47 protein-coding genes and 1 other RNA gene are annotated in these 48,773 nt (G+C 67.3%); 19 read left to right on the top strand and 29 right to left on the bottom strand.

Translation table 11 applies throughout. From position 1 onward, the window contains the following. The 3 genes from J7643_19245 to J7643_19255 form a co-directional block, all read left to right on the top strand. A partial coding sequence (locus J7643_19245) for a hypothetical protein (protein MBO9542729.1) occupies window positions 1–1,571 on the top strand: 1,571 nt, incomplete at its 5' end. An 8-nt stretch (window positions 1,572–1,579) separates the two neighbouring features. Continuing rightward, the gene (locus J7643_19250) at window positions 1,580–3,445 is read left to right on the top strand and encodes a hypothetical protein (GenBank protein MBO9542730.1); all 1,866 of its coding nucleotides are present in this window, start codon (window positions 1,580–1,582) and stop codon (window positions 3,443–3,445) included. After that, entirely contained in the window at window positions 3,442–4,470 is a 1,029-nt protein-coding gene (locus J7643_19255; protein ID MBO9542731.1) for a hypothetical protein, read from the top strand. The genes J7643_19250 and J7643_19255 overlap by 4 nt, the downstream gene beginning before the upstream one ends. Window positions 4,471–4,521: 51 nt before the next feature. Here J7643_19255 and J7643_19260 read toward each other — a convergent pair whose 3' ends face one another. The 3 genes from J7643_19260 to J7643_19270 are packed head-to-tail and all read right to left on the bottom strand — an operon-like array spanning window position 4,522 to window position 6,220. Further along, complete coding sequence (locus J7643_19260; GenBank protein ID MBO9542732.1) at window positions 4,522–4,908, bottom strand: hypothetical protein; 387 nt, start codon at window positions 4,906–4,908, stop codon at window positions 4,522–4,524. Further along, window positions 4,908–5,399, bottom strand: coding sequence for a hypothetical protein (locus J7643_19265; protein MBO9542733.1), 492 nt, complete (start codon window positions 5,397–5,399; stop codon window positions 4,908–4,910). Before J7643_19265 ends, J7643_19260 begins: the two co-directional genes overlap by 1 nt. Window positions 5,400–5,425: 26 nt before the next feature. Further along, window positions 5,426–6,220: a hypothetical protein gene (locus tag J7643_19270; GenBank protein ID MBO9542734.1), complete on the bottom strand. Its 795-nt coding sequence runs from the start codon at window positions 6,218–6,220 to the stop codon at window positions 5,426–5,428. 181 nt (window positions 6,221–6,401) lie between these two features. Between J7643_19270 and J7643_19275 the strand changes: the two genes are divergently transcribed. Further along, window positions 6,402–8,051, top strand: coding sequence for a diguanylate cyclase (locus J7643_19275; protein MBO9542735.1), 1,650 nt, complete (start codon window positions 6,402–6,404; stop codon window positions 8,049–8,051). Continuing rightward, on the top strand, window positions 8,052–9,461 hold the full coding sequence (locus J7643_19280; GenBank protein ID MBO9542736.1) for an EAL domain-containing protein: 1,410 nt from the start codon (window positions 8,052–8,054) through the stop codon (window positions 9,459–9,461). A 70-nt stretch (window positions 9,462–9,531) separates the two neighbouring features. On the opposite strand, the gene J7643_19285 is transcribed toward J7643_19280, so the two are convergent. The 21 genes from J7643_19285 to J7643_19385 all read right to left on the bottom strand — a co-directional run bounded on the left by J7643_19285 (window position 9,532) and on the right by J7643_19385 (window position 31,881). Next, a complete protein-coding gene (locus J7643_19285) occupies window positions 9,532–10,323 on the bottom strand; it encodes a hypothetical protein (GenBank protein MBO9542737.1) in 792 nt (263 codons plus the stop codon). Between the two features lie 107 nt (window positions 10,324–10,430). Then, the gene (pgeF, locus tag J7643_19290) at window positions 10,431–11,186 is read right to left on the bottom strand and encodes a peptidoglycan editing factor PgeF (protein MBO9542738.1); all 756 of its coding nucleotides are present in this window, start codon (window positions 11,184–11,186) and stop codon (window positions 10,431–10,433) included. An 83-nt stretch (window positions 11,187–11,269) separates the two neighbouring features. Then, window positions 11,270–12,229 (bottom strand): GNAT family N-acetyltransferase, encoded by a 960-nt coding sequence (locus J7643_19295; protein MBO9542739.1) that lies wholly within the window; start codon window positions 12,227–12,229, stop codon window positions 11,270–11,272. A gap of 48 nt (window positions 12,230–12,277) precedes the next feature. Beyond that, window positions 12,278–15,088, bottom strand: a complete 2,811-nt coding sequence (gene ileS, locus J7643_19300) for an isoleucine--tRNA ligase (GenBank protein ID MBO9542740.1) — start codon at window positions 15,086–15,088, stop codon at window positions 12,278–12,280. A 159-nt stretch (window positions 15,089–15,247) separates the two neighbouring features. Further along, a complete protein-coding gene (gene ftsZ, locus J7643_19305) occupies window positions 15,248–16,432 on the bottom strand; it encodes a cell division protein FtsZ (GenBank protein ID MBO9542741.1) in 1,185 nt (394 codons plus the stop codon). A gap of 21 nt (window positions 16,433–16,453) precedes the next feature. Next, window positions 16,454–16,804, bottom strand: a complete 351-nt coding sequence (locus tag J7643_19310; GenBank protein ID MBO9542742.1) for a small basic family protein — start codon at window positions 16,802–16,804, stop codon at window positions 16,454–16,456. Continuing rightward, a complete protein-coding gene (locus J7643_19315; GenBank protein MBO9542743.1) occupies window positions 16,801–17,475 on the bottom strand; it encodes a DUF881 domain-containing protein in 675 nt (224 codons plus the stop codon). Before J7643_19315 ends, J7643_19310 begins: the two co-directional genes overlap by 4 nt. Before the next feature lie 19 nt (window positions 17,476–17,494). Continuing rightward, entirely contained in the window at window positions 17,495–18,208 is a 714-nt protein-coding gene (locus J7643_19320) for an FtsQ-type POTRA domain-containing protein (protein ID MBO9542744.1), read from the bottom strand. Next, window positions 18,205–19,104 (bottom strand): UDP-N-acetylmuramate dehydrogenase, encoded by a 900-nt coding sequence (gene murB / locus J7643_19325; GenBank protein MBO9542745.1) that lies wholly within the window; start codon window positions 19,102–19,104, stop codon window positions 18,205–18,207. Before murB ends, J7643_19320 begins: the two co-directional genes overlap by 4 nt. Next, window positions 19,104–20,489, bottom strand: coding sequence for a UDP-N-acetylmuramate--L-alanine ligase (locus J7643_19330; GenBank protein ID MBO9542746.1), 1,386 nt, complete (start codon window positions 20,487–20,489; stop codon window positions 19,104–19,106). The genes murB and J7643_19330 overlap by 1 nt, the downstream gene beginning before the upstream one ends. A gap of 93 nt (window positions 20,490–20,582) precedes the next feature. Next, window positions 20,583–21,704, bottom strand: coding sequence for an undecaprenyldiphospho-muramoylpentapeptide beta-N-acetylglucosaminyltransferase (gene murG, locus J7643_19335; protein MBO9542747.1), 1,122 nt, complete (start codon window positions 21,702–21,704; stop codon window positions 20,583–20,585). Further along, entirely contained in the window at window positions 21,701–22,855 is a 1,155-nt protein-coding gene (gene ftsW, locus J7643_19340; protein MBO9542748.1) for a putative lipid II flippase FtsW, read from the bottom strand. Before ftsW ends, murG begins: the two co-directional genes overlap by 4 nt. Continuing rightward, window positions 22,836–24,215 carry a UDP-N-acetylmuramoyl-L-alanine--D-glutamate ligase gene (gene murD, locus J7643_19345; GenBank protein ID MBO9542749.1) on the bottom strand — a complete coding sequence of 460 codons (1,380 nt, stop codon included), beginning with the start codon at window positions 24,213–24,215 and terminating at the stop codon, window positions 22,836–22,838. Before murD ends, ftsW begins: the two co-directional genes overlap by 20 nt. 19 nt (window positions 24,216–24,234) lie before the next feature. Continuing rightward, window positions 24,235–25,218, bottom strand: coding sequence for a phospho-N-acetylmuramoyl-pentapeptide-transferase (locus tag J7643_19350; protein ID MBO9542750.1), 984 nt, complete (start codon window positions 25,216–25,218; stop codon window positions 24,235–24,237). Beyond that, complete coding sequence (locus J7643_19355) at window positions 25,215–26,588, bottom strand: UDP-N-acetylmuramoyl-tripeptide--D-alanyl-D-alanine ligase (protein MBO9542751.1); 1,374 nt, start codon at window positions 26,586–26,588, stop codon at window positions 25,215–25,217. The genes J7643_19350 and J7643_19355 overlap by 4 nt, the downstream gene beginning before the upstream one ends. Then, window positions 26,585–28,057 carry a UDP-N-acetylmuramoyl-L-alanyl-D-glutamate--2,6-diaminopimelate ligase gene (locus J7643_19360; protein MBO9542752.1) on the bottom strand — a complete coding sequence of 491 codons (1,473 nt, stop codon included), beginning with the start codon at window positions 28,055–28,057 and terminating at the stop codon, window positions 26,585–26,587. The genes J7643_19355 and J7643_19360 overlap by 4 nt, the downstream gene beginning before the upstream one ends. Then, complete coding sequence (locus J7643_19365) at window positions 28,044–29,780, bottom strand: penicillin-binding protein 2 (GenBank protein ID MBO9542753.1); 1,737 nt, start codon at window positions 29,778–29,780, stop codon at window positions 28,044–28,046. Before J7643_19365 ends, J7643_19360 begins: the two co-directional genes overlap by 14 nt. Before the next feature lie 2 nt (window positions 29,781–29,782). Next, window positions 29,783–30,187 (bottom strand): hypothetical protein, encoded by a 405-nt coding sequence (locus J7643_19370; protein MBO9542754.1) that lies wholly within the window; start codon window positions 30,185–30,187, stop codon window positions 29,783–29,785. A 2-nt stretch (window positions 30,188–30,189) separates the two neighbouring features. After that, window positions 30,190–31,113: a 16S rRNA (cytosine(1402)-N(4))-methyltransferase RsmH gene (rsmH, locus tag J7643_19375; GenBank protein ID MBO9542755.1), complete on the bottom strand. Its 924-nt coding sequence runs from the start codon at window positions 31,111–31,113 to the stop codon at window positions 30,190–30,192. Window positions 31,114–31,200: 87 nt separating this feature from the next. Then, window positions 31,201–31,650: RNase P RNA component class A (gene rnpB / locus J7643_19380), an RNA gene on the bottom strand. A 48-nt stretch (window positions 31,651–31,698) separates the two neighbouring features. Next, entirely contained in the window at window positions 31,699–31,881 is a 183-nt protein-coding gene (locus J7643_19385; GenBank protein MBO9542756.1) for a hypothetical protein, read from the bottom strand. A 204-nt stretch (window positions 31,882–32,085) separates the two neighbouring features. On the opposite strand from J7643_19385, the gene J7643_19390 reads away from it, so the two are divergent. The 3 genes from J7643_19390 (at window position 32,086) to J7643_19400 (ending at window position 33,647) form a co-directional block, all read left to right on the top strand. After that, on the top strand, window positions 32,086–32,256 hold the full coding sequence (locus tag J7643_19390; protein MBO9542757.1) for a hypothetical protein: 171 nt from the start codon (window positions 32,086–32,088) through the stop codon (window positions 32,254–32,256). Between the two features lie 93 nt (window positions 32,257–32,349). Beyond that, a complete protein-coding gene (locus tag J7643_19395; GenBank protein MBO9542758.1) occupies window positions 32,350–33,000 on the top strand; it encodes a J domain-containing protein in 651 nt (216 codons plus the stop codon). A 17-nt stretch (window positions 33,001–33,017) separates the two neighbouring features. Beyond that, on the top strand, window positions 33,018–33,647 hold the full coding sequence (locus J7643_19400; GenBank protein MBO9542759.1) for a YkgJ family cysteine cluster protein: 630 nt from the start codon (window positions 33,018–33,020) through the stop codon (window positions 33,645–33,647). 62 nt (window positions 33,648–33,709) lie between these two features. On the opposite strand, the gene J7643_19405 is transcribed toward J7643_19400, so the two are convergent. The 3 genes from J7643_19405 to J7643_19415 all read right to left on the bottom strand — a co-directional run bounded on the left by J7643_19405 (window position 33,710) and on the right by J7643_19415 (window position 37,483). Beyond that, window positions 33,710–34,030, bottom strand: a complete 321-nt coding sequence (locus J7643_19405) for a hypothetical protein (protein ID MBO9542760.1) — start codon at window positions 34,028–34,030, stop codon at window positions 33,710–33,712. 413 nt (window positions 34,031–34,443) lie between these two features. Next, a complete protein-coding gene (locus J7643_19410) occupies window positions 34,444–35,475 on the bottom strand; it encodes a LysM peptidoglycan-binding domain-containing protein (GenBank protein MBO9542761.1) in 1,032 nt (343 codons plus the stop codon). 25 nt (window positions 35,476–35,500) lie between these two features. Next, the gene (locus J7643_19415) at window positions 35,501–37,483 is read right to left on the bottom strand and encodes a LysM peptidoglycan-binding domain-containing protein (GenBank protein MBO9542762.1); all 1,983 of its coding nucleotides are present in this window, start codon (window positions 37,481–37,483) and stop codon (window positions 35,501–35,503) included. A gap of 163 nt (window positions 37,484–37,646) precedes the next feature. Here J7643_19415 and J7643_19420 point away from each other — a divergent pair, with 163 nt between their 5' ends. Further along, window positions 37,647–38,132: a hypothetical protein gene (locus tag J7643_19420; GenBank protein ID MBO9542763.1), complete on the top strand. Its 486-nt coding sequence runs from the start codon at window positions 37,647–37,649 to the stop codon at window positions 38,130–38,132. Here J7643_19420 and J7643_19425 read toward each other — a convergent pair. Beyond that, on the bottom strand, window positions 38,129–38,542 hold the full coding sequence (locus J7643_19425; protein ID MBO9542764.1) for a hypothetical protein: 414 nt from the start codon (window positions 38,540–38,542) through the stop codon (window positions 38,129–38,131). The two genes, J7643_19420 and J7643_19425, sit on opposite strands and share 4 nt — an antisense overlap. Window positions 38,543–38,787: 245 nt before the next feature. On the opposite strand from J7643_19425, the gene J7643_19430 reads away from it, so the two are divergent. Next, on the top strand, window positions 38,788–39,480 hold the full coding sequence (locus J7643_19430; GenBank protein MBO9542765.1) for an N-acetylmuramoyl-L-alanine amidase: 693 nt from the start codon (window positions 38,788–38,790) through the stop codon (window positions 39,478–39,480). Window positions 39,481–39,513: 33 nt separating this feature from the next. Here the strand turns inward: J7643_19430 and J7643_19435 are convergent, their stop codons facing one another. Next, the gene (locus J7643_19435) at window positions 39,514–40,254 is read right to left on the bottom strand and encodes a hypothetical protein (protein ID MBO9542766.1); all 741 of its coding nucleotides are present in this window, start codon (window positions 40,252–40,254) and stop codon (window positions 39,514–39,516) included. Window positions 40,255–40,457: 203 nt separating this feature from the next. Between J7643_19435 and J7643_19440 the strand changes: the two genes are divergently transcribed. The 9 genes from J7643_19440 to J7643_19480 all read left to right on the top strand — a co-directional run. After that, window positions 40,458–41,933 carry a zinc carboxypeptidase gene (locus J7643_19440; GenBank protein MBO9542767.1) on the top strand — a complete coding sequence of 492 codons (1,476 nt, stop codon included), beginning with the start codon at window positions 40,458–40,460 and terminating at the stop codon, window positions 41,931–41,933. Between the two features lie 236 nt (window positions 41,934–42,169). Beyond that, window positions 42,170–42,883, top strand: coding sequence for a succinate dehydrogenase (locus J7643_19445; GenBank protein ID MBO9542768.1), 714 nt, complete (start codon window positions 42,170–42,172; stop codon window positions 42,881–42,883). Further along, window positions 42,883–44,745 (top strand): succinate dehydrogenase flavoprotein subunit, encoded by a 1,863-nt coding sequence (gene sdhA, locus J7643_19450; GenBank protein MBO9542769.1) that lies wholly within the window; start codon window positions 42,883–42,885, stop codon window positions 44,743–44,745. Before J7643_19445 ends, sdhA begins: the two co-directional genes overlap by 1 nt. Next, complete coding sequence (gene sdhB, locus J7643_19455) at window positions 44,745–45,506, top strand: succinate dehydrogenase iron-sulfur subunit (protein ID MBO9542770.1); 762 nt, start codon at window positions 44,745–44,747, stop codon at window positions 45,504–45,506. The genes sdhA and sdhB overlap by 1 nt, the downstream gene beginning before the upstream one ends. Window positions 45,507–45,565: 59 nt before the next feature. After that, window positions 45,566–45,733 carry a hypothetical protein gene (locus J7643_19460; GenBank protein ID MBO9542771.1) on the top strand — a complete coding sequence of 56 codons (168 nt, stop codon included), beginning with the start codon at window positions 45,566–45,568 and terminating at the stop codon, window positions 45,731–45,733. A 6-nt stretch (window positions 45,734–45,739) separates the two neighbouring features. Further along, window positions 45,740–47,023, top strand: a complete 1,284-nt coding sequence (locus tag J7643_19465; protein ID MBO9542772.1) for a histidine--tRNA ligase — start codon at window positions 45,740–45,742, stop codon at window positions 47,021–47,023. Between the two features lie 74 nt (window positions 47,024–47,097). After that, on the top strand, window positions 47,098–47,529 hold the full coding sequence (locus tag J7643_19470) for a heavy-metal-associated domain-containing protein (protein MBO9542773.1): 432 nt from the start codon (window positions 47,098–47,100) through the stop codon (window positions 47,527–47,529). Between the two features lie 199 nt (window positions 47,530–47,728). Next, window positions 47,729–48,172: a hypothetical protein gene (locus J7643_19475; GenBank protein MBO9542774.1), complete on the top strand. Its 444-nt coding sequence runs from the start codon at window positions 47,729–47,731 to the stop codon at window positions 48,170–48,172. 243 nt (window positions 48,173–48,415) lie between these two features. Then, on the top strand, window positions 48,416–48,773 hold a 358-nt coding region (locus tag J7643_19480), incomplete at its 3' end, for a hypothetical protein (protein MBO9542775.1).

A 48,773-nucleotide genomic window follows, 5' to 3' on the forward strand; every position in this document is an offset into this window, starting at 1 on the left:
TCTACCTGGACGCCTACAAGGGCACCCGCGACAACGCCATCGGCGCCGACGTGGCCCGCCTGCGCACCATCCTCCAGTGGACCAGCACCGGCTGGAAGAGCATCTCCGGACCCAGCGTCGTCATCAACCCGCTGACCACCGCCGTCGCCGTCATCCAAGGCCTCGTGTCCGGCAGCGTGGCGGCCACCGCCACCCTCGGCACCGTCTCGGGCACCACCGTCACCACGGGCAACGGCACCCTCAACGGCAACTGGAGCACAGTTCAGACCCTGGTGAAGGACCTGCTCGCCAAGGACCAAGACCCGCTCGCGCGCATCGTCTACCGGAACGCTGCCTTCCGGGTCGCCCCGAACCTCGCTCAGCCCCTTGTCGTCGAGAACTTCCGCAGCGGCACCTTCGCGGACACCCGGGTGGACGACTCGGGGGATCTCCTGCTGAGCGCTCCTCGCCCTGCCCCGAACGAGCCGGCCTCAGAGCTTGCGTACTTCTCGGCCTCGGGAGTCGCGCCGGATACTGCCGGCACGGTCGTCAGCGACGGCACGTACCTGTACGTGAAAACCTGGAATCAGTACGGCGCTCGCACGCCGACCCACCTGGTGTTCAAGAAGATCGGCACCGGCTTCAACGGGACCGTGCGCGGCGCCAACTACGGCACCGTCGGTCCCTCGACCGCCGTGAGCTTCGGGGCCGCCTACTGGAAGGGGTATATTTACATCCCCGTCCACGGCGTGGGCAACGAGAAGAAGATCCAGCAGCTCTCCACGACCACCGGCAACCTCGTGACCCTGGACATCCCGACCCCCATTGTCTTCCGCAACACCGGCACCCTGACCTCCGGCGATCCGAGCCACCTGATCACGAGCGACGGCACGTACGTCTACAACCTGGCCTACGGGATCGGCGACGGTGCCAACAATGGCTTCACCGTCCAGATCTTCGACCCAGCCCAGGGCTTCAAGCTGGTGCGGCACTTCACCATGGACACCAGCTCGTACTACTGCGACGGCGTCGTTTGCGACGGCACCTACATCTACCCGATGGAGTGGGGCGCGGGGCGCCGAATGCGGCGCTACCGCCTCGCGGACGGCGTGCGCGAAGCGGAGTGGACCTTCCAGCAAACCGGCTACGTCGGCAACTACCAGCCCGACGAGAACAATCCGGTCTCGGGTGCATGGGACCCCGTCAACCGGGTTTTCTGGTTCGGGAACCTCGGCAACGAGAAAGTCCACCTGGTGCGTGGGGGGAATTTCATCCCCGACGGTACCTGGGAATCCGCCGTGCTCGATACGGGGACTGCGAGCCCGTACTTCAACCGGCTGAACTGGAAGGGCGAACTCAACGGTAACAACGGCCTGAGCTTCCAAGTGCGCTCAGCCGCCTCGCCGGCCGCTCTCGCCTCGGCCACCTGGTACGGCCCGACGAGCACGACGGACGCCTATACCGCAAGCGGCCTCTCCTTGAACCCGGTCCACAACAAGCAGCGCTACCTCCAGATCCGCGCCACCCTCTCCTCGGCGGATCTCAAGACCAGCCCGACGCTCTCTCAGCTGAGCGTCGAGGTCCTGCCGTAGGAGGCCCCATGAAGCACCGCGCCTTCATCCTCTCGGCCCTCGTCGCCACCAGCGGCGTCATCGGCTGTGCCTTGGTGCCGCCCTCCGCCCCTCAGGCCCCCGACATCGCCGTCCAGGTCGCCCCCAAGCTCGTCGGGACGGTCGCCTTCCCCGAGGCCCGCGAAGTCGCCGCCACCACCACCGAGATCACCCAGCGCGCCACCATCGCCCTGCTCGATACCGCCAACCAGACCGTCGCCGCCACCGTCACCGACGCTGCGGGCGCCTTCACCCTCGACGTCAGCGGCGCCTTCACCCCCACCCCCGGCAGCTATTACACCCTCGAGGCCATCAAGACCCTCAAGAGCGCCACCAGCGCAGGCACCGCCGTGCGCATGAGGACCCTCCTGCACTGGAGCGGCACCGCCTGGAACTCCTGCTCGGGGGCCGTCACCCTCGCCATCAGCCCGGCCACCACCGCCGTCGCCCTGATCAGGGCCACCCAAAACAGCGTCACCTTCGCCGAGACCATGGGCGTCGTCACCGGCAGCACCATCACCTCGGCGAACCCCACCCTGAGCGCCCACGGCGCGAACGTCCGGGAGCTGGTGCGCGATCTGCTCTGGCGCGACCTGGACCCCGTCGCCCGGATCGCCCTTGCCAACGGCACCTACGCCCCTTTGCCCGAGCGAACCATCGTCGCCTCCGCCAACATGGGCACCGGCACCTTCGACGGCACCGTCTCGTTGCTGGACGGCTCGGTCCAGCTCAAGGGCTCGCTGCCTCGGCCAAGGGCCGAGAGCGAGGCCACCGCGAGCGTTACGGGCATCAACAGCACGGCGATCCTCGCGAGCGACGGGGTCCACCTGTACAGCAAGCCTTGGGATGCGAGTTCAGCGAACCCTCGCACCTGGACGCGCATCGGCTCGGGCTACGGCGGCACCACCTTCGGGACGAACTACCTCTCTTACGGCCCCACCATGGACACCACCGAGGGCGGCACCTTCTTCGGCGGCTTCATCTTCCAGATCCAGGCGGGTATCGGCAACAACGGCAAACTCTGGCGTATGAACGTCGTCAATGGCGCCACCGACTCCGTCACCGTCTCACCCCCCATGCTCAACCGGAGCACCGGATTACAGGATCGCGGCCACTACCTGGCCACCGACGGCACCTACTTCTACAATGGCGCCTACTCGATCAACAACGGCGGCTTCAACGGCTACACCCTGAGGGTGTACGACCCCAGCACCCGCGCGCTCTTGCGCCAGATCTACCTGGACGGCGCCAACACCCCCTTGGCCAACACCTCGTACTACTCCGACAGCATCTTCGTCGACGGCGTCTACATGTACGCCTTCGAGTGGATGGACGGCGGCATCGCGCGCTTGCGCCGCTATCGCCTCGCAGACGGCCAGCTGGAGGTCGAGACGACCGTCCCGAACGCCTACCCGAGCGATGGCCCCCTGGGCGGCACCTTCGACTGGGTAAACAACAAATTCTTCTTCGGCACTCACCTCTCCACGATCCTCCACCGCACCGCCGGCCGCACTTTCCCCACCTCGGGCACCTGGATCAGCACCCCCATGGACATGGGCAACGGTGCGCCGGTCTTTAAGCGCCTGAACTTCAACGCCGTCGCCGTCAACGGCCAGACCGTCCGCCTCCAGATCCGCTCGGCAGGCAGCGAGGTCGGCCTCGCGGGTGCTGTCTGGTACGGCCCCACCGGCACCGGCGACAGCTACGCCGTGAGCGCCGCGAGCATCAACCCCATCCACAACGGCGATCGCTGGGTACAGGTACGCGCAACGCTCGCTCCCGCCATCCAGAACGCCACGACCGGCCTCGCCACCACCCCCCGCCTCTACGGCGTCAACTTGGAGGCCATCCGATGACCCCGCTGCGAATGAGCCGAACGGGTTTCGCCGTCCTCGCCGTGTCCCTCTGCGTCGGCTGCCACCTCGCAGGCGCCGGGACGAGCCTCGCCCCCTCACCGACGGCGGCCTCGTACCCGGACGAGATCACGGGCCAGGCGACCCAAGGCGCCCTCTCGGTCAGCATCCAATGGCCCCGGCGAACGCAGGTGATCCCCACCAGCGCCCAGCGCCTCTCCTTCGTGCTCAGCGGCCCTCACCCTCAATCGCTGGACGTCCTGCGCCCCCCCGGCGAGGCCCCCGTCAGCGTCGCCACCATGAGCGTCGAGGTGGGAACGGGTTACCGCCTCGACGTGAGCGCCTTCGACGCCTCACCCCAGGCGAGGCTCGTCGCGGCGGGGCAGAGCGCCCTTTTCAACGTGAAAGCCAACGAGATCGCCAAGGTCCGCATCCGGCTCGCCAGCACCCTGAAGCCTGTCATCACGGGCTTTTCGCCCGACAACGGCGGCCCCGGCGCAAGCGTCGAGATCTACGGCCAGTACCTCGGCTACGAGCGCGGCCTGATGCCCGACTTCCTGTTCGGTGAGAGCTCGACGACCCAGCGCTATCCGGCGCAGGACGGGACCGCCTCGACCCTCGTGCCGCTCGATGCGGTGAGCGGGGCGATCGCCCCTGTCGTAGACGGTGTTTCGGGCGAGGCCTTCGGCACCTTCACCGTGCTCAAGGCGATCGCCATCCATCCCTTATCGCTGAGCGTGGCCTCCGGGAGCACCGCCTCGTTCGAGGCGATCGCGACCACCTCGGCGAACGCGCCCTTCGCGGGCACGCCTGCGGTGCAGTGGAGCGCCTACGCGCCCTACAAGGGTGAGCAGGCGGGCTACCGCGTGGCGGGGATCATCACCGACCCCACACCCGAGCCGCCTCCTTACCCTGGCCAGATCGACCCGTGGGGCGTCTTCACCGCCGATGGCGCCACGGGGACCTTCGAGGTCGCCATCCTCTCGGGCAGGCTGCTCGCCACCGCGAGCGTCACGGTCACCGAATGAGCAAGAGGGCCCCGGGCGACTGCCCGGGGCCCTCTTGGCTCGAGAAGGGTATTAGCGCGACTCAGCGACTACCGACCCCTTGGAGAGGTAGGTGATGGCCTTGAGGCTGGTCTGCTGCCAGGTGATCTTGCGCGAGTAGAGGATCTTGATGGGGTAGCGCTTGTCCTCGGCGAGCTCCATCTGCTTCATGATCCACTTGAGCAGCGACTTGATGCCGCTCGAGTTGAGGAAGCCCAGCTCGGTGAAGTCCGCCTCGACCTTGGGGATGCTGTGCTCGATGACCTGGGTGTGGACGTTCTCCAGGAAGGGGTCCAGGAACTCCCCCGGGTTCATGTGGTCGATGGTCCCTGCAAACTTGAGGACGACCCCGCCGTCCTCTCCGTCCACGACCTTGATGGACGTCTTGTCCGTGGCGTAGGGCTCGATGTTCACGGGCATTACGCTACCAATCCTTTCGCTGATTCCGGCAACTTGAAACTTGCCTCGATAATAACACTGTTGTGATTCGTAATAAGGTTCAGTTCTGCTTCACCCTCGGCGCGGATTCTCGCGAGGCCCAGCTGACTCTTGTCGCTCATCAGGCTGTCCTGCATCTTCGCGATGTACATCTCCATGGGATCCCCCTGGATGATGACGGCGAATTCCGCCTGGAGCACATCGAAGTGGGCGGGATCCGCCTCATTCTGAACCGAGACGACCACCCGGTCTTCTTGCACGCGCATGGTGCAATTCACCGGCGCGTCCGGCGAGACCGAGTACTTGACGGCATTTTCCAGCAGTTCGTGCGCCGACATGGCGATCTTGTCGGACAGATCCTCGTCCCCGAAGGAATGGCCACAGAAGCTCGCCATGAAGATCCGGGTGCTCGAGATCATGTTCCACCAGCGCGGACTGAACGTGATCGAAGCCCCTATTTCTGTCGCGGTCATTGACATAGGTTCTCCTTGTGCCGGGGTCAAGCGTCCTGCTTGCCCTTTTCATGCTCGAGGAGGCGGTTTTGCGCCTCTTCGTAAAGGTCGTAGAGGCCGAGAGCCGCTTCGAGCTTGGCCTGTTCGGCCGTGAGCTGGTTCTGCGTCTCTTCGTACAGGTCGTAGAGCCCGAGGGCGACCTGGACCTTCTCCTCTTCGGCCTTGAGCTTCTTCTGGGCCTCCTCGTAGAGGTCGTAGAGGCCGAGGGCGGCTTCGAGCTTCTGCTCTTCGGCCTTCAATTGTTGCTGCGTCTGCTCGAAGAGGTCGTAGAGGCCAAGGGCCACCTCCACCTTCTTCTCTTCGGCCATCAACTGATGCTGGGTCTGCTCGTACACGTCGTAGAGCTCGAGCGCGGCATCCAGCTGGCGCTCGTGGCGCTCCTGGCTGCGGCGGTAGTCGCAGGCCATCGCGGCCATGGCGACCAGCAACTCGGCGGCCTGCACCTGCTCGGGCGAGAAGGGTTCCTGGCGGCGCAGGGCGAGCACGCCGACCACCCCCGAGAAGCCCCGCAGCGGGAAGATCTGCACCCAGCGACCGTCGGCATCCTGGTGAGCCCCCAGGGAGGCGGGCCCGGCAGGGGCCTCCTCGGGCGCGAAGGAATCGCAGGTGCGACCCGTCCGGTCCATCGCGAGCATCGGCACGCGCATGCCGGGGGCCCGGAGGCAGCCCTCGGCGGCTTCCGTCGCTTCGATCGCCGTGGCGACCAGCAGGGCCGGCAGGGTTTCCTTGGAGAGGTCATCGACCAGGCGGCGTGCAAACGTGTTGTACGTGGACCACTTCATGCTTGAGACGCTCCTTCACCAACGAAGCTGCTTATACCCTCAAAGCGAGCGACAAAACCTGCTTCCTTGCTCGATTTCGCTTGCTTTGTCGGAATCTGTGAGTCAACTGCGAGGCGGGGCCTGTATTTTTGAGAAGTGACCGGGTAAGTAAGGGAAGCGAGCGAACATCGAGAGGATCGACATGAACGCGAACACCAGCGACCCCAAGGAATTGAGCGCGGGGCTCTCCCGCCCCCACCCCACCGTTACGGGATCGCTCGGGACCCTCGCGACCGCCCATGATGCCTTTGCGCGGGTCACGGCGCTGGGCGAGCTGCCTTTCGTGCTGCTGACGCACGCCATGGGGGTCACTGGCGCCGAGGCGGGGGCCGTGTACGACACGGCAGGCGAGATGCTCGCCGTGAGCCCCGAGGCGTCGGCGACGCTCGGGCCGGTGCCGCGAGACCTTTCGCTCGACACCCCTGTCCGGCGCGACGCTTGTCTCTACCTGCGCGCGCGCATGCATGAGGAGGCAGAGCTCGTCCTCGCGCTGCGCCTGGCGACGATCCCGGCAGACCCGGCGGTCCTCGACGAGCAGCTTCTGCTCCTTTCTCGCTTCGCGTGCGATCGCGCGGGCTACCTCCTGGCCCGGCGCGAGGCGGACGTGGCCAAGTCCCAGGCCAAAGAGGCACACGAGCGCCAGATGGAGATGGCCCTCAACCTCTACGACCTGTACGAGGCGGCTCAGCAGCAGGCCATCACCGACGGCCTCACGGGCCTCGCCACCCACGCCTACTTCCAGGAGCGCCTGGCCGACGATCTCAGCGAGAGCCTCGAGACCCCGTCGCCCTTGAGCCTCATGATCTTCGACCTGGACCACTTCAAGTCGATCAACGACAACTACGGCCACCAGGCAGGCGACATGGTGCTCAAGGAAGCCGCCGCCATGCTCAAGGAGAGCCTGAAGCCCACGGACCTGCCCGCGCGCTACGGCGGCGAGGAGTTCACCATCATCCTGCCGCAGACGAGCGAGGACGAAGCCTTTGCGGTTGCCGAGCGCCTGAGGCAGACGCTGGCCGACAAAGAGATCCCCATCTCGCCCGAGCGGAGCCTGAAGGTCACCGCCTCGATCGGCCTGGCCGCCTTGACCCCGGACATCCAGACGCCAAAGGAACTCATCAAGCGCGCCGACGCGGCCCTCTACGCGGCCAAGAACGGCGGCCGTAACCGCGTCATGCGCGCCACCGGCCCCGCGGCCGAGGCCGTCAACGCCATCGGGGCTCCGCGCAAGGGCTCGCACGAGATGTTCCTCGCCCTCGCCCGCGCCCTCTCGGCGGCCATCGAGCTGCGCAGCCCCATGCTGCACGGTCACTCGGAAGCGGTGGGAGACCTGGCGCTACGGATGGGCAAGGTCCTGGGCCTCGCCGCCGATAAGCAAGAAGCCCTCATGATCGCCGGGATGCTGCACGACGTGGGGATGCTCGCCCTTCCCGACTCGGTGCTGCTCAAGACCTCGGGCCTCGACAACACGGAGTGGGAGCAGATGAAGTCCCACTCCCAGGCAGCCGTCACCATCCTCTCGCGCTTCAGCACCTTCGCCGGACTGCGCGAGGCGGTCCTGTACCACCACGAGCGGTGGGACGGCAAGGGCTACCCCGAGGGGCTCGGCGGCAACGCCATCCCGCTCGGAGCCCAGATCCTCGCTTTGTGCGACACCTACGACGCGCTCACGCGCAGCGGGTACGCCTTTGGACGCAGCATGACCCACGCCGAGGCGATCGCAGAATTGCGCCGCTGCGCGGGTGGCCAGTTCAACCCCGAGCTGGTCGAACTCTTCGCCGGGATGTTCTAGATGACCGAACCAACGCCTCACGTCCCCCTCGATCCCATCGCCCTCGCCGAGACGCTCGCGCAGACCCGCGCCGAGCTCGAAGCGGCGCGCGAGACCATCCAGCGCCTCTCGCTGATCGACCCGGTCACGGGCCTGGCCAACCGCGCCCTGCTCCACGACCGCCTGGATCGCACCCTTGCCCAGGCCCGGCGGCACGGCCGACTCTTCGGCATCTGCTTTCTCAACCTCGATCGCTTCCACGTGATCAATGAGACGCTCGGCCATGCCGTGGGCGATCGCCTGCTGGCAGCGATCGCCGACCGCCTGCGTGCTTGCGTGCGAGACCACGACACCATCGCCCGGGTTGGCGGCGACGAGTTCTGCGTCCTCTTGACCGACTTCAACGCCCCTCAGGACGTGGCCCGGGTCGCCCAGCGCATCCTCGACGCCTTTGCCGAGGTCTTCCCCCTCGACGGGCACGAGGTCTTCATCACCCCGAGCGGGGGGATCAGCCTCTTTCCCGCCGACGGCGAAGAGGTCGAGCCCCTGCTCAAGAACGCGAGCGCGGCCATGACCGAGGCCAAGGCGCACCGCAACCACTTCCGGTTCTACACCCCGACCATGAACGCCAACGCCGCCGAGCGCTTCGCCCTGGAGGGCGCCCTGCGCAAAGCCCTGGAGCGCAACGAGCTCAGGCTCCACTACCAGCCCCAGTTCGACATCGAGACCGGCCGGATCGTCGGCGCCGAGGCCCTCGTCCGCTGGCAGCACCCCGAACGCGGGCTGATCCCCCCCGGGGTCTTCATCCCGATCGCCGAGCTCACGGGCCTCATCCTGCCCATCGGCGAGTGGATTCTCCAGACGGCCTGCGAGCAAGCAGCCGCCTGGCAACGGGCGGGGCATCCTGCCATCCGCATCTCCGTCAACCTCTCGGCACGGCAGTTCAGGGGCCAGAACCTCGCCGAGATGGCGGGGAACGCGCTGCTCCAGAGCGGTCTGAGCGCCGATCTGCTCGAGTTCGAGCTGACCGAGAGCATCCTGATGGAGAACGTGGAGGCGACCAACCGCACGCTCTCGCAGCTGGAGGCCATGGGCGTCCACCTGTCCATCGACGACTTCGGCACCGGCTACAGCTCGCTGAGCTACCTCAAGCGCTTCCCCATCGGCATGCTCAAGGTCGATCGGGCCTTCGTTCGGGACGTCACCACCGACCCGGATGACGCGGCCATCGTCAAGGCCATCATCGCCCTGGCGCACGGCCTTCAGCTCTCGGTCCTGGCCGAAGGGGTCGAGACCACTGAGCAGCTCGACTTCCTGCGCGAGCACGGCTGCGATCTGGTCCAGGGGTTCCTGCTGGGCAAGCCGGTGCCGTCCGAGCAGTTCGAGGAGCTGCTGCGCGGGGCGGGAACCTACAAGCCGCTCGACGCGTAGCAATCACGCCAACAAAACGAGGGCCGCGCTCGATGAGCGCGGCCCTCGTGGGGTTCATCCGGCTAGCGGATTAAAGGCCCCACATCTTCTGGAGGTCTCCGACCTTGCCGCCGAAGGTGCCGCCGACGCTGAGGGCGGTGACGGTCAGGGTCGTGCCGTTGAAGGACACGCCACCGACGTCAGCCGTCAGGTTGGGGGTGAGGGCCACCCGCGAGCCGACGTTGAGGCTGTTGGTCGTGGCGCCGGCGAAGTTGGCCGTGTCGCTGATGACCAGGGTCCAGCGCGACATGAGGGGCAGCTCGTAGGCCAGGTCCAGGCGGGGGGACACGGCGTTGCCGGCGTTGTTGAGGGTCACGCCGAAACCGGGCACGACGTGCAGGTTACCGGGGCCGAGGGCCCAGAACGAAACGGGCAGCGAGACGCCCAGGGGCAGGTTGAAGGTGCTGCCCGCCGAGTTGAAGCTCAGGCCCACGTTGCCGCCGACGGCCACCGACAGGGCGCCGGCGTCGACCAGGATCATCTTGCCGTAGAAGTTCGGGGTGCCGAGGCCGAAGCCGGGGTTCAGGCTGACGCCGAAGGGGCCGGTGAGGCCGACTTCGAGGTTGTTGCCCATACCGACCGAGAGGCTGGTGAAGCCCATGACGGCGTTGCCGTCGCCCTGGACCTGGGCGCGCTCGACGCCACCGATGTTGGTGCGGCGGAACTGGTCGTCACCCGAGGCGACGGCGCGGCCACCCGCGGCAACGGCGGCCTTGGCGGCGGGAGCCGACTTGGAGGGCGCGCTGGTCTTCATCTGGGCGAAGGCGGGGCTGGCGACGGTGGTCGCGAGAGCCGCGATCGCAAGGGCGTTCATATAACGCATGCGGATGATCTCCTTTGCTGTGTTGGAAAAGTGCGTTCAAAATCGCTGGAGCATTAAAGCATACTTGAGTCGCCGCGCACAGCACGGCGATCACAAACGAAAAATAATCAAGCGCGCTCGATAGCCGCGAGCATCCTTCCCGAACGCTCGCCTTCCCGGCGATAGGAGAAGAACAGATCGGTCGAGCAATGGGTGCACAGACCGCTCACGTGGATCGCCCCCACCCCGGCTGCTGCCAAGAGCTGGCGATTGGCCTCCTGGAGGTCCACGAAGGCCGCCTCCCCCTCGCGTCGGACCACGCGCTCGGGCGCACTCAGGTGGCCGAGGGCTTCGACGACCTCCTCGCCGACCCGGTAGCAGCAGCCCTTGATCGAGGGGCCGATGGCCGCCCGCAGGTCCGCGGGCTGCGCGCCGTAGCGCTCCGCGAGGGCCTCGACCGCAGCCGTCACGGCCCCCTTGGCGGTCCCACGCCAGCCCGCGTGCACCGCCGCCACCGCGCCGGTGCGAGCGTCCTCGATCAGGATGGGAACGCAATCGGCGACGAAGACCCCGACCGGGGTCGCCGGGCGGTCCGTGATCACCACGTCGCCCTTGGCCCCTTCCGGGACCGGGGCCGCGTGGACGTCGGCCCCGTGGACCTGGTGCGCCACCTGGATCGGACCCGAGAAACCCCCGGCCGACACGAAGCGCTCCCGGTTCGCGAGCACCCGCGAGCGCTCGTCACCCGACGAGAGGCCCAGGTTCAGAGAGGCGTAGGGCGCCTCGCTCGTCCCGCCCTGCCGGGTGGAGAAGGCGTGGCGACTTTCGAGCGCGGTGCAGCGGATCAGGGCGACCTCGCCCTCTCGAACGACCTCGAAGGCCATGCTAAGAGCACCTCACAAAATCTGCATGTAGGGCCACCGCTCGCCGCTCTAAGCGGCTTGGTGGAACAATTTTGTTCGGCACTCTAGATCGCCTTGTGGAAGACCAGGATCGCGCGCTTCTGCTGGAAGCCGACCCGCTCGTACATGGCCTTGGCCTGGTCGTTGTGACCGTCCACGATCAGCTCGAGGGCGGGCAGCTCCTCGTCGCGGGCGAACTGGGCAGCCTTGAGCAGGATGTTGTAGCCGAGGGCCTTGCCCCGGAACTCGGGGAGAACGCCGAACTCGAAGATGCGCGCGGCGCCCTCGTGGGTCTCAGCGTCCATCTGGCGGTCGATGAGCACCGTGGCCACCGCCACGTCCCGGCCGTCGTGGGTCACGAAGAACGAGCCGCGGGGGTTGAAGTCGGGGCGCTGCTTCCAGCGCTCCAGCTCGCCGCGGTTGACCGGGGCGAAGTCCCAGTGCTCGGCGAAAGCGGCGTTGAGCAGGCCGAGGAAGGCGTCCTCGTCGATGCCCTGGCGGAAGGAACGGAAGGAAAAGCCCTCGGGCAGAGAAGGCGCGGGCAGATCCGCGAGGTCCGCGTGGCGGAGCTTCCAGAAGTAGCGCACCAGCTGGAAGTCGTGCTTGAGCAGGAAGGTCTGGGAGCTGACCACCCCGGCGGGGATGGCGATGCTCAGGTAACGGCCGCCCCACTCCTGACCCTTCTGGATCGCCGCCTTGATGAGCAGGGTGCCCACGCCGGAGCGCTGCTCGTCGGGGTGGACGTGAAGCGCGTCGATGTTGACCCGGCCCTGCGACATGAGCGAAGGATCGGTGTAGAGGTGGACGTAGCCGCGCACGGCCCCGTTCACCTCGGCCACCAGGATCTCGCTGGTGAGCTGGAGGTCGCTCGCGTCCGACGGCGGGCGCACCCGGTCGACGGTCATCGAGTAGAAGTCGGGCGAGATCGCGATCGAGGCGTTGCGGATCTCGGCCACCTGCGGCAGGTCGCTGATCTCGAACTTGCGGATCCGAATGTCGCCGGTGTGCTTGGCTAGGGTCTCCATCGAACCTCCTTCGAGGGGGACGCCATCGTCCCCCGGCTCACCACACTATTACGCGCTGACCAGTTCGTTCACCACTCCGACGCAGCGATCGCAGAGCGTCGGATGCGCCGCGCTCTCGCCCACCATGAGCGAAAAGGTCCAGCACCGCTCGCACTTGGTGCCGGGCGCCGTCTGGACCGTGACCCCCAGGTCGCCCTCGGCCTCGAGCTGGTCGCTCGCGGGCGCCACCGTGACGTGCGAAACGATGAGCAGCTTGGGCAGGCTCTCGCCAAGGCCCTTCAGCAGGTCGTGGACCGCCTCGGTGCGGGGCACCAGCGTCACGGCAGCCGCCAGGCTGGTGCCGATCTGCTTGGCCTGACGCGCCTCTTCCAGGGCCTTGTTGATGGTCTCACGCAGGGGGATGAGGGCGTTGTAGCGCTTGGCGATCGCCTCGTCCATCTTGGCGGGATCCGCCTTGGGCCAGTCGCGCAGAAAGACGCTCGGCGCATCCCCCTTGAGCGAAGGCGAGAGGTGCTGGTGGATGTCCTCGGCCAGGTGCGAGAGCACCGGGGCGACCATCAGGGTCAGGGCGTGCAGAATTTCGGCGAGCACCGTCTGAGTGCTGCGGCGATCGTGGGCGTTGGGCGCCGACGCGTAGAGACGATCCTTGACCACGTCCAGGTAGAAGCTGGAGAGATCCACCACGCAGTAGTTCTGGATGACCTGGTAGAAGCGGTAGAACTCGAAGCGGTCGAAGGCCTGGGTGACCTCGCCGATGACCTCCTGCAGGCGGTGCAGGGCGTAGCGATCGAGCTCGGTGAGCTGATCGACCGGCACCGCGTGGCGGGCGGGCTCGAAGTCCGAGAGGTTGCTGATCAGGTAGCGAGCCGTGTTGCGGATCTTGCGGTAGACCTCGGCGAGCTGCTTGAGGATGAGCTCCGAGATACGCACGTCGCCGGTATAGTCCACGCTCGACACGTACAGGCGCAGCACGTCGGCGCCGTAGTGCTTGATGACCTCCATGGGCTCGACGATGTTGCCGAGCGACTTGGACATCTTGCGGCCCTGGCCGTCCATGGCGAAGCCGTGGGTCAGGACGGTCTTGTAGGGCGCCACGCCCCGGGTGGCGATCGCGGTCAGCAGCGACGACTGGAACCAGCCGCGGTACTGGTCGGCGCCCTCCAGGTACAGGTCCGCCGGGAAGCTCAGCTCGGGCCGCGCTTCGAGAACCGACGACCAGCTGGAGCCCGAGTCGAACCAGACGTCCATGATGTCGGTTTCCTTGCGGAAGTCATGGCCGCCGCACTTGGCGCAGGCCGTGCCCGCAGGCAGGAGGTCCTTGGCGTCGTGGACCCACCAGGCATCCGCGCCCTCGACGGCGAACTTGGAAGCCACTGCCTCGATGGACTCGGGGTTCAAGAGGGGCTCATTGTCGGCCTGGCAGTAGAAGACCGGGATGGGCACGCCCCACGACCGCTGGCGCGAGATGCACCAGTCGGAGCGGTCGGCGACCATGTTCGAGATGCGGACCTCACCGAAGCCGGGGAGCCACTCCACGCCCTTGATGGCGTCGAGAGCAGCCTGGCGGAAGCCGTCGATGGAGGCGAACCACTGCTCGGTCGCCCGGAAGATGACCGGGTGCTTGCAGCGCCAGCAGTGAGGATACGAGTGGCTCAGGTCCTTGTGGCCGAGAAGCACGCCCAGGCGGCCCAGCTCCTCGATGATCACCGCGTTGGCCTTCGAGTAGTGCTGGCCGGCCACCAAAGGCCCCGCCTCCTCGATGAAGATGCCGCGGTCGTTGAGCGGAGCAAGCACGTCCAAGCCGTACTTCTGACCGACCTCGTAGTCCTCGACGCCGTGGCCGGGGGCGGTGTGGACCGCGCCGGTACCGGTCTCGGTCGTCACGTGGTCGCCCAGGATGACCGGGCTCTCGCGGTCCAGGAAGACGTGACGATAGCGGGCGCCTTCGAGCAGGGCGCCCTTGAAGGGCTCACCCACGCGGGTCGCGGTGAGGGCGGTGTCGGCGAGGAAAGCGTCGACCAGGTCCTCGGCCACCACCAGGTAGCCGTGCTCGGCAGTGTCGAGCACGACGTAGCTGATCTCGGGGCCGAGCGCGATCGCGAGGTTCGCGGGCAGGGTCCAGGGGGTGGTGGTCCAGATGGCCATGTTCACCGGGCGATCGCCCTTGGCCAAGAGGTCATGGACCAGCGTCGCCGTGGCCGGGACCGAGACGAGCGGGAAGCGCACGAAGATCGAGGGGCTGACGTGGTCGGCGTACTCGACCTCGGCCTCGGCCAGCGCCGTGGTGTCGAAGGAGCACCAGTAGACCGGCTTGAGGCCCTTGTAGATGTAGCCCTTCTGAGCCATCTGGCCGAAGACGCGGATCTGCTGCGCCTCGAAGGCGGGATCCATCGTCACGTAGGGGTGATCCCAGTCGCCGAAGCCACCGAGGCGCATGAAGTGACCCTTCTGGCTCTCGATGGACTTGAGGGCGAACTGGCGGCTGAGACGGCGCACTTCAAGAGGCGCCAGGTCCTGATGCTTGGCCTTGAGCTCCTTGAGCGCGGCGAGCTCGGTGGGCAGGCCGTGGGTGTCGTAGCCCGGCACGAACGGCGCGCGGAAGCCCGCGAGGTTCTTGTACTTGACCACGATGTCCTTGAGGGTCTTGTTCATCGCGTGGCCGATGTGGATCGCCCCGGAGCTGGAATAGGGGGGGCCGTCGTGCAGGATGTAGGACGGCGCCTCGGCGCGGCGCTCTTGGAGGCGCTCGTAGATACGCTGCTCTTTCCAGAGGGCCTGGATTTCGGGCTCACGCGCCGCCGAGTTGGCGCGCATGGGGAAATCCGTCGAGGGGAGATTGACTGTCTGCTTGTATTCCAAGTTGAAGCGCTCCTGAAAGACCACGCACCGACCATCGGCACGGCAAGGCATCCCTTTTATTCTACGGCATCCCTGGTGCGAAGCAAAGGCGAACGGCCCCCCGCGCGCAAAAACGCCGCCGGCCCCCGCCGAAGCGGGGGCCGACGAAGGCGTTCGAGCTTAGAAGGGCCGGCGGAAACCGCCACCCCGCAGGAACTCGGGGATATCAGGCTGCTGAGCACCCGCGGGGGCCTCGGGCTGGGCAGGGGCCACGGGCGCGACCGGCACCGCCTCGGCACCGGGGGCCACGGGCGCGGCAGGAGCCACGGGCGCCGCGGTGACCGCGGGGGACACCACCGCCTGCTGAGCGGCGGGCTGCTGCGAGGGGACCGAGATGGCCTGCTGCTGGGTGCGGCCGTCGAAGCCGGTGGCGATGACGGTGATGCGGATCTCGCCCTGGAGGCGCTCGTCGATCACCGAGCCGAAGATGATGTTGGCGTCGGAGTCGACCGCCGCGTAGATGACCTCGGCCGCCTCGTTGACTTCGTACAGGGTCAGGTCGTGGCCGCCGGTCACGTTGAAGATGACGCCCGACGCGCCGTGGACCGAGGTCTCGAGCAGGGGGCTGCTGACGGCCATCTTGGCCGCCTCGACCGCGCGACCTTCGCCGGCGCCGAAGCCGATGCCCATCAGGGACGAGCCCGCGTTGGACATGACCGACTTCACGTCGGCAAAGTCTACGTTGATCAGGCCGGGGATGGTCAGGATGTCCGAGATGCCCTGGACGCCCTGGCGGAGCACATCGTCGGCGATGTGGAAGGCTTCCTGCATGGAAGTGCGCTTCTCGATGACCTGGAGGATCTTGTCGTTCGGAATGATGATGAGGGTGTCGACCTTCTCGCGAAGGGCGGCGATGCCCTGCTCGGCCTGCTGGGCGCGACGGCGACCCTCAAACATGAAGGGACGGGTCACGACGCCGACGGTAAGCGCCCCGACTTCGCGGGCCACCTCGGCCACGACCGCGGCCGCGCCGGTACCGGTGCCGCCGCCCATGCCGGCGGTGATGAAGACCATGTCCGCGCCGTCGAGGGCGGCGATCAGGTCATCGCGGCTCTCCTCGGCGGCCTTCTGACCGATGGAAGGGTTACCCCCCGCTCCGAGACCACGGGTCAGCTTGGCGCCAATCTGGAGGCGGCGCTCCGACTGAGCGAGGGCCAGGGCCTGAGCGTCGGTGTTGAGGGTCCAGAACTCGACCCCGGTCAGCGAGCTGGCGATCATGCGGTTGATCGCGTTCGAGCCGCCCCCGCCGACGCCAACGACCTTGATGTCGGCGCTCAAACCAGCCTTATCAGTGATATCGAACACGGTGGTTTTCCTGTAACCTTCCTAAAATGTCCAAAAGCGACCGAGAATGAGCCGCCGAATCATGGCGAGGTTTTCGAAGATCCGGACCCCGAAGACCACGATGGCCGCGAGGTACAGATCGATGCCGAGCTGGTCCCCGAGGTAGGTGAGCCCCGCAGCGAACAGCGTGTTCGCCGTGAAACCGCTGATGAACGCCGCCAGGCCGAAACGCCCCTCGAGACCGGAGCGAACGCCCCCGAAGCCGGTATCCAAGGCCGCGAGGATAGCCACCGCGAAATACTTGGAGTAGACCTGGGGGATACTGAGCGGCGCGATAGCCCCCAGCAGGATCCCGACGATAAGACCCCCGAGCGTGACGAGTGCCCCGATCATGATTGCACTTCCTGGGCCGGCACGGGTTTAGCGTACCGATAGTGGCTTCCGCCGCTGTACATGGGGATCAAAACCTCAGTTTTCTTAGAAATACTAACTTGGATTCCGTAGAATTGCAAGTATTCTATAATCCCGCCCCTCAAGCCCAGGGCGGCGCTCATGGTATCAGGATTCCCAATCGCTTTGATGACAAAAGGCGGCGTGATACGCGACTGATTGACCAGGATGGTGGAGCCGGCGCAGGTGATCTCGCTGGTATCCACCAGGCGCTGCTCGTTGATCGAGACCGCCTCAGCCCCGCCGGCGCGCAGTTCGTTGACCAGGCGCAGCAGATCGTCGTTGTGGACGATCGCGATGTTCGGATCCTCGCCCTTCTGTAGGGGCTTGGCCGAATCCTCGACGGAGACCTCGAGGCCCTGGCCCTTGAGGGCGACCGATCCGGCCGCGAGCTCGCCGACGCCACCCTGAGGACTCTTGCCGGAGGTCTCACGCTCGGTACGCAGACGCACGAGCTCCTTTTCGAGGTCCGCCTTGGCCGACTCGGCGTTCCTCAGCATGACCACAAGGTCCTCGGCGCGGCGGCTGGGCGGCGCTTCGCGGTAGTCCCGCTGATTCTTGATCTGAGTGGAAAGCAGGAACCCCATGACCACGGAAACGAGGGCGACGGGCAACTGCCAATTGTTCTTCATGCTAATGGGTCGCCTCAAAGGCTCGGATGGTGGGCGCCTCAGGGAATCGAAGGTCGATATATTCTAGCCTCTTACCGCCCTGGCGCGCTAGGGGGAGAAGGTGCGCAAATACGCGGAACTTCTCGTCCAGCGCCTCGGAGTTGCCGAGCTGCACCTGGACCCCGTCGATCCGCGCCGACCACGAGGCCGGATCGCGCATGTCCACCACCCCGACGCTGCCCTTGGGCCAGGTGTCCAGAAGGCGACGCAGTGCCGCGCGATCGCTAGTCCCCAACGACTGGCTCGCCACGTGGACGCCGAGGACGATCGCCTTCTCAGGCTTGGCGCCCGGCGGCAGGGTGAAGGCCGTCCCCTCCGAATCCAGATAGGTCGGCGCGGCGCGGCCCTCGACCCGCACCACCGGCACCCGCTCCTGCAAGACGATCTCGACCCGCGCGGGGAAGAGCCAGCGCCGCACCTTCACGTCCTCGACGGCTTCGAGCTTCAGCAGGCGCGCCCGGATGACCTGCGGGTCGATCCGAAAGAGCGGCAAGCCCTTGTCCCCCAGCGCCACCCTTCGCGCGTACTGCGCGTCGATGCGCTTGGCGCCCTCGATCCGGACCTCGCCGGTCCACAGCCACTGGGGCATCCGCCACAGGGCGACCAGCGCCCCGCCCAGGACGAAGGCCTGGATGAAGCCCCAGGGACCGCGGCCCGAAAAAGGGCGGTTGCTCAAGCCCGGCTCTCCGGAACACCGACCGTGCAGCCGACGCCGCGGACCTCAGGGTGGAGCCAGAGGCCGTGGGCCGCATGGACCCGCCGCTGCACCTCGACGATGAGCGAGAGCAAGTCCTCGGCCTTGGCGCCGCCCATGTTGACGAAGAAGTTGGCGTGCACCTCGGAGACCTGGGCGCGACCGACGGTGAGGCCCTTGCAACCCGCCTCCTCGATGAGGCGGCCGGCCGAGGTCCCGGGCGGGTTGGTGAAGACAGACCCCGCCGAGAGGCCCTGAGGCTGACGGGCGCGACGCCACTTGGCCAGCTCCGAAACGGCTTGCTGCACCTCGGCCTTGGGCTTGGGCTCGGTCCGAAGCACCGCTTCGAGAACCACCCCGCCCTCGTCATGCAGGCGCGAGTGGCGGTAGGAGTAGCCCATCTCGGCGTTGGAGAAGACCCGGATCGAAAGGTCCGGCATCAGGACCGTGGCCTCGACGAGGAAGTCGGCCATGCAGGCCCCGTGGGCTCCGCCGTTCATGAAGACCACCCCGCCCAGGGTGCCGGGGATGGTCGTGAGGAACTCGAAGCCCCCGCGGTCCTGCTCGGCGCAGGCCTTCATCAGGATGTTGGTGGCGCAGCCGGCCCCGGCCCGAACCGTCTCACCCTCGACCGAGACCGCGCCCATGGCGCTGCCCAGCCGGATCACAAGGCCGTCGAAGCCCTCGTCGGAAATCAGGAGGTTGCTGCCCTTGCCCAGCACGAAGACCTTGAGCCCCTCGCGCGCGGCCCAACCGAGCGCTTCTTGCAGAGCAGGCACCGAGTCCGGCTCGAAGAAGTAGCGCGCGGGTCCGCCGACCCGCCACGAGGTGAAGGGGGCAAGAGGGACGTTCTCCCGAAGGGCGATCGAGGTCATCATCAGGTGTGGCTCACGGGCGGGACCAGGGAATTCTCCCGGGCGGAGAGGGCGGACAACAGGGAATCTGCAACCTGATAGACGTTACCCGCTCCCATCAAGAGGACCAGGTCCCCCGGCTCCAGCAAAGGAGCCATGGCGGCCACCACCGCCGCGTGATCAGGGCAATGGCGAACGCCGGCGGGCAGGGACTCGGCCTGCATGCGCTCGACCAGCTTGTCGCTAGTGGCGCCGTTGGGGGCCTCGCCCGCGCTGTAGACGTCCATGACCGCGACCCCGTGGGCGCCCTCGAAGGCCTTGGCGAAGTCCTCGAAGAGAGCGGCGGTACGGGTGTAGCGGTGGGGCTGGAAGATGACCCAGGTGCGGCGGCCCATCAGGCTCGCCGCCTGCAAGGTCGCCCGGATCTCGGAGGGGTGGTGCGCGTAGTCGTCCACCACCGTCACCCCGTGCGCGGTGCCCTTGGTCTGGAAACGACGGCCCACCCCGCAGAAAGCCTCGAGGCCCGGGCGGATGGCGTCGGGCGCAAGGCCCAGGAGGCCGCTCGCGACGATGGCTGCCGCCGCGTTGAGGACGTTGTGACGGCCGGGGACCTGGACGCGGTAGGGAACGCCTGCGAGCGCGAAGCTCGCCCCGGTCCCTTCGAGCACCTCGCCTTCGAGGCGGTGCATGGCGTCCTCGGAGAAGCCGTAGGTCTGGACGCGGCCCGTCAGGCGCGGCAGGACGGCGCGCACCCCGGGGTCGTCGATGCAGGCCACCACCGAGGCCCCTTCGGGCAAGCGGTTGAGGAAGCCCACCATGACCTCGTAGATCTCGTCGAGGCCCGAGTAGTGCTCAAGGTGGTCCCCTTCGAGGTTGGTCAGGATGGCGATCTCGGCCGTCAGGCGACTGATGGACTTGTCGGACTCGTCGGCCTCTGCCACGAGGAAGGGACCGTGACCGGTGCGGGCGGTGCCCCCGATGGAGGGCAGGTGACCGCCGACCAGCACCGTGGGGTCGAGCTCCGCCCCGAGCAGGATCGAGGCGACCATGCCGGTCGTGGTGGTCTTGCCGTGGGTACCGGCAACCGCGACGGTGCGGTGGCCGGCCATCAGATCGGCGAGCAGCTCGGAGCGGTGGCGAACGGGCAGACCATGCGCCCGGGCGTAGGCGAGCTCGGGGTTGGTCTCACCCACCGCGGTCGAGACCACCACCACCTCGGCTCCCTCGACGTTCTCGGCGCGATGGCCCACGTGGACCCGGATTCCCAGGCCCGCGAGGCGCTCGGAGGTCGCAGAAGCCGCCTGGTCGGAGCCGCTGACGCGGCCGCCCCGCTCGTGCAGGATCTGGGCGATCGCGCTCATGCCGACGCCGCCGATGCCGATGAAGTGATGGGCGGGGGAAATCTTCACTGGGGACCTCATGTGGTGGGCGATGGCCAAGACGGCCCGTCCCCCCTTGGAGATATACGCAGGGGGAAGGCCGCCTTAACCGAGCTGACGAGTCTAGCTTACAATGCCGGGAGAGAATCGTGAAGAAGCAGCGAGCGTGAGGATCCTCCCGGCGATGACCTCGGCCGCCTCCGGCCGCCCAAAACGGCGGCTCGCCTGCCCCATGCGCTGGCGACACTCCGGATCGCTCATCAGACCGGACAGGGTCTCGCCCAGCCCCGACAGGTCCCGGTCGTCCAGGGCGAGAGCGGCTCCCGCCTCCATCAAGGCGCGGGCATTGGCAGGCTGGTCCTTGCCCCCGTGCTGGAAGGGCACCACGACCATGGGCTTACCGGCCGCCGTCAGCTCGGCGACGGTCGTGGCCCCAGCCCGCGAGAGGACCAGATCGCTCGCGGCGAGCGCGACCGGCAGATCTTCCATGTAGGGCACCAGGCGGTAGCGCTCACGCTGGCCCCGAGTGGCCTCTTCCACCTCGGCGTGGTCGTTCTTGCCCGAGACGTGCAGGATGGACCAGTCCTCGTGCGCGAGCAGGTCCGGCAGCGCCCCGGTCAGAGCGCGGTTGATCGAGCGCGCCCCGAGGCTGCCGCCCGTCACCACCAAGAGGTGCGGGGTCTCGACGAAGCCGAGCCGCGCGCGGGCCTCCTCCTGCGAGAGGGCATAGACCTCGCTGCGGATGGGATTGCCGAGGCAGTGGGCTTTGCCCTTCGGGAAGTAAGCGTCGCTCTCGGGGAAGGTGGTGGCGACCTCGCGCACCAGGCGCGAAAGCAGGCGGTTTGCGATCCCCGGGAAGACGTTCTGCTCGCAGATCATCGCAGGCACCCCTTCGAGGGCGGCGGCGATCAGGGCCGGGGCGCTCACGTAGCCGCCGGTGCCCACCACCACGTCGGGCTTGAGCTCCTTGAGCACGCGGCGCGCCTCGACCAAGGAGCCTGCGAGGGCCTTGGCGAAGCCCAAAAGCTCGGGGCCGATCTTGCGCGGCATCCCTTTGACCTCGACCGGATAGAAGGCATAGCCCGCCTGGGGCACCAGCGTCGCCTCGATGCGGTGCGGGGTGCCCATGAAGGCCACCCGGCCGTCGGGGTCCCGGCGCTTCAACTCGTCGGCCAGAGCCAAGGCCGGGTAGAGGTGCCCGCCCGTCCCGCCTCCGGCGAAGAGGACGACCTTGCCTTGGCTCATGCCCGTTCTCCTTGCTTGAGCAATCGCAGTTGGACCTGGGACTGGCGCGACACGTTGAGGATGATGCCCACCGAGAAGAGGGTGATGCACAGGCTGGTGCCGCCCGCCGAGAGGAAGGGCAGCGGGATGCCCGTGGTCGGCAGGGATGCCGAGACCACCCCGATGTTGACGAAGGCCTGGGCGCAGATGATGGTCGTCAGGCCGATGACGATCATCTGGTGGAAGGGGTTCTGGCTGCGCTTGGCGATCGCGAAGCCGCGCTGCGCGAAGAGCAAGAAGAGCGCGATCAAGGAAATGCTGCCGATCAAGCCGAGCTCCTCGGCCAGCACCGCGAAGATGAAGTCCGCATGCTGAATGGGCAAGTAAAAGAGCTTCTGCTTGCCTTGCCCCCAGCCGGTTCCGAAGACGCCGCCCGAGCCGATGGCCAAGAGCGACTGGATCAGCTGGAAGCCGATGTCCTTGGGGTACTTCCAGGGGTCCATGAAGGCGAGCCAGCGCAGGCGCTGGTAAGGGGTGGTCAGCGAGTGGGCCATGACCGCCGCCGAACCCATGAGCGCTAGCAGCCCCATCCGCCAGCCCGCCGTGCCGTTGAGCCAGAAGAGGACGTAGCAGGCGAGCGCGCATACCAGGGTGGTCCCGAGGTCCGGCTGGAAGAGCACCAGCCCCAGGGTGCCCGCGACCGGCAAGAGGATCTGGCGGTACTCCTTGACCAGGGTCCAGCCCTTGTCGGGGTGGCGCGCCAAAAAGTCCGCGACGAACAGGACCAGCGCGAGCTTGGCGAGCTCGGAGGGCTGGAGGGTGATGGGGCCGAGCTTGATCCAGCGGGTGGCCCCGTACACCGTCATGCCCACGTGCGGCACGTGGACGAGGAGCATGAGGATGCCCGAGACGAAGAGGGTGGGCTTGGCGTAAGAGCGGATCCGGTCGAGCGGCAGGGCCATCCCAACCGCCAGGGCCACCGCGCCGAGCGCACCCCAGATCACCTGCTTCTTGAAGAAGAACATGCTGTCCTTGAGCTGGACCTGGGCCGCAGGCGCGCTCGCCGACAGGATCATCAGGAAGCCGATGACCGTCAGCAGGATGGTGATGATGAGCAGCGAGACGTCGGGCCTGGCGCGCCAGCCCGTCTGGTTAAGGGTTCGCGGGCGCATCGGCAGGGGTCGTCTCACTCAGGCGATGGACCAGGGCCTTGAAGGACCGGCCCCGCTCCTCGAAGTTGGCGAACATGTCGAAGCTCGCGCAGGCGGGCGAGAAGAGCACCACCCCGCCGGGCACCGCGTGGGCGTGGGCTTCGCGGATGGCGCCTTCCAGGTCGCTCGCCATGGTGATGGCCTCGTAGCCGCCGGCCCGCAGCACCCGCTCGAAGTACGGCGCCGCTTCGCCCAACAGGACCACGTGGGAGACCCGGGCGCAGATGGCTTCGACCATGGGCGCGATCGCCCCGCCCTTGTCCCGGCCGCCCGCGATCAGCACCAGGGGCTCGGTGAAGGAGTCGATGGCCTTGACCGTCGAGTCGTAGTTGGTGCCCTTGGAATCGTTGAAGTAGGCGACCTCGGCGATCTTGCGGACCGGCTCGATGCGGTGCTCGACTCCCTTGAACTCCCGGATCGCCTCGGCGATGGCCGCGACGTCGAGCCCGAGGGCAACGCCAACCGCACTCGCCGCGAGGCAATTCTCGAGGTTGTGCTGGCCGCGCAGCGAGATGGCCTCGACAGGCAGGATCGGCGTGTCGACGCCGTGGACGCGGTGGACGATCCAGCCGTCGCTGACGACGAGGCCCGTCTCGAGGGCCTGGGTGCGGGAGAAAGCGAGGGCGCGCGCCGGCAGCGCTCCGATGAGGGGGGCGATAGCGGGGTCATCCGCGTTCAGCACTGCCCAGTCGTCGGCATCCTGCTTGGCGAAGAGACGCTTCTTGGCCTCCCAGTAGCCTTCGCGCGAGCCGTGACGCGTCAGGTGGTCGTCCGAGAAGTTGATCCAGACCGCCACCTTGGGCTTGAGATCCCGGACGGTCTCGAGCTGGTAGCTGGAGACCTCGGCCACCAGGTAATCGGCTTCGGTCTCGACGAGGGAGACGAGCGGCTGCCCGATGTTGCCGCCCACCGGAGCGACGCGTCCCGCCGCCTTGAGGATCTCGCCCACCAGGGTGGTCGTGGTGGTCTTGCCGTTGGTGCCGGTGATGGCGACCATGGGCGCGCGCGCAAGGCGGTAGGCGAGCTCCATCTCGCCGATCACCTCGACCCCGTCGGCCTCGGCAGCCTGCAGGATCGAGAGGTTGCGCGGCACGCCCGGGCTCACGACGATGAGGTCGGCATCGAGACACGCGCTCGAATGCCCGCCCGTCTCCACCTTCACCCCTTCGGGCACCTGAGCGAGCACCGCGTCGAGCTCCTCGGCGGTGCGCACGTCGCTCAGGATCACCTGGGCGCCCTTGGCCGCGAGGGCGCACGCCGCCGCGATGCCCGAGCGGGCGATGCCCAGGATGGCGATTCTCTTGTCCTGCCAGTCGGTCATGGTTGGTCCTTCGATACGGTTACAGGAGGGCGACGGTGACGATCGCCATGAGGGCGCCCACCAGGTAAAAGCGCTGGACGACCTTTGTCTCCGCCCAGCCGGAAAGCTCGAAGTGGTGATGCAAGGGGCTCATCTTGAAGATGCGCTTGCCGGTGGTCTTGAAGGAAGCCACCTGCATGATCACCGAGAGGGTCTCGGCCACGAAGACCGCCCCCAAAGGGATGAGGAAGAGTTCGAGACGCCCGAGCACTGCGCAGCCGGCGATGGCGGCCCCCAGGGCGAGCGAGCCCGTATCGCCCATGAAGACCTGCGCCGGGTGGCTGTTGAACCAGAGGAAGCCCAGGCACGCCCCCACCAGCGAGAGCAGCAGCATGACCGTACCCGCCTGGGCGGGGAAGGCGCCCGAGACGTTCAGGACGAGCCAGGCGAGACCGCCGAAGGCGATCGCCATGGTCCCCGCCGCCAGGCCGTCGAGGCCGTCCGTCAGGTTCACCGCGTTGGTCGTGCTGGTCATGACCAGCACCAGAAGCGGGTAGTAGACCCAGCCCAGGTCGAAGAGACCGTGGGAGACGGGGATCATGATGGTCGTGCCGTGGCCCGACCAGGCGAGGTAAGCCGCGAACAGGGCCCCCGCGAGGATCTGGCCGCCGAGTTTCTGGCGAGCCGAAAGGCCCTTGTTCTGGCGCTTCTTGATGATCAGGTAGTCATCGAGCCAGCCGATGAAGGCATAAGCGAGGATGACCGCCATGACGGCGACCACGTCCCGGTGCAGGGTCCCCGAAACGGCGCCCCCGAGGATTGCGATCAAGAGGGCCGGGGCCACGATCAGCCAGCCGCCCATGGTGGGGGTGCCCGCCTTGGCGTGGTGGGACTGAGGGCCCTCCTGGCGGATGCTCTGGCCCATCTTCCAGCGGCGAAGGTACGCGATGAAGGGGCCGCCCGCCACGATCGCAAGCAGCATGCTCACGAGCGGGGTCAGGGACACGGGAAAGGACAGGGTCATGCCGGATGGCCTCCGAGGTGGTGGGTGAGCGCCTGGACGATCTCTTCCATGCGGGTGGAGCGCGAGCCCTTGACGAAGACGCGATCGCCGTCCTTGACGGTCGCAAGCAATTCGGCGATCAGCGCGGGCTTGTCATCGAAGTGGGTGGCCTTGCCCGGCGCCTGATCCGCGATCCAGCGGCTCATCTCACCCACGGTGAAGGCGTAGTCGATGGGCAGGTCCCTTACCGCGTCGCCCACCGCTCGGTGACCGACCTCGGCGTAGGTGCCCAGCTCGCCCATCTCGCCGAGCACCGCGATGCGCCGCCCCTCGCAGGGCTCCTCGCAGAAGCCCGCGAGCGCCGAGCGCACCGACTCGGGGTTGGCGTTGTAAGTCTCGTCCACCACCTCGACCGACCCGAGGCGCAGCACCTGGGCGCGGCCCGGCAGATCGGTGGGAGCGAAGGAGAAGGCATCCGGGAGTTGCAGGCCCAGGTGCCAGGCGACTGCGACAGCGGCCAGGGCGTTGGCGCGGTGATGGGGGCCCGCCACGGGCAACGTCAGGCGGATGCGGCCCTCGCGCTGCTTGGGGCCCGCCTGGTAACAAGCATCGAAGGTGAGACCCTCGCCCTCGGCCCAGACGGTGGCCGTCCCGGGGCGCAGGCTGTAGGTGACGAGCGGCCCCGCATGGTCTGCGGCCTGGGCCATGACCAGCGGGTCGTCGGCGTTGAGGACGGCGGCCATGGCGGGCCCGCCCACGCGGACCAGTTCGCCCTTGGCCCGGGCGATCGCCTCCTGGGTGCCAAGGCGGCCGATGTGGGCGGTGCCGACGTTGGTGATGATCCCCACGTCGGGCCGCGCCACGCTCGCGAGGTAAGCGATCTCGCCGGGGCCGCGCATGCCCATCTCGACGACGACTGCCTTGTCCTCAGCGGTCATGGTCAGGAGGGTCTTGGGCACGCCGATCTCGTTGTTGTAGTTGGCGTGCGTCTTGCCGACCGGCAAGAAGTGGCTCAAGAGAGCGGCGACCGCCTCCTTGGTGGAGGTCTTGCCCGAGGAGCCCGTCACGGCCACGACCGTCAGGCCCAGCCGCTCCCGGTGGTAACGGGCGATGTCGCCGTAGGCGGCAAGCGTGTCCTCGACCCGCACCGCCGCGAGGCCGTCAGGCACCGTGACCCCGTCGCGCGAGACCAAGACGCCGGTCGCCCCGGCACTAGCCGCCTGATCGAGGAAATCGTGGCCGTCGAAGCGCGCGCCCTTGAGCGGGATGAAGAGCGAGCCTTCGCCGAGCTCGCGGGTGTCGGTGGTGATGCCGGTGAAGGGGGCAGCGGCGCTGCCTGCGATCAGGCGGCCGCCCGTGGCCTTCAGGACGTCGTCGAGTGAAAGGGTCATCGGGCGACCGTCCGCTCGGCGATCGCCTCGCGGGCGACCTCTCGGTCGTCGAAGGCCAGGGTCTGGTCGCCGATGATCTGGTAGGTCTCGTGGCCCTTGCCCGCGATCACGACCACGTCGCCGGGGCGCGCTGCGCGGATCGCCGCGTGGATGGCCTCACGGCGATCGACGAAGGCCTCATAAGGGCTGGTGATGCCCTCGGCCACTTGGCGCATGATCGCCTGCGGATCCTCAGAGCGCGGGTTGTCCGAGGTCAAGAAGACGAGATCAGCCCCCTCGGCGGCCACCTTCCCCATCATGGGGCGCTTGGAGGCGTCGCGATCGCCCCCGCAACCGAAGACCACCAAGAGCCGTCCTCGGGTGAAGCCCCGGGCGGTGCGCAGCACGTTCTCCAGGCCATCGGGGGTGTGGGCGTAGTCCACCAGGACCGAGAAGGGGTGATCGGGCGCCGTCACCACCTCGACCCGGCCGGGCACCCCGCCGACCTGCGAAAGGCCCTTGGCGACCGTCTCGAGGTCGAGGCCGAGCGCAAGCGCCGCTCCGGCCGCTGCCAGGGCATTCGAGACGTTGAAGAGGCCGGGCAGCCGGAGCGAGACCGCCGCGCGGCCCCAGGGGGTCACCAGCGTCCAGCGCGAGCCCCCCGCGTGCAGCGACAGGTCCTCGGCCATCAGATCCGCTTCCTGCCCCTGGGCCGAGTAGGTCAGGACCGGGGCGGCGCTTGCGGCCACGAAGCGCGCGTAGGCGGGATCGTCCCGGTTGATCACCGCGCGACCGGTCGCGTTCAGGGCCTCGAAGAGCTTGGCCTTGGCGTCGCCGTAGGCCTCCAGGGTGCCGTGGTAGTCCAGGTGATCGACCGTCAGGTTGGTGAAGACCCCCACGTCGAAGGCCGCGTGCGCCACGCGAGCCTGGTCGAGGGCGTGGCTCGAGACCTCCATCACGACCGCATCCACCGCCGAGCGGCGCATCCGGGCGAAGATCCCCTGTAGTTCCAGGGCCAAAGGCGTCGTGTGGCCGGTCTCGACCACACCGCCGGCGAAGCGGCTGCCCAGGGTGCCGATGAGGCCCGTGGTCTTGCCCGCGGTTTGCAGGATGGCCTCGATCAGGTGGGTGGTGGTGGTCTTGCCGTTGGTGCCCGTCACCCCCACCACCGAGAAGGCCTCGCTCGGGTGGCCGTAGAAGCGCGCTGCAAGCTCCGAGAGGACCCAGCGCGGGGCCTCTACCGGCACGGTCGGTACCCCAAGGTCCTCGGGGTGCGCGGCACGCCAGGCGGCGTCCACCACCACGGCACTCGCGCCCTGCTGAACGGCATCGCCGAGGCGATCGTGCGCGTCCACCCGCGTCCCCTTGAGGGCGACGAAGACGTTGCCCGGCTGGACCAGGCGCGAGTCGTAGGCGACCCCGGTGGCCTCGCCCGAGAAGGGGCGACCCTTGTCGTCGTGGTAGCCTGCGAGGAGATCAGCGAGCAGCATGAGATTTCTCCGAGTCGGAAGGATTGGGGACGTACGGCTGCACGCCCAGGTAGCGCAGGGTCTCGCTCGACACCGCCTGGAAGAGAGGAGCCGCCGTCTGAGCGGCGTAGTGACCCTTCTGGGGACTGTCGATCAGGGCGAGCACCACCAGCTGTGGTTTCTCGGCCGGCACGAAGCCCAGGAACGATGAGATCACGTCGTTGGTGTACCCGATCCCCGACTCCCGCGACTTGTTGGCGGTGCCCGTCTTGCCCGCCACATTATACCCTGGGATCCGCGCCGATTTCCCGGTGCCGCTCTCGACCACCGTGTGGAGCATGGTCAAGACCTCTTTGGCGACCTTGGGCGAGATCACCTGGCTCGGCGAGGCGACGGGGAAGGCCTCGATCAGCGAGCCGTCGGGCGAGACGACCTTGTCGATCAGGCGCGGCTGGTGCAGACGGCCCTCGTTGGCGATGGCACCCGCCGCCGTCAGGATCTGGAGCGGCGTCACCGAGAGGCCGTACCCGTAAGAGATCGAGCTCTGGCGGCCCACCGGCCAGGGCAGCTTGGGCAAGAGGCCCTTGCTCTCACCCTTGATCCCGGAACCGGTGTTCGCCCCGAAGCCGAACTTCTCGAGCATGTCCCGGTGGAACTCGCCGGACATGCGCTGGGCGATGAGCAGCGAGCCCACGTTGGAGGAGACTTCGAGGATCCCTTCGGGCGTCAGCTGTCGGATGCCCGGGGGGGCGTCGTGGTCCGAGATGGTGTGGCCCGCCACCTTGATGTTCGGCCCGCACGGGAAGACGGTCTCGGGGGTAATCCGGCCGCCCTCGAGGGCCGAGGCGACGGTGAAGATCTTGATGGTCGAGCCGGGCTCATAGACGTCGTTGACCGCCCAGTTCTTGATGAGCTCCCACTTGGTCCCCTTGTAGTGGTTGGGGTTGTAGGTGGGCATCACCGCGAAGGCCAGGAGGTTGCCGGTCGAGGGGTCCATGATGAGGACGGCGCCGCGCTTGGCCTGGTGCTTCTCCATGGACTTGGAGAGCTCGCGCTGGGCGATGTGCTGGATCGTCTCGTCGATGGTGAGCACCACCCGCGCCCCGTCGGCCTGGAGGGTCAAGAGGGGGGAGCCCGCGTTCGCGCGCAGGATCTCGCGGCCCCGGGCGTCCACCTGCACGTGCAGCTTCTGGTCGGAGCCGCGCAGCACCTTGTCGAAGCCGTGCTCGATCCCGGCCAGGCCCTGGTTGTCGATGCCGACGAAGCCGAGCAGGGTGGCGGCCAGGGTGTCCTTGGGGTAGAGGCGCTTGCTCTCGCGGATGACGCCGACGCCCGAGATCTTGAGGGCCTTGACGGCCTTGCCCGTCGCCTGGTCCTGCTGGCGGGCGATCCAGCGCCAGTGGGTTCCCTTCAGGCTCGCGCGCAGGTCGGTCTCGCTCATCTTGAGGACGGGGGCGAGGCGCGCAGCGATCCGCTCGGGGGGATCCTCGAAGTCGACCGGCTGGGCGTAAATCGAGCTCGCCTCGACCGAGACCGCGAGCTCGCGGTTGTTGCGATCGACGATCTCGCCGCGGACCGAGGCGAGGCTGATCTCGCGGGTGCGCTGCTTGCGGGCGAGATCCGTCAGGTAGGAAGCCTGGAAGACCTGCAGGAAAAGCATGCGGCCCACCAGGAAGAGGGCGAAGAAGGCGAGCCCGCCGTAGACCCAGCGGCTACGGGCCCGAACGACTTGGGCGCGGGACATGGTCAGTAGGCCTCGGGCACTCCGAAGGTAGGCGGCGCGACCTTCACGGCCTTGGCGCCGCCCGAGGGGGGAGCGGGCACGAAGAGGGCCCCAGGCGCATGGCCCAGGCGCAGGTCAGCCACGGCGCGATTCTCGACGCGATCGGGCGACTCGGCCTTGGCGAGCTCGGCGCGCAGGCGCACGTTCTCGCGGCGCTGGGTGAAGATCTCCGCCTGGATCCGGTTGAGGGAGGCCTCTTGGACGACCGTCAGGACGTAGAGCGCCAGGTTCGCGAGCAAGAGCGCGGCCACCACGACGGTCAACGTCGAGGTCCGCGCGCGGGAGCCGAACAGCACCTTCCAGCCGGTGCGACGGACAGGCGGCGTTCGCAGGGCGGGCAGGGCGCGAGCGTTGGGAGCGGCCGGCATGCTCAAATCCTCCTGGCGACGCGCAGCTTCGCCGAGCGGGCGCGCGGGTTGCGGGCGTTCTCTTCGGGGGTGGCGACCACGGGCTTCGAGGTCAGGATCTCGAGGGTCGGCTTGCGGCCGCAGACGCACATGGGCACGCGGGGCGGGCAGATGCAGCCCTTGGCCTCGTCCCGGAAGAACTGCTTGACCATCCGGTCCTCGAGCGAGTGGAAGCTAATGATCGCAAGGCGGCCGCCGGGCTTGAGCCGCGAGACGGCGGCGGGCATGACCCGCTCGAGCACCCCAAGCTCGTCGTTGACGGCAATGCGCAGGCCCTGGAAGGTGCGGGTGGCCGGGTGGATCCCGTCCTTGGCGCGGGGCACCACGCGTTCGACGACCGAGACCAGATCGGCGGTCGTCTCGAAGGGGCGCTCGGCACGGCGGCCCACGATGGCCCGGGCCACCGCGCGAGAATGGCGCTCTTCGCCGTAGCGCCAGATCACGTCCGCGAGCTCCCGCTCCGGCATGGTGTTGACCAGGTCGGCGGCAGAGGCGACTTGATTGGGATCCATGCGCATGTCGAGGGGCCCTTCCCGCATAAACGAGAATCCGCGGCTGGCCGTGTCCAGCTGGTGGCTGGACACCCCGAGATCCAAGAGGATGCCGTCGAGCGGCTCCTGGGGCCAGACCGGCAGGACCTCCGAGAAGTTGCCGCGCCGGATCTCCACGTTGGAGCCGATGGCCGAGAGGCGACGTCGGGCGGCTTCGATGGCCTCCGGGTCTTGGTCGATCCCGTAGAGCTGGCCCGAGGGGCCAATCGCCTCCAGGATGAGGGCCGCATGGCCGCCGCCGCCCAGGGTCCCATCGAGGACGCGAGCGCCAGGCGCGGGCGCGAGCCACTGCAGCACTTCGCCCGGGAGGACCGGAAGATGATAGTCGCCCGCCACCACGCTAGAGCACGCCTTTCTGCATCGTCTGTGATCGCGCCCACACCGGGCGCGAAGAAGAAATGGGGCGAAACCGCGGTTTCGCCCCGAGCCAGTGGACCTGTAAGCCGAGTTCTGTCCCCCCGCGGGGAGGGCGATCATCTCTCTTGGACGACAGTTACCTGCCGCCTCCAGCGACCTTACCCGGGGAATCGGCGGGTCGCGTCAACTTCCCCTGTTTGGTCTTGCACCGGACGGGGTTTACCTAGCCAGCCGGTCACCCGGCTGCTGGTGGGCTCTTACCCCACCTTTGCACCCTTACCCGACACGTGGACGTTGTTGGCACCAAGCGTGGCGGCAGATGGTTCTGAAAGAAAAACTTCCAAGAAGAGGTCGCATACGCCGCGAAGTGAGGTGCGAAAACTATGTCGGGCGGTATCTTTCTGTGGCACTATCCTCGGGGTTGCCCCCACTGGGCGTTACCCAGCGTCCTACCCTATGGAGCTCGGACTTTCCTCAGAGCCGCTTGCGCGGCCCCGCGATCGCCTGTTCCACTGGCCAAGTGCAGTATAGCAACCGCCGAGGACCCGCGCAACCGCGCCCCGCTCAGCGCCGGCGCCCCGCCGTGGCCACCAGTTCGAGACTGAAGCCATGCCCCAGGCTGTGGGCGCGTCGAAGGGGGTGGATCACCACCTCCGGATGACGCTTGGGGGCCCGACGCAGCGAACTGGTCACCTGCAGCAGGGTGATAAGCCCAACCCGCGGCCCGAAAGACGAGTCGTACGACATGGGAAAGCCTCCTTCCGGATGGGAAACACGCACCATCTCTTCATATTTCTTTAATACTTAGCATAAAGTTGCTTCATCGACCAGGCTTTATTCGGAGAGCTTGACAGGCGAGCAGGCTCCACCTAGAATCCGGAGAAATCGAACAAATTTTCGAACACCTCTCAACTCGCTCGCCCCCACGCTTTCCCTCGGAGGTATCCCACCATGGCCACCTCGATCCGCCCTCACCGCCCCGTCCTCGTCGCCCAGCGCCGCCTGCGCCCCTTGAGCCATCGGCGCTCCTGGCTCGAGCGCTTCTGGGATCCGCGCGAGATGTTCGGCTTCAAGATCACGCTGCTGCTCGGCTGCTACCTACTCTCCGCCGCGATCACCTAGCCCCCGCGGCTGCTTCATCGGGGGCCTGCGCCTTGGCAGGGGCGCGCTGCGATCGCTACAATCGAAGGCGATTCGCATGAAAGGACGGCCCTGATGGCCCCGAAGGGCGCCCCCACTTATTACGACCGGCTCGGCGTCAGCCAAGAGGCCGACGAAGACCAGATCCGCCTCGCCTACCGCACCATGGCCAAGCGCCACCACCCCGACCGACCGGGGGGCGATCCGCGCCGCATGGCCCTGCTCAACGAGGCCTACGAGACCCTGATGGACGAGCGCAAGCGCATGCGCTACGACTCGACCATCAAGCCCACCCAGGCGGCCCCCACGCGCCAGGCAAGGCCCACGAATGTCCCCTTCGTCGATCCCCACGTCTTCTACCAGACGGTCTTCGCCCCGCTCGATGCGACCCTCGATGGGGCCATCGGCAAGTTGCTCGACCAGCTGGACGACCTCTCGGGCGATCCGTACGACGACGCCTTGATGGAGGCCTTCGAGGCAGTGGTCGCCGATGCCCGGCGCCGCTTCGACGAGGGTGGTCGGCGCCTTGCGACCTCCCCCGTGCCGTGGCACTGGCAGGCAACCATCTCCCTCTACGAGCAAGGCATGCGCCAGGTGGGCGACGCCCTCGAAGAGTTCGAGACCTTCCCCCTCAACTACCACCTGGACCATCTGGTGGACGGCCGGGCCATCATGCTCGGCGGTTCCGAGCTGATGACCGAGGCCCGCGAGCGCCTGCGGCGCTGAACACGAGGAGAATCCCCTTGTCCGACGAGATCGAACTCGAACTCTCGCCCCCCTACGCCACCACCGCCGCGTTCTACGCCGACGTGGAGCGCAACCTCGCAGTCGTCTTCGACGCCTACGCCCCCGAGGGGGTCGCCCCCACCTGCCGCAAGGGGTGTGACGCCTGCTGCCACCAGCTGGTGATGATCACCGTCGCCGAGGCGCGCGAGGCCGCCCGCATCCTCGAAACGCGCCCCCGAGAGACGCAGGCGGCAATCCGCGAGCGGATCACCACCTGGCACGAGGCGACGGCCGATCTGCGCCAACGGCTGCAGAGCGGGGCCGACGAGGCCCTCGAGGATCTGGTGGAAGGGATCGCCGCCGACTACTGGCAGCGCCGGGTGCCCTGCCCCTTCCTCGAAGCCGGCTCCTGCGCCATCTACGAGGGACGCCCCCTGGCCTGCCGCCACCACTTCTCGGTCAGCGATCCGGCGCTCTGCGCGACCAGCCGAGACGAGGCGATCGAGGTGGACAACGAGATGGCCGCCGAGTTTTTGGCCGTCATGGACGATGCCTTCTTCCTGGCGCAGGATGCCGTCCCCGAGGACGAGACCGAGATCGGGATGCTCCCCGAGCTGGTCGGCCTCGTCCTGGCCGAAACGATTTAAGCCGCAAAAGCATCGGGGCGGTTGGCACGTGCCAACCGCCCCGATGCTTTTGTGAGTGGTGCTTAGCTTGCGTAGAGCGCCGCCAGTGCCCGCTGACGCTTGGACAGGGCCTCCAGCTCGAACATCAGGAAACTGACCAGATCGGGCTTGCTCGGATCGAGCTCGAGCTCGGCGTCCGAGGCGCTCGGTAGGAAAGCCGAGGAAAACTCCCGGCTCAGGGTGCGGATCAGGCTCGCCTGGCCCGGGTTGAGCTCCAGGACGATTTCCCCGTGCCGCAGGGTGAGGTCGTCCAGCGAAGCGACCGCCTTGCGCCGACGCTTGGGAGCAGTCGTTCCCTCCGTCTTGGGGGTCCGGGGGGTCTTAGCAGGCTTCCGTTCGTTCATGGCGATTCCTCCCTTTGTCTTGATGGCATATCGTGCATGGATCACACACGCATCGAATAATCGTTTTAATACCGGGAATCAATTCCCTCTCAAATCCAATATGGCGATTATAGACCCAAAAATACCGCCGAAAAGAGGGCAACAATCACTTACAATGTGAAGCAAAACGCTACCATGGGGGCTATCTCTCTTTTTCGAGATTTACCTTTCCGAAAAGCGCCACTTCCCGCGCCTTACCGGGTGAACACCCCACTGAAAGCAAGGCATTGCTTTTATTAGCGCCCTTCCCTAAGCTTCCTTAAGAAATCTCTCGGATCATTAATCCAACGAGCGCTTTTGCGCATCAACAGGGCAACACGGGGAAAGGCCCCGGGAGCGTGACGCTCCCGGGGCCTTTCTTCTTAATGAACGATTTAGTTGCCGTTTTGCATCCGCTCGCGCTGCTCGCGGGTCCGCGCGATGGCCTGCTCCAGCTCCGCGTTGCCCTTGACGATCTGCTCGAGCTTGTCGAGCCGCGAGTCGGTGAAGAGGCCCGTCAGGTTCGCGAAGACCGTGGACTTGATGAAGAGGGTCTTGGTCTTCTCTTCCTTGAGGCCGTTCAGGGTCTCGTCGAGCTGGCCCTGATCCTTGGCGTCGCGCAGGATGTCCAGGATCCGGTCCTGCTCGCCGCCCGAGGTGAAGCCGTCGTACAGGTTGCGGATGAGCTTGGCCTTCTGCTCGGGCGACGCCAGGCCGATCTCCGTGGGGGAGAGGGCCAGGGTCTCGTCGTCCAGCGCACGCTTCTCCTTGCGCTCGATCTCCTTGCCGTCCTCGCCCTTCTCCTTGACCACCCGGGTCTTGTTCCGGGCCGAGAGATCGCTCAGACGACCGGTCATATCGCCGTAGGCGTCATGGGCACGCTTGACGATCGCCTCGAAGTCGGGCCGCTCGGCATCGTCGCCGGGAATCTTCGCAAGGCGCCCATCGGCGGTTTCCAGGTGCTTCTTGGCCTCACCGAGGCTCTTCCAGGCGCTCGGCTGCGGCATCTGGAGGAGGCCCACCTTGGCCTTGGCGACCTGCTGGGCTGCCTCGTGGGCCTTCTGAGCCGTATCCTGAGCTTCCTGGGCGCGCTTGAGCTGGTCTCGCAGGCCGTCGGCCTCCGAGGGAGCGGGCTTGAGGCGCAGGGTCTCGCCGGCGAAGATGCGATCGCCGGTCGAGGTGCGGGTGCGGCCCCGGGTGATCTCGGGGTTGAGTTCGAGCAAGGTCTGCTGCGAGACGCCGACGCGCGCCGCAATCTTGGCGAGGGTGTCCCCCGGGCGGACCACGTACTGATCGGCCCGCCCCTTGAAGGTGTCCGGCGAGGACGCGGGAGCTGCGGCCTTGGGCTGCTCCTCGGCCTTGGGGGGCTCGGCGGCGCGGCGCGTAGGCCCGGCGGTCTGGGGGGTAGTCGGTTTGTTGATCTGCATGACGATACTCCCTGTCGAAAAGGGGCTAGCGAGGCATGCCCGTCACGGATGCCGTGAACGCGGCCTGCATGTCCTTGTTGCCGCCGAACGGCCACCAGCTCTTGAGCTTGCCGGCCATCGCCACCTTGGCCGCGTCCGGCATGCGTTCGATCCAGCGCGCCCCGACCGAGGCGCCCATGGTCTGGCCCAGCCGCTCCACGTCGTCCTTGCTGAGGACGCTGACCAGATTGGTGTAGTAGGAGGGTGCGAAGGTCGCCCCGGGCGCGGGATCGCCGAACAGGGCCGCCAGGGTCTGGTCGCGGAAGGAGCGGGTGAGATCCTCGAGCATGCGGTTGAGGCCCTTGCCGCCCCCGCCGAAGTAACCATCGAGGGCCGTGGCCATGCCGTCCAGCTCGCCCTGCTGGCGCGCCAGATCGGAGATCGAGACGACGGCGGCCTGGTCTTCGCTGCTGGTGCGGCCGTCGAGCAGGATCTTGATCATCTGGGCCTTCTGCTCGGGCAGCGAGGCATAGAAGAGGTCGAAGTTGCTGTTGACGATGTCGCGAACCATCTTGTGGTCGGCGTTCTGGAGGATCTGGGCGAGCTGCTTGACCTTGGGGTCGTTGGGGTCCTTCTTGCTCGGGCCCGAGGTGCCGTTGGCGCCGTTCGTCCCGTTCGCACCGTTCGCCCCATTGGTGCCCGTGGTGCTCATGCTGCCCGGCGAGGTGTTCGGCACCTGGCCGTTCTGGGGGGTGTCCCAGTTGGCCGGCATCTGCGCCTTGTCCCACTGCACCGGATCCGCGTAGCGGGCCACGACGGGCTCGGCGAAGCGCGGCACGATGCCGCCGCCGCTCGCCACCGGGGCGGCCGGCTGGAAGGGGATGTTGGCCTGGGGCTGCATCTGGCCCGTGGTCCCGAGGGGGGTGGCCGTTCCGCTCGCCTGGGTCCCCAGGTCCCCGAGCGGGGTGGGGGTGCCGCCGACGGCGGTCGTCGTGCCCGAATAGGTCGCAGGGGTCGTGCCGGGCAGGGCCCCGAGCGGGCTCACCGTGCCGGGGGCCGCCGCCGCGGGCGTGGTGCCGGGCAGCGCGCCCAGGCTCTGGGCGGTGCCGCCGCCCGCTAGGACCGGCGAAGGCGTGGTGGCCTGCTCCAGCGCCACCTGCATCATGGCGAGCTGCTGGGAGGCGAGCTCCTTGGCCTCGCCCTCGGGCATGGCCTTGAGGGCGGTCTCGGCGGCCGTGTAGGCGGTGCGCGCCTTGGAGATGGCCTCTTGCTGGAAGGCGCGGATATCCGCCTCGGGGATCTGGCCGAGCACCTTGCCGGCGGCGTCGAAGGCCTTGAGGGCGCCGTTGAAGGTGACGCTCGCGTCGTTGAAGGGGGTGGACGGATCGGCGGCCCCTTCGGGGTACTGGGCGTTGAAGTCGGCGAGGATCTGGGCGACCTTGTTGGCGAAGGTCGGGCGCTCGGCGTCGCTCTCGGGGATCAAGGCGAGCATCTTGGTGGCCGAGTCAACGGTCGAGGCGGCCACCTCCCGGCCGCGATCGCCCGCGTCGGCCGCCGGCTGGATCGAAGCCTGGTTGATGTAGTCCTTGGCCGCCTGCACCACCTTGTTCGAGGCGGTGGTGGTCTTGGCCGGATCGATCTGCTTGGGCTCGGGCGCACGCAGGCGGACCGTATCGCCGGGATAGATCAGGCGACCGTCAGCGGCGCGGGGCTTGCCGTTGTCATCCTTGCCCGTCTTGAAGAGCTCGGGGTTGAGGGCCTTGAGCTGGTCGAGGCTGACCTGGTGCTTGGCGGCGAGGACCGAGAGGCTATCGCCCGCCTTGACGCTCACCTGCTCAGGGATGGCCTGGCGAGAATCGCTCGCAGGCTGCTTGGCAGGCTCGGCCGGCTTCGCGGCGCTCGCGTCGGGGGCCTTCTCGGGCACCGCCTCGGGAGGCTTCTCGGTGGGCTGAAGCTTGGCGAGCGACGTGCCCCGCAACGGAGCCGCGCTGGCGCGCCCTGCACCCGATTGATCTGCCGCTCTGACCATCTCGCCGACTCCTTTTCCACATGGGACCGCTTGTTCTTTATCCTTCCCTGAGGCGCCCCGCTTGTCACCTTAACCGACATTTAACGCCCGACGAAGAACGGTTACTTGGCCGGAGCGTGGGGGTATAGGCTCGCAAGAGAGGCCGAGAGAGGTGATGTAGACGATGCTGCCGCTGTGGTTCTGGCTGATGCTGTGGGTAGTTTCGACGTACTGGCTGGTGCGGGTCGTCGGCAAGCCGATCATCGAAGCGGGCCGCGCCCAGCGCCTGGCCGCCGAGGCCGCGGCGCAGGAAGCTGCTGCGCAAGCAGCCCCTTCGGCGGATGAGGGCACCGGCCTGACGCCCCTCTGGATCCACCTTGAAGGTCTGACGCTCGGCCTTCAAGGCGCGGACGTCGAGGCGCTGTACGGCACGCCTGAGCTGGTCGAGCAGCCCACCGAGGAGACCGAGCGCTGGCGCTACCCCATGACCGCCGAGGGCGAGGACGGGCAACCCGTGACCGGGACCCTGGTGCTCGAATTCGAGCGCGGCAAACTCACCGGCAAGGCCTTCGAGCAGATCGATTCGCCCGAGCAGGCCGTCTTGCCAAGCGAAACGGAGGCCCCTGACGAGGCCTCCGTTCCAGAGAGCGAAGCTGTCGCCGCTCTTTAGTGCATTTCCTTGATCCAGGCGAGAAGCTTCTGAGCGGCGGGGAAATCGCCGCCCTTGCGCTGGATGGCGTCCTCGAGGTTGGCCATGGCGTCGTGCATGCCTTCGTGGCCGCCCATGTTGACGGCCTCCTCGAGCTTCTCGCGCACGCCCTTCTCCTTGAAGGTCAAGAGGGCGAGGGCGTGGTTGTAGCGACCCTGAGCGGTCCCCTTGGCGGCCTTCGAGAAGGCGATCGCCTCGGCCTTGTTGCCGAGCAGGATGTGCAGCCAGCTCAGGCTGACGATGACCCGCACGTCGTTCGGGGAATCCTTGTAGAGGGCCTGGAAGTGGGCGAGCACTTCCTCGAGGGGGGCGCCTTCCTCGTAGCGCTTGAGGCCTTCTTCGTAGCGGCCTTCGGTCGTCTGGGTGGTCATTCTGGTTGCGTCTCCTCGGTCTATCGCTTGGGGGGCCCGGCGGGCCATGCCTCCCATGATAGGGAGCCAACCCCCAGGCTGCAAGCCTCACGCGCCTTCAAACAAGCAATCGTTCATCGGGTCGCAACAAGACTGTCACGAATGTCGGTTAGTTTGAAGGGTCCGGTCGGTATAATCCCCTCAGAGCCGAACAAGCGGCTATTCCCGCAGGTCCCTCGCCCTTCCCCCGTACGGAGGCCGTCTTCATGAGACGCATGCGTGGCACGATCCGGTACCTTGCGGGCTTCGCCCTCGCCGCCCTCGTCATGGCCGCGACCGAGACGGGCTTCCCCTCGGGAGCCCAGGGCGACGACTACACCCATGCGCTCATGGCGGCCGCTCCGAACGTGGAGAAGCCCCCCGTCGAGTGGCTCCTCTCCCCCCACTCCGATGTCCGGCCCGCGGGGGTCCCGATCGACATGATCGTCATCCACGACACCGAGACCCCCGGCGTCAAGGACGCCAAGACCATCTGGCGCCACTTCGCCAATCCCAACAGCCAGGTCAGCGCCCACTACATCATCGGCAAGGCCGGCGAGATCGTGCAGTGCGTGCCCGACCACCTGCGGGCATGGCACACGGGTGAGAGTTACTACCAGGGCCAGGACCACCTCAACGACCGATCGATCGGCATCGAGCTGGTCAACGCCCAGACGGGCAGCGATCCCTTCACCAACGCCCAGTACCGCTCCTTGATCCAGCTGGTGGCGTACCTGGTCGCCACCCACAACATCCCCCTGGAGCGGGTCGTGGGGCACAAGGACATCACCCTCAAACCCGAGGTCAAGAAGGACCCCGCCGCCAACTTCAGCTTCTCGCGCATGTTCGAGGGGGTACGCATCGCCCTCTCGCCCGAGGCGACGCGGCAGGCGAACATCGGGGACCGCCCGCCGCGCTGAGCCGGCTCTCCGCCCCACGGTGGGGAGGGAGGCTCAAGGGGTGAGGCTATCGAGCTGCAGCTCGAAGCTCGAGGTGGCCACCCCGAGCGCATTCCCGTTGATGGGCACCGAGTAGGTGGCGAAATCGCGCTGCCGCACGAGCCCCACCCCGCGCGCCAGCCAGTAGTGCGTGACGGGGGCCCCGTTCGCGGCGATCTGCTGGCCCAGGTGGACGGTCTGGTAGGTGCCCGCCGGGACCGAGACGCTCTCCTCGCCGAGCGAGAAGGCCCGCAGGGCCGGGATCTCGGAGCCCGAGGCCGGCAGGACCTCGGCGCCGGCGGGGGTGAAGATGCCCGCCGAATACCGCAACGACACCCCTTGTTCGTCCGACGTCACCGTGCCGTCCGGCAATACCCGGACGACCGCGGTGCCGCTGCCCGTCTCCGTCTGGCCGTTCTGGTCGGTGGCCCGGGAGGTGGTGCGGATGGTCGCCTGCGTGGGCGCGTAGGCGGTCGCCTCGAAGGTCATGGTGCCGGTCACCCGGCTGCTGTCGGTGGCGAGGGGCCCCGGCAGCTCGTTGACGGCGGTGAAGGAGTAGTTCGCGCGGTAGCTGCCGCTGGGGGGGAAGTAATAGTCGCGCGGCTGCATGCCGCCCCCTTGGCTGATCGAGGCGGGCGAACCGGGCGGGCGCCCCACCTGAGCGCCGTCGCCCGGCGCGGCGCCGGCGTTGCAGGCGGCAAGGACCAGGGTCGTGGCTCCCAGGAGCCCGGCAAGCAAGGGATAGTGGCGGGTCATGGATCCTCCTCTCCCGACGGGTTGGCACCGGACACTTAAGCGCATGGCCGGCTGCACGGGAAGGGCCATTTGGCCGAGCCTTTCCGCCATGACCCCCGAACGCCTCGTCACCTCTTTGGACAAACAAGCGCAAGTTTGGCATCCTAAATGCGGATAACCGATCCGCCAAACCTCGGATCATGAAAAAGGAGACGTCCGAACGCATGCGCATCCCCTCCCCTCGCCTCTGGTCAAGCCTCCTGGCGCTCGGCGTCCTCACCGGTTGCAGCCTGCCCATGGCCGCCCCGAGCAACGGGGGTGAGCGCGCCCTGATGCAGGCCCTCGAGGCCAAGGCCCGCGTGCCGCTCGCCATCCCCTACAAGACCTCGGACCAGCTGACCCAGCTGGTCAACAACGAGATGGACCTCTGGGGCGTCACCGACGACGTGGCCTACGGCACCGGCAGCAAGCGCACCGTCGAGACGGCCAAGAAGCTGGGCCTCACGCCCACCCACCGCAGCAGCGTGCGCCTCGACAACACCTACGACCCCAAGTACCGGACCTACGAGCAGATGGTCTCGGACATGAAGGGCCTCGCCGCCAAGTACCCCCAGCTCTGCAAGCTGGTGGACCTGGGCGATTCGTGGGAGAAGAGCAAGGGCAAGGCCAACCGCGACATCTGGGGCCTGCGCATCGGCACCAGCGCCCCCGACACCAAGCCCGGGGTGGCCTTCTTGGGTGAGCATCACGCCCGTGAGCTCGTCACCTCCGAGATCACCTACATGGTCGCCGAGCACCTGCTGGCCAACTACGGCAAGGACGCGGACGTGACCTTCGCCGTGGACAACCGCGAGATCTGGGTGGTGCCCATGGTCAACCCCGACGGCCACGTGCTGGCCGAAGAGGGCAAGGACTGGCGCAAGAGCACCACCACCGCCTACGGCCTGAGCACCTTCGGCTTCGGCCCCGAGGGACCGGGGGTCGACCTCAACCGCAACTACGGCTTCTCATGGGACAAGGCCCCCGTCGGCAGCTCCAAGAACCCCTCGGATGCGACCTTCCGTGGGTCGGGCCCCTTCTCGGAGCCCGAGACCCAGGCCATGAAGAGCCTGCTCACCGGCCACAAGTTCACCTACTGCATGAGCTACCACTCGTTCAGCAACGCGATCCTCTGGCCCTGGGCCTACACCCACGACGCGCCGGCCGACAAGCGCCTCGCGGCGGTCGGCAACAAGATCGCGAAGCTCGCGGGCTACCACGGCAAGCAGTCCGCCGACCTCTACGTCCACGGCGGCACCACCAACGACTGGGCCTACGGCGAGCTCGGGATCTTCACCTACACCAGCGAGATGGGCTCGTACCAGGACGGCTTCGATCCCCCCTTCACCAAGGTCGCCCAGTTCTGGAAGGAAAACCTGCCCGGGGCCATGTTCATGCTCAAGACCGCCGACGACCCCACCGCGGTCTACGGCCCCGAGGTCGAGAAGCCTCTGACCGAGGGCGCGGCCCTTGCGGCCCCCGGTGCGATCGCAGCCGAGGCCTTCTTCGACCGTCCCGGCCAGGCCGGCACCGGTCTGGCGCTCGCCAAGACGACCGGCGGCTTCGAGGCCCCCAAGAACGCCTCGCGCCGCCTCGCCCTGGTCCACGCCAAGGACGCCAAGGGGAACTGGGGTCCCTACACGGCCGTTTGGACCCGCTAAGCTAGTCAGCAAGCCAATTCGAGCAGCGGTGGACGCGGATCCACCGCTGCTTGTCTGTTGCAAGGGCCCCATCGTTTTGTTACAGGCCCGTGACGAGCGTCCGGTGATTTGCTAGGATTAAAGCCAACGTTAACGGCCCTTTAGGTACATGGGCCGAGCCCCCTCCAAGGCCCCGAGCGCCTCTGAGCTCGAACGAGCCGCCTCGAGCGCTCCTGAAAGGAGTTTGTGACACTTCGATGGGCGTTTCCAACAAGAACTACTTCCTGCTGAGGAAGTTGCACCAGTTCACCGGCGCGATCCCGCTGGGTGCTTACCTGCTTGTGCACCTTCTCGTCAACTCCTACTCGACTATGGGTTACGCCGAGTTCGACGAAAAGGTCCACCTCCTCGAGTCCATGCCGATCCTGATCGCCATGGAGATCGGCCTCATCTACTTGCCGCTCATCTACCACTCGCTGTTCGGCATCTGGGTGGGCTTCATCGCCAAGAACAACCCCCTGCGCTTCCCCTACGCCCGGAACTGGAACTTCGCGATCCAGCGCTGGACCGGCTTCTTCATGCTCTTCTTCCTGGCTTACCACGCCTGGTTCATGCGCTTCCAGGGCACGCCCATCGGCGAGATGGTCAAGAACGTCGGCTTCGCCGGCTCAGGCTACGCCAAGGTCGTCGAGCACCTGGCGAGCAACGGCATGATGGCCCTGTACGCGGTCGGCCTGATCGCCACCACCTACCACTTCGCCAACGGCCTGTGGGAGTTCTGCATCGACTGGGGCATCACCGTCAGCATGAAGGCCCAGCAGATCTCGGCCATGGTGATGATCGTGGTGTGGCTCGGCGTCTCGGCCCTCGGCCTGATGTCGATTGCAGGCTTCCGTAACCCGGCGCTCATCGAAGAGGCCAAGCAGGTCCAGCCCGCCGCGGCGGGTCATTCCCACGGGGAGGTTTACTAATGGACGCGAATCGCATCATCGTCGTCGGCGGCGGTCTTGCCGGCCTGATGACCGTCATCAAGGCCGCCGAAGCCGGCGTGCACGTGGACCTCTTCTCGCTGGTGCCCGTCAAGCGCTCGCACTCGGTCTGCGCCCAGGGCGGCATCAACGGCGCCGTCAACACCAAGGGTGAGGGCGACAGCCCCGCCATCCACTTCGACGACACCATCTACGGCGGCGACTTCCTGGCCAACCAGCCCCCCGTCAAGGCCATGTGCGAGGCGGCCCCGCACGTCATCAACCTGTTCGACCGCATGGGCGTGCCCTTCAACCGCACCCCGGAAGGCCTCCTCGACTTCCGTCGCTTCGGCGGCACCAAGCACCACCGCACGGCCTTCGCCGGCGCCACCACCGGCCAGCAGCTCCTCTACGCGCTGGACGAGCAGGTCCGTCGCTGGGAGTCCCAGGGCAAGGTGACCAAGTACGAGGGCTGGGAGTTCCTCTCGGCGATCCTCGACGACGAGGGCATCTGCCGCGGCGTGGTCTGCCAGAACGGCAAGACCATGGAGATCAAGGCCTTCACCGCAGGCGCGGTCGTGCTCGCCACCGGCGGCAACGGCATGGTCTTCGGCAAGAGCACCAACTCGCTGATCAACACCGGGACCGCTCAGGGTGCCGTCTACCAGCAGGGCGCCTTCTACGCCAACGGCGAGTTCATCCAGGTCCACCCGACCTCGATCCCCGGCGGCGACAAGCTCCGCCTCATGTCCGAGTCGATCCGCGGCGAGGGCGGCCGGGTGTGGGTGCCTTCCGACGGCAAGGACGGTCGTCCCCCCGCCGGCGAGCCCTGGTACTTCCTCGAGACCATGTACCCCGCCTACGGCAACCTGGTGCCCCGCGACATCGCGACCCGCGCCATCTTCCAGGTCTGCGTCGACATGAAGCTCGGCGTCGACGGCGAGAACCAGGTCTACCTGGACGTCAGCCACCTGGATCCGCACATGCTCGAGCGCAAGCTCGGCGGCGTGCTCGAGATCTACGAGATGTTCGTCGGTGACGACCCCAAGAAGGTCCCGATGAAGATCTTCCCCGGCATGCACTACACCATGGGCGGCCTGTGGGTCGACTACGACCAGATGACCAACATCCCCGGCCTGTTCGCGGTCGGCGAGTGCGAGTACCAGTACCACGGCGCCAACCGCCTGGGTGCGAACTCCCTGCTCTCGACGGTCTACGCCGGCATGGTGGCGGGCCCCTCCTCGGTCAAGTACATGAAGGCCCAGGCCAAGGTCGAGGTGAAGCCCTCGGTCGCCGAGGCCGCCGTCAAGCGCGAGACCGACCGCTACAACCAGATCCTGAACATGAAGGGGACCGAGAACCCCTACGTGCTGCACAAGGAGCTGGGCGAGTGGATGACGGACAACGTGACCGTCGTGCGCTACAACGACCGCCTCGAGAAGACCCTGGCGCACCTGGACACCCTGTCCGAGCGCTGGAAGAAGATCAACATCGACGACGTCGGTCCCTGGAGCAACCAGGCGGTGCCCTTCACCCGCCAGCTCTGGAACATGATCGAGATCGCCAAGGTGATCACCAAGGGCGCGCTCTTGCGCAACGAGAGCCGCGGTGCCCACTACAAGCCCGACTTCCCCGAGCGCGACGACGCCAACTTCCTGAAGACGACCATGGCCCGCTGGACCGCCAACGGCCCCGAGATCACTTACCAGGAAGTCGATACCAGCCTGATCAAGCCCCGCCCGCGTAAGTACGACGTGGACAAGGAAGCCGCGGCCAACGTGCCCGCGCCCGGCTCGGTCGAGGCGACCACCTCGGCCGTCGGCATGCACACCGAGGACCGCAAGCTCAGAGAGGAGTCGAAGTAATGCCTCCCGCCACCGTCAGCCTTCGAATCAAGCGCCAGGAGGGGCCCAATGCGGCCCCCCGCTGGGAGGAGTTCAAGGTCCCCTACTCCAAGGGCATGAACATCATCATGTGCCTGATGGAGATCCAGCGGAACCCGGTGAACGCCAGTGGCCAGAAGACCACCCCGGTCATCTGGGAAGCCGTCTGCCTCGAGCAGGTCTGCGGCTCCTGCTCCATGGTGATCAACGGCAAGCCTCAGCAGGCTTGCGCCTCGCTGGTGCAGAACCTCGCCCCCAACGGCGAGACCATCACCATCGAGCCCATGGGCACCTTCCCCATCGTGCGTGACCTGGTGGTCGACCGCCAGCGCATGTTCGACGCCCTCAAGAAGGTCCACGCCTGGATCGACATCGACGGCACCCACGACCTGGGCCCCGGCCCCCGTCAGAGCCCCGAGACCCAGGAAGTCACCTACGCCCTGTCGCGCTGCATGACCTGCGGCGTGTGCCTCGAGGCCTGCCCCAACGTGAACGAGCGCTCGCCGTTCATGGGGCCTGCGGCCGTCAGCCAGGTGCGCCTGTTCAACCTGCACCCCTCGGGATCGATGCACAAGGCCGAGCGCCTCGACGCGCTCAACGACATCGGCGGCGTCAACGACTGCGGCAACTCGCAGAACTGCGTCCGGGCCTGCCCCAAGGGCATCCCCCTGACGGAGTCGCTGGCTGCCATGAAGCGCGACACCACCGTCCACGGCCTGCTGGGCTTCCTCCAGCTGCCGTAAGGTTCAAGCTTGGCGGGGGCAACCGGTAGCGGTTGCCCCCGTCGCTTTGAGAGGCCATCATGAAAAAGTTCCTCGCCCACGGCTGCATGCTCGTCGGCATGCTGCACATGCCCGTCGCCCTCTACTTTGGCCTGACCCAGGGGATGGGGCCGGAGATGACCGTCTTCTTCTCGGGGCTCGGTTTCTTCTGGGGCGGTTACGTCCTCAAACGCGCGTTCGGAGTCTAAACACCCATGGCAAGCCTGATCACCGCCCAGCGGGGCACCCGCGACGTCCTTCCCCCCGAGTCTCTTCTCTGGAACAAGATCGAGGAGACCGCCCGGAGCTTCTTCGCGCGCTACCACGTGCTCGAAGTCCGCACCCCCATCTTCGAGGCCACCGAGCTCTTCACCCGCGGCATCGGCGAGGCCACCGACATCGTGAGCAAGGAGATGTACTCCTTCGTCGATAGGGGCGATCGCTCCATCACCCTGCGCCCCGAGGGAACGGCCGGCGTGGTCCGCGCCTACCTCCAGGGCAAGCTCGCCTCCACCATGCAGGGCCCGGTCAAGCTCTGGTACGCGGGGCCCATGTTCCGCTACGAGCGGCCCCAGGCGGGTCGCCAGCGCCAGTTCAACCAGATCGGGGTCGAGGTGCTCGGCACCAGCGACCCCAAGGCCGACGCCGAGGTGATCACCCTCGCCCTCGATATCTTCGCGGCCCTGTCGGTCTCGAACCTGCGCGTCGAGCTCAACAGCCTGGGCTGCGAAGACTGCCGCCCGGCTTACCGCGAGCGCCTCGTCGCCTACTTCGCCGAGCGTCAGGCCGACTATTGCACCACCTGCCTGGACCGGATGGAGACCAACCCCCTGCGGGTGCTGGACTGCAAGGTTCCCGCCTGCAAGGACCTGAACCGCGAGGCCCCCAGCCTCCAGGACGTGCTGTGCGAGGGCTGCCGCGAGCACCAGGCCAAGCTCTTCGGCTACCTGGACGCGGTGGGGGTGAAGCACCAGCTCAACCCGCGCCTGGTGCGCGGGCTCGACTACTACACCCGGACCGTCTTCGAGATCGTCGCCGAGGAGAAGCTGGGCAGCCAGGACACGGTCTGCGCCGGCGGCCGCTATGACAAGCTGGTCGAAGAGTGCGGCGGCCCGCCCACCCCTGCGGTCGGCTGGGCCTTCGGTGAGGAGCGCCTCGCCATCCTGCTCGAAGCCTCCACCCCCAAGGATGCGATCGATCTCTACGTGGCGGCCATGGGGCCCGAGGCCGAGGTCGCGGGCTTCAAGCTCGCCCACGGCCTGCGCAACCACGGCGACTGGCGGATCGAGTGCGGCTTCGGCGATCGCAAGCTCAAGAAGCAGCTGGAAGTGGCCGACAAGCTCGGCGCCCAGTGGGTGGCGATCATCGGGGAGGCCGAGCTCGAAGCCGGCGAGATCCAGCTCAAGAACCTCGCCGCGCGCACGACCCAGACCGTCGCCATGGACGCGGAGTCGCTCGCGGCGGCCCTGACGGCCGCGCTGCCCGAGAGCGGCTCGTAGCTCGCAAGCCTGCTATAATCAAAGCGCGTGTCACCCTCGGGTGCCCCCCGCCGTTGGATTAGGAGACATTCGAAATGAAAAAGGGAATCCTCGTGCTCGCGGCCCTCGCCATGACCTTGACGGCGGGCAACGCGATCGCCTGCGGCGACAAGGCCGCCTGCGGCAACGGGACCTGCGCCATGGACAAGAAGGCGCACGCTGCCCCCAAGGCCGTCGCCAAGCCCGCCAAGGCCGTCAAGAAGGACGCCTGCCAGCTCTCGACCAAGCTCGAAGTGCTCGGCATGGAGTGCGCCAACTGCTCGGACCACGTGACCCAGAGCCTCAAGGGCGTCAAGGGCGTCGAGGCCGTCTCGGTGGACCTCGAGACCGGCATCGCCTCGGTGGATTACTGCTCCATGCAGCTCAAGGACACCAAGGCCCTGATCAAGGCCGTCGAGAAGGCCGGCTATGACGCCAAGCTCGCCGCCGCAGCCCCCAAGGCCGCGCCCGCCAAGGCTCACCACTAAGCCTTCGAAAAATCGCTCGCAGGAGCCCTCGCCAGCTTGGCGGGGGCTCCTGCTGTTGCGCACAGCGCGCGAGGATCAGGCTGCCCCAAGCGTCAAGCGAGCTTTACTTTCGGAAGATCGGGCATCCCCTTTCGCGCCCTCTTGCGCTATCCTCGCTCGAACCGAACGTCACTTGCTCGTCCGAAGGAGGGAAGCCCGCATGATGAAGGGGAAGGTCCACCCGATGAACGCGACGCGCCTGTCGCTCGTCGTCATCGCCTCGATGGCCTCGACCCTCGGCTGTGCACAGGCTCCGGCCATTCAGCCCCCTCAGCCCGCCCCCCAGGCGGAAGCACCCAGCCAAGAAGCAGCGCCGGCCCCGATCCCCCACGCCGTGACGCCCGCGCAGCAAGCCCGGACATTCGGCGGCCCGCTGCGCGTCCCGCCGCGTGCCGCGTTTGCAAGCCCCGGCTTCGCGCAGAGCCCCGGCCGCTACGGTGGCGCCATGGGTTATCAGGGAGGCGCCAACCTGAGCTCCTGGCCCAACAGCACGCTGCGCGACGCGCTCTGGGCGCAACTACTCGGCCCCAACCCCGCCCAGACAGGGCAGGGGAGCTGGGGTTACGCCAGGGGCGGCACAAGCAACGGCGAGACCTCGTATTAGCCCATCAGGCCGTTTCCCCGGCGCTTCGGGGAAACCATGGCCGGAGCCCCCGCCGAACGGCGGGGGCTCCGGCCATGGGAGGGCCACCTCCTGTCCAACGATAAGCGAGCCCTGGTGCGGCGTTATTTGGGGCGGCTCGTCCAAACGCATCCCTCGGAGCCCTCCCGTATGGTGTCGGCTATGAGTAGCCACTCACCAAACGAGAGGTTTCGATCGCTACTCCATTTAAGGAGGTAGTCGTCCATGTCTGGATCCAAGCTCTTAGGAGCGAGCGTTTGCGCGCTGCTCGCCGCGACCGTCGGATGCGCCGAGCTTCCTAGCCAGCCCGGCCAGCGTACCTCGAACGCGCAGTCCCCCACCCGCAGCATCCAACAAGGCGGCTTCGCCGGTAACCAAGGGACTCAGGTGGGCGTCGGCGGCGGGCCCGGTGGCATCAACCAGGGTCTCGGCCAGACTGCTGGCGTGGTCGGCGGCGGCGGTGGCCCGGGCGGCGGCGCCTTCAACCAGGGCACCCAGGTTGGCGTCGGTGGTGGCCCCGGCGGCATCAACCAGGGTCTCGGCCAGACGGCAGGTGTCCTCGGCGGCGGCGGCGGCCCGGGCG

The organism is bacterium, assembly GCA_017744355.1.
Classification (GTDB): Bacteria; Cyanobacteriota; Sericytochromatia; order S15B-MN24; family UBA4093; genus JAGIBK01.

What these genes read in the sequence shown, in the direction of transcription:
- J7643_19270 (MBO9542734.1), bottom strand. Translation starts at nt 6,220, where the DNA reads ATGAAGTGGTCCACGTACAACACGTTTGCACGCCGCCTGGTCGATGAC.
- J7643_19250 (MBO9542730.1), top strand. Translation starts at nt 1,580, where the DNA reads ATGAAGCACCGCGCCTTCATCCTCTCGGCCCTCGTCGCCACCAGCGGC.
- J7643_19295 (MBO9542739.1), bottom strand. Translation starts at nt 12,229, where the DNA reads ATGGAGACCCTAGCCAAGCACACCGGCGACATTCGGATCCGCAAGTTC.
- J7643_19440 (MBO9542767.1), top strand. Translation starts at nt 40,458, where the DNA reads ATGCGCATCCCCTCCCCTCGCCTCTGGTCAAGCCTCCTGGCGCTCGGC.
- J7643_19280 (MBO9542736.1), top strand. Translation starts at nt 8,052, where the DNA reads ATGACCGAACCAACGCCTCACGTCCCCCTCGATCCCATCGCCCTCGCC.
- J7643_19265 (MBO9542733.1), bottom strand. Translation starts at nt 5,399, where the DNA reads ATGACCGCGACAGAAATAGGGGCTTCGATCACGTTCAGTCCGCGCTGG.
- J7643_19435 (MBO9542766.1), bottom strand. Translation starts at nt 40,254, where the DNA reads ATGACCCGCCACTATCCCTTGCTTGCCGGGCTCCTGGGAGCCACGACC.
- sdhA (MBO9542769.1), top strand. Translation starts at nt 42,883, where the DNA reads ATGGACGCGAATCGCATCATCGTCGTCGGCGGCGGTCTTGCCGGCCTG.
- J7643_19415 (MBO9542762.1), bottom strand. Translation starts at nt 37,483, where the DNA reads ATGGTCAGAGCGGCAGATCAATCGGGTGCAGGGCGCGCCAGCGCGGCT.
- J7643_19395 (MBO9542758.1), top strand. Translation starts at nt 32,350, where the DNA reads ATGGCCCCGAAGGGCGCCCCCACTTATTACGACCGGCTCGGCGTCAGC.
- murD (MBO9542749.1), bottom strand. Translation starts at nt 24,215, where the DNA reads ATGACCGACTGGCAGGACAAGAGAATCGCCATCCTGGGCATCGCCCGC.
- J7643_19255 (MBO9542731.1), top strand. Translation starts at nt 3,442, where the DNA reads ATGACCCCGCTGCGAATGAGCCGAACGGGTTTCGCCGTCCTCGCCGTG.
- J7643_19475 (MBO9542774.1), top strand. Translation starts at nt 47,729, where the DNA reads ATGATGAAGGGGAAGGTCCACCCGATGAACGCGACGCGCCTGTCGCTC.
- J7643_19360 (MBO9542752.1), bottom strand. Translation starts at nt 28,057, where the DNA reads ATGCTGCTCGCTGATCTCCTCGCAGGCTACCACGACGACAAGGGTCGC.
- J7643_19285 (MBO9542737.1), bottom strand. Translation starts at nt 10,323, where the DNA reads ATGCGTTATATGAACGCCCTTGCGATCGCGGCTCTCGCGACCACCGTC.
- J7643_19260 (MBO9542732.1), bottom strand. Translation starts at nt 4,908, where the DNA reads ATGCCCGTGAACATCGAGCCCTACGCCACGGACAAGACGTCCATCAAG.
- J7643_19370 (MBO9542754.1), bottom strand. Translation starts at nt 30,187, where the DNA reads ATGCCGGCCGCTCCCAACGCTCGCGCCCTGCCCGCCCTGCGAACGCCG.
- J7643_19310 (MBO9542742.1), bottom strand. Translation starts at nt 16,804, where the DNA reads ATGATCGGGGCACTCGTCACGCTCGGGGGTCTTATCGTCGGGATCCTG.
- J7643_19465 (MBO9542772.1), top strand. Translation starts at nt 45,740, where the DNA reads ATGGCAAGCCTGATCACCGCCCAGCGGGGCACCCGCGACGTCCTTCCC.
- J7643_19355 (MBO9542751.1), bottom strand. Translation starts at nt 26,588, where the DNA reads ATGACCCTTTCACTCGACGACGTCCTGAAGGCCACGGGCGGCCGCCTG.
- J7643_19410 (MBO9542761.1), bottom strand. Translation starts at nt 35,475, where the DNA reads ATGCAGATCAACAAACCGACTACCCCCCAGACCGCCGGGCCTACGCGC.
- J7643_19365 (MBO9542753.1), bottom strand. Translation starts at nt 29,780, where the DNA reads ATGTCCCGCGCCCAAGTCGTTCGGGCCCGTAGCCGCTGGGTCTACGGC.
- J7643_19430 (MBO9542765.1), top strand. Translation starts at nt 38,788, where the DNA reads ATGAGACGCATGCGTGGCACGATCCGGTACCTTGCGGGCTTCGCCCTC.
- J7643_19350 (MBO9542750.1), bottom strand. Translation starts at nt 25,218, where the DNA reads ATGACCCTGTCCTTTCCCGTGTCCCTGACCCCGCTCGTGAGCATGCTG.
- murB (MBO9542745.1), bottom strand. Translation starts at nt 19,104, where the DNA reads ATGATGACCTCGATCGCCCTTCGGGAGAACGTCCCTCTTGCCCCCTTC.
- J7643_19405 (MBO9542760.1), bottom strand. Translation starts at nt 34,030, where the DNA reads ATGAACGAACGGAAGCCTGCTAAGACCCCCCGGACCCCCAAGACGGAG.
- J7643_19390 (MBO9542757.1), top strand. Translation starts at nt 32,086, where the DNA reads ATGGCCACCTCGATCCGCCCTCACCGCCCCGTCCTCGTCGCCCAGCGC.
- J7643_19385 (MBO9542756.1), bottom strand. Translation starts at nt 31,881, where the DNA reads ATGTCGTACGACTCGTCTTTCGGGCCGCGGGTTGGGCTTATCACCCTG.
- J7643_19460 (MBO9542771.1), top strand. Translation starts at nt 45,566, where the DNA reads ATGAAAAAGTTCCTCGCCCACGGCTGCATGCTCGTCGGCATGCTGCAC.
- pgeF (MBO9542738.1), bottom strand. Translation starts at nt 11,186, where the DNA reads ATGGCCTTCGAGGTCGTTCGAGAGGGCGAGGTCGCCCTGATCCGCTGC.
- J7643_19445 (MBO9542768.1), top strand. Translation starts at nt 42,170, where the DNA reads ATGGGCGTTTCCAACAAGAACTACTTCCTGCTGAGGAAGTTGCACCAG.
- J7643_19275 (MBO9542735.1), top strand. Translation starts at nt 6,402, where the DNA reads ATGAACGCGAACACCAGCGACCCCAAGGAATTGAGCGCGGGGCTCTCC.
- sdhB (MBO9542770.1), top strand. Translation starts at nt 44,745, where the DNA reads ATGCCTCCCGCCACCGTCAGCCTTCGAATCAAGCGCCAGGAGGGGCCC.
- ftsW (MBO9542748.1), bottom strand. Translation starts at nt 22,855, where the DNA reads ATGCGCCCGCGAACCCTTAACCAGACGGGCTGGCGCGCCAGGCCCGAC.
- J7643_19420 (MBO9542763.1), top strand. Translation starts at nt 37,647, where the DNA reads ATGCTGCCGCTGTGGTTCTGGCTGATGCTGTGGGTAGTTTCGACGTAC.
- murG (MBO9542747.1), bottom strand. Translation starts at nt 21,704, where the DNA reads ATGAGCCAAGGCAAGGTCGTCCTCTTCGCCGGAGGCGGGACGGGCGGG.
- J7643_19470 (MBO9542773.1), top strand. Translation starts at nt 47,098, where the DNA reads ATGAAAAAGGGAATCCTCGTGCTCGCGGCCCTCGCCATGACCTTGACG.
- J7643_19425 (MBO9542764.1), bottom strand. Translation starts at nt 38,542, where the DNA reads ATGACCACCCAGACGACCGAAGGCCGCTACGAAGAAGGCCTCAAGCGC.